Here is a 57,671-nt window from a genome sequence, read left to right on the forward strand (position 1 = left end):
CTTTATCCTTGTTATTACTGTTCTTAAAGAACGTTCGTCGATTTTTACTAAAATCGTCTGAAAAATTCAATTGAATTTTCAAGGTTGTCTTATTGTTCAGTTGTCAATGTTCTGTGATTCGCTTCCGTGTGTAAGAAGCTTTTCTATTATATCACTTTGTTCTCTGCTTGTCAAGAACTTTTTTATTTTTTTGTTGCTTTCGATAATTTCTCATCACCAGCAACTTTTATATCATACCATCTCAATTCTTATTTGTCAAGAACTTTTTCTTTGATATTTTAGAATGTTCTGATCATCTCTGTCAGCAACTTTTGTAAAATATCATAAATACTTCGTTCTGTCAAGAATTTTTTCCTTCTTTTTTCTATAAGAAACGATGTCTGATTTTGTTTTTTTGTGTCACTTTCTCAGCGACTTGACTATCTTACCATCTTCTTCCTTTCGTGTCAATATCTTTTTTCTCTTTTTGCATTTTACTTTTTCTTATGTATAATAGTAATGAAAGAATCATAATATAAGAAAGGACATAATAACTATGGAAAAAATCGCAAGCTTTACCATTAATCATTTAAAACTTCTTCCTGGAGTTTATGTCTCCAGAAAAGATGCTGTTGGATCCGAAATATTAACCACTTTCGATTTAAGAATGACAGCTCCTAACAGAGAACCTGTTATGAATACAGCAGAAATGCATGCCATTGAACATCTGGCTGCTACTTATTTAAGAAACGATCCCGAATGGAGTGATAAAATTATTTACTTTGGTCCTATGGGATGTCGTACAGGTTTCTATCTGATTCTCGCAGGAGATTTAACTTCTAAAGAAGTACTTCCTCTTGTAACTAAAACTTATGAATTTATTCGCGACTTTGAAGGTGATATCCCAGGTGCCGCTGCAAAAGACTGCGGTAACTATCTTGATATGAATCTTCCTATGGCTAAATATCTTGCAAAACGTTATCTAGACCAAGCATTATATTCGGCAGATGAAAAGAATCTGAATTATCCTGACTAATTTTGTTCATAATATAAAGGTAGTAAATTACGAAAGGAGACCTTTATATTATGAAAAATCAAAATGAAGTGTATCAGGAAGTTGCTGAAGAATGTAGTGAGTACTGCCCTTGTGGATGCGATCATTCTGTAAAAAATGTAAGCACTGGAAATGATTCAAAATCTCCAAGCTGTCTTAATTGCAAACATTTTTCATTAGATGAACAGCACTGCCGTCTGGATTTATATGACCAGATTGTAACTCATTTATAAAAACAGCAAATTTAAGTATACAAAACTTTTATCAAAAACATCCATTTCCGAAAATATTCGAAAATGGATGTTTTTTTAAATAATTCTAATATTTTATACAAAATTATCATAATATATTAGAATAATGTTCCTATCAATTATATATATTTTGTATGTTATTCATGTCATTTGTATATATTTCATAATATTCCTTCTTTATTTCTTCATTTCATTGTTAATTTTTCTCCAAATTTTCTTGCATTATTTTTAATTAAGGGTATGATATTATGTAGTAGGTTTTTAGGAGGATAAAATTATGTCACTACAACAAATCATAGCGATCATCATTTTCTTATGTACCATGACCGCTATCATCACAGGAAAGGTTCATAACACAGTAGCCGCATTAACAGGTGCCGTACTTTTAGTGTTAACTCATATCCTTTCTATTGAAGACTGCGTCAACGCGGTTGACGTTGAAACCATATGTATTCTTGTTGGAATGATGCTGTTAGTCGCAGTAGTAAAAAATTCTGGTATTTTTGAATACATAGCAATCAAAGCTGCGAAGCTTGCCAAAGGACGGCCATGGCCAATTATGGTAATTTTTATTATCATTACAGCGGTTCTCTCTGGAATGCTTGATAATGTAACGACCGTTTTACTTGTCGGTCCAATGACATTAGCAATTACAAACATTTTGAAGGTTGATCCTGTGCCATATATCATCACACAGATCATGGCTTCGAATATTGGTGGTACTGCTACACTGATTGGTGACCCACCAAACATTATGATCGGAAGTGCTGCAAAATTAAGTTTTGTTGATTTCATTATGAATACTGGTTTTGCTACTCTTTTTGTTGTCATTGTTGGTTTAATCTGTATGTATTTTATTTATGGAAGAAAATTATTTGTAACTGATGAATCCATTGCAAAAGTTATGCAGCTTGACGAACAAAAAGCAATTAAAGATCGCAAGTTAATGCATGAAAGCGTTGTTGTCATTATTATCGTTGCACTTTGCTTTATTTTTCATGACCAACTTGGCGTAGAATCTTGTACAATTGCAATTGCTGCAGCATGTTTGATGCTTTTAATTGGAGGACAAGAACCAGAAGAAATTGTTCTAAGTGTAGAATGGCCAACTATTCTTTTCTTTATTGGTTTGTTTATTGTTGTTGGTGGTCTAAAGAAAGTTGGTGTTATTACATTACTTGCTAATGGACTGCTTTCCCTAACTGGTGGAAATATGATTATTACGATGATGGTAATCTTATGGGTTTCAGCGATTGTATCTTCTTTCCTGGACAATATTCCATTTGTTGCCACTTTGATTCCTATGATCTTAACTATGCAGTCAGAAGGAATGGATGTTGCTCCAATTTGGTGGGCATTATCCCTCGGTGCATGTTTAGGTGGTAACGGAACTCTGATCGGTGCTTCCGCTAACGTTGTTTTATCTGGAATTAGTAAAAATAACGGACACCCTATTACATTCGCACAATATTTTAAAATTGGATTTCCAATGATGATTCTATCCATCGTTGTATGCTCCATCTTTTTACTTGTTCGATTCGCATAACAAAACATATTTTTTATAAAAGGAGAGCGATTTTATGAATCAAAACACAGTTACCGGCGATTATATCAATATTAATCTTCGCCAGCTTGGTGCAACTTCTATTAAAGAATTTAATAGCATCATGCATATTGCAGAATTTGACCTTGGAGACGGCTTAATCGTCTCCTACGTCTTTAATATTACAAGACACAACAAATATTTTCTTCAAAGAGTACAACCATATTCTATGATCCATGGTAAATTTGCCAGCGATCAGGAAATTATCGACTTTATCTCTTCTGATTTAAAACGATTTCAAAATGCAAAGAACAGCCATAATTTTGACACCTTCCTGCTGATCTCTCATCTTGGACATCATGTAACAGAAAATATTGAAGAATTATTTTTAAACTACAATGTCGATGCAGATAAATTGGAGGATATCGAAAAAGAATTAGAAGATTCCCTAACTCATATCCTTGGACTCTTCGATAACTCTAAAAAACTGGATCTCCCAGAAATTCAAGATATTCCTCCAAGGAAATAAGATCCATAGATCACATAAAATATGATTAAAATTAAAAAAGCTCACAACCAATTTCTGGTTTGTGAGCTTTTAATTTTATTGAATGTCTACGACAATCTTCTTGTCACCTTTGTCAACCGAAGCTTTTACAACCGTACGAATTGCCTTTGCAATACGTCCCTGCTTTCCAATTACTTTTCCCATGTCACCTTCTGCAACATGAAGTTCGAGAACAATAGTATCTTCTGTCTCTTTTTCTGTAACCGTTACTTTATCCGGCTGATCAACGAGGGCTTTTGCAATCACTTCCAACAGATGCTTCATGCGTGCCTCCTAACTTTGACTATTGACTATTTTTCGATTCCTGCAGCTTTTAATAATTTTGCTACTGTATCTGTAGGCTGAGCACCTGTAGATAACCATTTTTTAGCTGCTTCTTCATCAAATTTGATCACGCTAGGATCCTGATTTGGATCATAAGTTCCAATTTCTTCGATAAATTTTCCATCTCTAGGAGATCTAGAATCTGCAACAACTACTCTATAAAAAGGAGCCTTTTTCTGTCCCATTCTCTTTAATCTCATTTTTACTGCCATTTTTTCTACCTCCATAAATTTAAATAATTGACATAATAATTAAAATATATAACTAAGGTTTAAAAAGGTAATTTAAACCCACCTTTTTTACCACCTTTGCCACCTAACATACCTGACATTTGCTTCATCATCTGTTTCTGATTTTGAACCTGCTTGCATAGGCGATTCACTTCTGTAAGCGGAACTCCTGCTCCTGCTGCAATTCTTCTCTTTCTTGAAGCATTAATCAATTTTGGATTTGCTCTTTCTTCTTTCGTCATGGAATAAATGATTGCGGCTGTCTTATCCATCATACTATCATCAATATCAAGCCCCTGCATCTTATTTCCAACACCAGGAATCATTGATAACAAATTAGATAATCCACCCATCTTCTTCATCTGATCCATCTGATCCAGAAAATCATTAAAATCAAATTCTGCCTTCTTAAGCTTCTCTGTCATTTTTAATGCATCTTCTTCATTGATCGTCGCTTCCGCTTTCTCGATCAGAGAAAGAACATCTCCCATGCCAAGGATTCGGCTTGTCATACGGTCTGGATAAAATTGCTGAAGATCCTCAAGCTTTTCTCCCATACCTACATATAAAATTGGTTTTCCAGTTACAGAACGAATGGAAAGTGCTGCACCACCTCTTGTGTCACCATCCATTTTCGTGATGATGATTCCATCAATTTCAACCTTATCATTAAATTCCTTGGCTACATTAACCGCATCCTGACCAGTCATGGCATCTACAACAAGAATGCTTTGATAAACGTCTACATTCTTCTTAATTTCCACAAGCTCTGTCATCATGTTTTCATCTACATGAAGACGGCCAGCAGTATCCAGAATTACGATATTATTACCATTCTTATGAGCATGCTCTACCGCAGCCTTTGCAATATCGACTGGATTTTGCTTATCTCCCATAGTAAAAACAGGAACCCCAACTTTTTCTCCATTTACCTGCAGCTGTTTGATCGCCGCTGGACGATATACATCACATGCAACCAAAAGCGGGCGTTTTCCTTTTTTCTTATACTGTCCTGCAAGTTTTGCACAAGTTGTCGTTTTACCGGCTCCTTGAAGACCTGCCATTAAAATAACTGTAATTTCATTTCCAGGACGAAGCTGTATCTCTGTCATGGTAGAACCCATGAGTGCTTCCATCTCTTCTTTTACAATCTTAATAACCATTTGACCTGGATTTAATCCATTTAAAACATCCTGTCCAATGGCTCTCTCCTGCACAGATTTGACAAACGTCTTTACAACTTTGAAGTTAACGTCGGCTTCTAAAAGCGCTCGTTTTACTTCTCTCATTGCTGTCTTGACATCATCCTCTGTCAGGCGTCCTTTGCTTCTTAAATTCTTAAATACGTTTTGAAGTTTTTCTGATAAACTTTCAAATGCCATAGATTCACCTCGTTTATAAATCTTCCAAAATCTTATTGGAAACAAATTCTATCTGTTTTATATCATTCTCCATCTGATCTTTTTTCTCTTCCCGAAGAATTCTTTTTGATAAAGCGTGAATCTCCTTCACCTTTTCCTTTGTCTTTAAAAACTTCTGCACCAGATGAAGACGCTGCTCGTAATCTTCCAGGATCTTATTGCATCGTCGGATCATATCATAGGCAGCCTGTCTTGTAATCCCGTAATCTGCCGCAATCTCACTCGGCGTCATATCATTGAGTACATGCTCACCGTAAATATCTTTCTGATGTTTCGTTAAAAGTTCACCATAAAAATCATACAATAAATTCTGTTCTACGATTCTTTCCATCTGACACTCCTGTAAAGCATTTTTCCTTTACCATGTGTTAGTTTACAAAATCCAATCCCTCTTGTCAAGTATTTTTCCTTGCACAATATAACTTTTCTTTGATTTTCCCTTGAAAATCTCTGGTTTTTCTGTAAAATATAAAAGAATCACTTAATTTTTAACAAAACAGAAAGGTTATTCTATGATACAGGCAAATAATGTAACTCTGCGTTTAGGAAAACGCGCTTTGTTTGAAGATGTTAACATCAAATTTACCGAAGGCAACTGCTACGGTCTAATTGGAGCCAACGGTGCCGGAAAGTCTACCTTCCTTAAAATTCTTTCCGGAGAGATTGAACCTTCCAAGGGAGACGTGTCTATGACACAGGGACAGCGTCTGTCCGTATTAAAACAGGATCATTATCAGTATGATGACCATATCGTTCTTGATACTGTCATGATGGGAAATCAGCGTCTTTACGAAATTATGCAAGAAAAAAATGCAATTTATGCAAAAGAAGATTTTACAGACGAAGATGGAATCCGTGCCAGCGAACTTGAAGGTGAATTTGCAGATATGAATGGATGGGAAGCTGAGTCCGATGCCGCTACCTTATTAAATGGGCTTGGAATTTCAAATGAACTTCATTACATGAAAATGGCTGACTTAAATGGTTCTCAAAAAGTCAAAGTTTTACTTGCACAGGCTTTATTCGGAAATCCAGATATTTTACTTCTTGACGAGCCAACGAACCATTTAGATCTTGACGCTATTTATTGGCTGGAAGAATTCCTGATCAATTTTGACAATACCGTTATCGTTGTATCCCATGACCGATATTTCTTAAATAAGGTCTGTACTCATATCGCGGATATTGACTATGCAAAAATTCAGCTATTCTCCGGAAACTATGATTTCTGGTATGAATCCAGCCAGCTTCTCACCAAACAGATGAAAGAAGCTAACAAAAAGAAAGAAGAAAAAATGAAGGAGTTGCAGGACTTTATCGCAAGATTCAGTGCGAATGCTTCTAAATCAAAACAAGCAACTTCCAGAAAGAAAGCACTTGATAAAATTCAGTTAGATGAATTAAAACCATCTAGCCGTAAATACCCTTACATCAACTTCAAGCCAAACCGTGAAATTGGAAATGATGCTCTTCTCGTTGAAAATCTGTCAAAAACGATCGATGGTGTTAAAGTACTTGATAATATTTCTTTCTTAATGAAACCAACTGATAAAATTGCTTTTGTCGGACCAAACACTCTGGCTGCCACTACTTTATTTAAAATTCTTTCTGGAGAAATGGAACCGGATTCTGGTACCTATAAATGGGGAGTAACTACAACGCAGTCTTATTTTCCAAAAGATAATACCAAAGACTTTAGTCAAGATGAAACCATTGTTGAATGGCTGACACAATATTCTGAAGATAAAGATGCAACTTTTGTCCGCGGATTCTTAGGACGTATGCTCTTTTCTGGTGAAGATGCTTTGAAAAAAGTAGGTGTTTTATCCGGAGGTGAAAAAGTTCGCTGTATGTTATCTAAATTAATGATCAGCGGAGCTAATATCCTGATGTTAGATGAACCAACCAACCATCTGGATATGGAATCTATCACTGCATTAAATGAAGCATTAAAGGATTTCAGCGGAGCTTTATTATTTACTTCTCAAGATCACCAGTTTGTACAGACAACTGCAAACCGTATTATGGAAATCACACCAAACGGATTGATAGACAAAGAATGTACTTATGACGAATATCTTGAAAACGATGCGGACGCAAGAAAACGTCAGGTTGTAGAAATTTCTGAAGAAGATTAATATTTCTTATAATAAATAAGAAACACAGAGGAAGATTACTCAACCTCTGTGTTTCTTTATTTTGCATTATTTCTGATCATCATAGGTATCAAGGAAAGAATGTTTCACTCCATCTTTTTTATAGGCAACAATCGTTTTTAAATTTACATTTTCTACGCTCTTAAAAATATTTGATTCTACATATGGATTGATTTCTTTCATTTTGGCAATTAACTGTTTGACTTCCATTCGTTTGGATTTTGCCACACCATCTGGGTTACATGTCGTACAAGTATCCGTAAATTTACATGCACACTGAATAAAATGTAATCCATTGTAATCTCTCCAACGTTTGATATCATCTTCACGAATTAAATACATTGGGCGGATCAATTCCATTCCTTCAAAATTTGTACTATGAAGTTTTGGCATCATCGTCTGTACCTGCGCTCCATAAAGCATTCCCATCAAAATAGTCTCAATCACATCATCATAGTGATGACCAAGCGCAATCTTATTACATCCAAGTTCTTTCGCCTTGCTGTAAAGATAACCACGACGCATTCTTGCACAAAGATAGCACGGTGATTTTTCAATTTCATAGACAGCATCAAAGATATCAGATTCAAAAACCGTAATAGGAATATCTAACAATTTTGCATTATTCTCAATAATCTTACGATTCATCTCATTATATCCCGGATCCATCACAAGAAAAACAAGATCAAAATGAAATTTATTATGTCGTTTTAATTCCTGAAATAATTTTGCCATCAACATGGAATCTTTTCCACCAGAAATACAAATTGCAATCTTATCATTCTCCTGCACAAGATCATAGGTCTTAATTGCCTTTACAAAACGAGAAAATAACTGTTTATGAAACTTTTTACGAATGCTCTTCTCAATTTCCTGTGTTCTTGTCAGTTCCTTCTTCTTTCCCTTTTCTGGCTCCTGCTTTGTCTTCTTTTCTTCCTGTTCCTGCTCATCTTTCATCAAAGATAACAGCCAGCCAGTATAACCACCTTCCAAACTAAAAGCTTCCAGTCCTTCTTCTCTTAATTTTTCTGCTGCCTCTTTACTAAAAATACCTTTTGTACAATAAATAATCGGTTTCTTTTTCTCGTCAATGACTTCCTTTGCCTTAGAAAAAAGCTCATCCTCAGCCACTGCCATTGCCCCAGGGATCATCCCATAGGCTGTATTCGATTCATCCCTCATATCCAAAAGCTGATAACTTTCCTTCGGTAACTCTTTTAATTGTTTATATGAAACATTCATCTCTTGCATTATCTTCATAACCTTTCTTTCATCTGTATCCTACTATTTTTCAGGATTCAAATATTAATTATAAATACAAAATTTTATAAATACAAGAGGAACTTCGCTCAAATTTATCGAATTTTTGTTAGAACTCCACCATCACACAAAATATCAATATCTTCTCTATATAAACTTTCCTTTTTGTTTTTATCATATTTATAAATGATCTCTGCCTTGGCCATTTTTTCCTCATTTTTCTATCTTAAAAAATCCTGTAAACTGATCATCTCAGTTTACAGGACATTTCTCTCATGCAAAACTTTACTAATTGTATTTTATTTTTCCAGCAATTATAAGAACGCCTATCAAAAACAGGCCGACGCTGATGCTTTCATACAATACCCCCATATTGAACGAAAAGGCAAGCAGCATCTCTATGAAAAACAGTACCGTTATGATTCTTGCTCTTTTTCCATACTTTTCTTTTTCCTGATTTTCCAACGGATTTACATTATTCTCAACAGGTGAGAATAAAAAAAGAATCACACTGCTTACACTGCCTGTTGCCAAATAAAACCAGATGTTAATCTGGCAAAAACATCTCACAGCAAGAACTAAATTTAACGCAATCATAGAGCTTAAATAACAGTTTCTTTCTGTTTCTGCATGAAATCCTCCGACATAAGGACGAAGAATCATAAAGTGTATAAATAAGATCAGGAAAAAAAGTGGTTGTCTCCACAAAAGAGAAAACACAAATGCTGACACAAACTGAAAGCCCCCACTAATCAGCTGATGAACACCATAAGCAACAACCTCATATTCTGTTTCCTTTGGTGCCAGATAATTAAGAATTTTATCCGTGGCACAATCCAGAAATTTTTCCATATCCTATCCACCTATCTTTTATTAATTATGCTTTTTTAACTCTTTGACACTCTTTGGTAATTTTGCCTGATAGCTTATGTATGGACATGCACGGTTAGCCTCTTTTTCTGCTGTTTTCTTTGCCCATAAAATTCCTATTTCTCGACATTTGCTTACTACTCTCATAAATCAAATCTCCTTTCCAAAAATATCTTTTTTATTGACAAAATTATCATACCAAATTTTTCATATAATTTTTTATATTTTCCAAAAATAGCCTAGGTTATTGACAAAAATAGAACAATATATCTTAATTCCTATTTGCTAATCTTTTTATATATAAGATCACATGTACCTGAAATCGACCTTCCGTATAATTAATTTGCATTTCTCCATCCAACATTGCTACTATTTTCTTTACGTTTTCTATTCCAATGCCATGTGTTTGCTGATGTTTCTTTTTTGTATAAAAGTGCCCATCTTTTTCCTTAATATTTCCTAAGTAACTATTTTCTAATCCAATCAACAAAAATCCTTTTTTTTCTTTCATAGAAAATCTTAAATATTTTTCCGTCGAATGTACAGAAGCTTCAATTGCATTATCTAATAAATTTCCAAGAATCATACACAAATAAAAATTTTCTTCTCCATTACGTTCTGGTAATTTCACGTCAATCGTAACTTTATCTAAAACTTCTTCTGCTTTTCTCATATAATAATTCACAACCCCATCTAAGTCATGATTTCCCGTAGATACATATTCCTTTGGATTTAACATAAAATCTTGCATCTGTTTCAAATAATTTTCAATAACATCTTGATGTTCTCTTTTCGCTATTGCCGATAATTCTAATATATGATGTTTTAAATCATGTCGTAATGCTCGAAGACGATTTTGAGATTGCTGCATTACATCCAATTGATACTTATATGCAACTATCATTTGTTGCAAAACTTCTTTTTCTTTGGCTTGTATATAAAATTTGGCCAAATAATAATATAAATAAAAAATCAAAATATTAATGATTAATAAGTCAATTGCTAAAATAAAAGCACCTTTTGTATTAATATTATTTGATTTCATCATATAAGAAGTTAAAATTATACTTGCAAACGGTATACTCATTAATGCACAACAAAATCGTTGAGGCAATTCAACATCATTTTTAAAAAAGACAATTTTTTTCAAGACTTCTGTTAATAAAATTAAAGATATACTGTCCAGCCACTTATAAATATTAGGGATATCTTTTCCATAAAAATAAGGCTGCACAAAAAATATAACTACTGCAATATCTAACATAGAATAAATTACTAAAACAAGCAATGCTATAATGACCTTCTTTCCCAATGAAATCTTATATGGAGCTAAAACAATCATTAATCCAATCAAATTTATACAAAAGTTTAATATTGGAAATGAAAACTCATAAGAAATACAGGTCATTAACCAATAAAGTGTATATAATACCATTGGATATCGAAATCGATATTCTGCATTTTTCAGAAAAATTTCTATAAAACGTTTTATTCCATAAGTGCTTAATATATTAGCACTCATTCCTATTAATAATTCCATCATAGAAATTCCTCTTTTTCCAGAATCTGATGTCGAACCATTACTCGATATTTTTTACTAATACTTAAAACATCATGATTGGTCATAACAATCCGTTCATAATCATACCTTGCAACATACAAATCATTAATAATATAAGATTTATGAATTCTTATAAAAAAATCTCTTGGGATTTTTTTCTCTACATTATCTAATTTTCCATAAAAATGTTCTCTCCCATAAGTCGTTATAATTTCTATTTTCCTTCCGTTACTTTGAAAATATAAAATATTTTTATATGGAATTCTAAGGAGGCTCCCTTTATTTTTGTACTCAAAAAAGACTTGACTTTTTTCTGTCATGTTGAAAATATAGTCAAGCTTCTCCCATATTCTTTGTTTTTCTATTGGTTTAACCCAAAAGTCCAATGGACGATTTTGAAATAATTCCATTGCATATTGTTCATGAGAGGATATGTAAATCAAAAACATCTGTTCATTTTTTAATCTTTCTCGGATGCATTTTCCAATTTCAATCCCATTATTCCCTGGTAATTCAATATCCAAAAATAAGATATCAATCTTCTCATTTGAAAACAGATATTCTATCAAGGAATCTCCCCGATAAAATATCTGCAGATTTATTTTTACATTATGCTTTTCCTCGTACTGTTTGACACTAAAAGTCAACATATCACAAGTGCTTTTCTCATCATCACAAATTACAATGTTCATCCGTTATTCTCCACCAACTTTTAAATTGCATCATTTTTTACCAAACGTTAGTTTATTATAATTTCGTGGTGATTTCAAGATTTTTCCTTACAAATTTTTTATACACCTCATAAATTTTTATTTTTTATACTTCAAGATCACATATTTTTTATAATTTATATAATCTTTGTATATTTCTTTATCACAAATCAAAACTTCTTGGTCTTTTATATTTACATATTTCATCTTACGATCTTCGACTTTTGATTCCTCACCAATCTGTTTTGCTGAACATAATTTTGGAAATCCATAATCTGCTCTATATTTGGCATAAGTCAAACTAACCGGAAGATATATATATCGGCCATTTCCAAAATGTGAATCTTTTATTGATTTTAAAAATAGAAGATATTCTTCTCCTTGCTGCATAGGGGTATACCCTTCCCAACACAACATTGGATTTCCCATACCCGTACAGTTGACCGGTTCAAACACAGAAATTTCCTCTCCCTTTTTTCGATCTCCTTTATAATTCTTTATAATTTTAACTTTTGAAAGAATACATTCTTCATAAATTTTTCGTTTAAAATTTGATACCAATTTTACCCGAACAATAACATCTGATTTCTTATCCAAATCTTCTTGTTTTTTGATTGCTTCATCAGCTCCATACAGATCGTACTCTTTATCATAAGGATATGCTCCATTCATTACCCTCAAATTCTTTCCATATTTGTTTAAATAATGATCGAATTCTACATTATCTTTAAAACTTTTCTTTACCTGATTTCCATAAGAAAAAGCCCATACAAATGCAAGCAAAAGACAAAGAAAAAAAATACAAATAAATAGAATCTTTTTCTTTTTCATTCTAAATTCCTTCCATACTATAAATTTTACCCGCGTCCATTTCAATCAAACAGTCGCACATTTCCAGATCTTGCATATTATGACTCGCAATAATCACAATAGCACCTCTCTCGGCTTCTTCTCGAAAGATCTTTTCTGCCATAAAAACACCAGATTTATCTAATGCATTTGTTGGTTCATCTAAAAGCAACAGATCTGGATGTTCCATAATTGCTTGTGCAATTCCAAGTCTCTGTCTCATTCCAAGAGAATATTTACGAATACTTCTTCGATCTTTTGGATCCAAACCAACTCTTACAAGAACTTCTTCGATTTCTTTTATTCCTATGACTTTTTTAATCGATGCCAAGGTTAGTAAGACTTTTTTACCTGTATAATTTTTCCAGAAATCTGGTGTTTCAATCATAACACCAACACTTTGTGGAAAATCAATATCTTTATGTAATACTTTTCCATCTATCACAACTTCTCCTTCGCTTGGATGAATCAATCCTGCAATCATACGAAGTAACATAGTTTTTCCAGAACCATTTCTCCCATGAATTCCATAAATTACCCCAGATCGAAACTCCAAATTGATCTGGTCTAAAATCACCGTACTTTTTAATTTTTTTGAAATATGATTTAATTTAACTTCCATAATGTTTCCCCTTTATAAAATATCTTTTTTCCTTTTTATATCAAATACAATCACGGCTAAAATAAACAAAGCGAATAGAATCATTCCACGAAGTTCTTTCGGCATCTGCTCACTTCCATTCGAAAACCAAACAGAACGAACAGGAAGAACATAAGAAATTTCTTTCAAAATCAGCCCACTCTCTGCACATTTCTGCAAAAACCAGAAAAATAGTTCTGCCAAAAAAAGACCTGATATTCCATAAATCGTTGGAAAATATGCAGTCCACGCATTTACCAATACAACACATAAAACCTGATATATTCCCCATAAGATCATAATCATAAAATGATGATCATTTTTCCCTGAGGTCTGGATAGCTGTAATCATTTGAAAACATAGCAAATACCATATTACAAAACCACTCGTAATTAAAATTAATTTTCCATAAACTTTCATCCAAAATTTTTTTATTCGATTAGTTCTCGTCAAAATATAAGGAAGCACGGTATATAATTCTTCTTCTACTATGTTTCCAAGAAATTCACAGAAAATCACCTGCGGCAAAATCCAACGGATAAAAGAAGCTAGAAATTCAGCACTGGAATTTAAAATAATGACTCCATAGGTTTCCGCAAACTGTTCTGAAAAAGATAATTTAGATCCTGCCATTTCAATTGATAATAACCAACAACAAGCAGCAAGCCAAATAGCAAGCAAAAAAAACTTTCGTTTCATCTTATTCCCCTCTCATTAACATATCTCTGCTTTTTAATGATAACCATATGATAATACTCAAAAGGCAGCAAAAAATCACTGCAAATATAAAAACTTTCAAAGGAATCATTTGCGATTTCATAAGCGAATACTGATACATCATATGATACGGACTAACCACATATCGAACGATAGACGATTCGGCAAAAGTTTCTCCAAAACTTGTGAGCAACACCAAGAAAACAACAAGAGCTCCCCATACTACTGCAAAATGACGGATCCACAAAAACAATAGAAAAAATAGAAGTCCAAGAAGACACCATCCAATGACTTGCAAGAAAAAAAGAATCATACAATCCATTCCAATATTTTTCTTTATTTGAAAAATGGGAATTTTTAAAATTTCCTGCAAAAACAAATTTGCGGTTAAAAATAAACCAGCATAATACAAAGAAAAAAGAACGATTCGTTCCATATATTTTTCCAGCATTCTGATTTTTGTAACATATCGAACCATACATTCTGAAAAAAAAAATCAGAGAAAAGCCATATCATTCCACCAAAAAACAATGGAATATATAAAATTGTCGCATAAGAACGATTGTATAAGATCCAATAAAAATCATGACTTGTGCCTTCTAAGTTTATAAAAACAAGTCCAAATACAATCACAAAAAATAAAACCCCAAGAGCAATATGTTTTTTATAATAATTTCTGATCATCACGCAAGCCTTTCCATATAAACAAACAACTTATCCCTGTTAATACAAATAAAATACCACCATAGACAAATCCACTTCCAACACCATTTCTCGTCAAAAGATTAATGTCTAACGCCTCTAAAACAAAATTTCCCGAAAATTTTGATAATAGTTCTGAAATTAAAATATCATAAACTAAAAAAATAATTGCTGGTACCAATAAAAGAACGTACCGTTTTGCATGGTATAAAAATCCCAAGGCATACGAAAATAGCGCAAAAACTGCTGCTACCATTCCCCACAAGCATGCATAAACAATATTATTTAAATATGGAGAGACTGCTCTTAATCCTGACAACACATAGCCTGGTGTCTTAAGCAAAGAATTATAAGCAATAAGGTCACGCACCGTATATCCTTGAATCGGAAATGCCATGCATGCAAGAATTTGACTAACTACAATCGTAAGAAAAGTAATTCCAAACACAACCGTCATCACTGCTGCTGCCTGGGCTAAAATATAATGTTCCCGACATATTCTCGTAAAGATAAAATTTTGCAATCCTGCCTCTTTTTCTAAATAAAAAGTGTCAGACCCAATAAGACAAATAATCAAAATAAAAATAAAACTACGAAAAAAAAGATCTCCTATGGAACCATCATAACTATTCCATATAATAATGACATCACTTGCAGAAGGTATTTGTGATAATGGTTTTCCCTGATAATACTTACAAGTCAAATAAAAGTCAAAAAAAACAACACAAAGAAAAAAGAGGAAAATCATCCAAAGTTGTTTTCTTTGTATTTGTTTTTTTAATTCCGTCAGATAAATCATAAACTTCTCCTATACTATAAAATTCTTTTGTATCAAATTCTACGAAAGCTAAAAGCAGCAATCTACATCTATTTACTTTATGTGGAATTCTTAATAGCCAGTATATCGCATTGTAATAATAAAGTTAAATATAACTATTACAAACTCATAATCCACATGCTTTTTATTTGTGACTTTAGTCGATCCAGATTCCATAACTTTTTACTATTTTTTCTACTATAAGGATCTTCAACTTTAATTTTTCCATCTTGATATCCGCTCATAACAATAAAATGGCCAGTATCTGTAAAGTCTCCAGGACCAACAACACAGATAATCGGATATCCCTCTTTTAATTTTTTTATTATAGTTTTATTTGGTTGATTTTTAGAAATTCCCTTTGCCTGTAACCCCAGTTGTCGGGCTCCTTGTGAAATTAAGCTCCATTTGGATCCATGTCCATTCACAAAATATGCATTTTTCTTTGAAAACTCTGCCATCCAGCGTGGATTATATTTCGGATTTCCAGTTAAATAAATGGCAACCATAGAAAGACAAGTTGGTCCACATCCTGAAGTTGCAATGTATGCTCCAGCATAGGGTTCATATCCCCATCTTGAATCCCATTGCAATAATCGTGGCACTTTATGAGTTTTCGTATATTTTTCCAAATGAATTGCCTTATTTTTTCCAATATTTTTCTTTTCTCCTGGATAATTTAAAACAAATTGTCTGGCCTCTGGATTTTTTTTATAAAGATCTTTCAATTTTTGTGGATAATCTTTGAAAGAAATTTCTTCTTTCTTTGCTCTCATCTCTAAAGATGCTTTATGATCTTTTTGCATTTGATTTTTCTTTCCTATGCTATAATTCACTGCCTTTGTTGTACCCACTTGATTCATTTTCAGATACTGCCGATAAGCAGCTTCTTCCAATCCAAAAAGAAGCAAGGCAATAAAAAAGAATAAAAACAAAACTTTTCGTATTCCATGTTCCTTTTTTCTTCTCATCATAAAATAAAAAACCTCCTTCTTTAGTTATCCCCATTTTAAGGAAATTTTTCATCCTATAGGCAGAAAAAATAAGAACATATCTTTTAATACCCGCTCTTAATCCTTAAAAACATAAAAAAGGAACAGAAATTTCTTTCTGTTCCCTTGATTCTTCTCTTGTTGTTTCTTTATACATACTGAATTGCCGTAGTAATTGGCTGAAATGCCTGTTTTACCATCTTCAGTACACTTTTTACAACGGTCGTACACACGTATACGATATAACGAATATCTTCCTGGACATTGTGTTTAAATTCCATATAACTATTATGAATGCTTCTTATATAAGAAGATAGTTCTTCTACGGAATCATATGCGGCAACATTTTCTTTAATTTCTGCTGCCTCCTGTGTCTTAAGGAAGGCTCTCATTGCATGTTTTAAATCTCTTTCATAATAACAATGATCTTTGACATTTCCATCATAATGACTATTATGCGGAAACGTAAAGTAGTCTGCCATATAATGAATGATCACTCCGAGTTTTGCACAGTTTCTCATATTCATTCCCTGCTCTGGGTTATATGTGGCAATAAACTTCTTCAGCTGTTTTTCGATATCTTCATAAGTTACATCAAACTTATGGGGCGTTGTTACAAAAGAAGGCCTACAATCCGGCCAGATACTTCCTACATAAAACGGAAGCCTGTAATCAAAAACATCTCCTAATTCCAGTGAATCCATAATCTGTCCAGCCAGTGAAATATGTGATTTCTTTCTCATATAAACAAATACTCCTTCTTGGTAATTGTCTGTTCATTATTTACTTACACCCTTCATTTCGGATTATATATCGTTTTCAGACAATTATCAATGAATTTTTCTATTGTTTATATTTTTTTTAGATTTTCTTAATATTATCGTATGATTTTACTGTTGATATTCCTTTAATAACTGAACAATATGTCCTCCAGGAAATCCTTTCCTGGCGAAATAAGCATAATATTTTTGAAAATTTTCCCTTGTGATCGGACCTTTTTGTCGAATTCTTTTCTCTATTTGGGTTCTTAAAATATAATCTTCATCATATTCCAATGTATCAAAAGCATATTCCAACAAACAATCTGCAATTCCTTTTTGCTTTAATTCTTGGCAAATTTGTCGTCGACTCTTGTTACTCCCTCTGTACTCTAAATATTTTCTCACATATTCTTCATCATTGATGTATCCATAAGACTCCACATATAAAATTGCTTCTTCTATAATAAATTCTGGAAATTCCAACCTAAGAAGACGCTCCTGCAATTCTTTCTTTGTTCGATCACAATATTTTAAAAGTGACATTGCTTTTAACTTTGCACGATGCAAAAGCATCTCATGAAGTTCCTCAAATACTTCCTGTGTAATTTCCATTTCTTCTTTTAAATGAAGTTTACGACATTCGTTTTGATAAAGCAGGCAAAAACTCTCCTCATCAAGGAATACCCTTACCTGCTTTTTTCCTGCTTCTTCCAGCCTCGTCAAAATCATTTCTGCTGAGCCTTATCTGTTTCTTTTGTTTCAGAAGAAGCCTCATCTTTTACTTCCTCTTCATCAATCAATCCATAGTGTACACGGATGGCATGTTCAACTGTCTTTGCAATCTCTGGATGTTCTTCCAAATATTTTTTACTATTTTCTCTTCCTTGTCCGATTTTTTCATCCTGATATGCATACCATGCACCGCTTTTATGAATAATATCTGCATCTGCTGCAAGATCTAGGATATCTCCAAATTTTGAGATTCCTTTTCCAAACATAATATCAAATTCTGCTTGTTTAAATGGCGGTGCTACTTTATTTTTCACTACCTTAATACGAACTCTGTTTCCGATCATTTCTCCACCCTGCTTTAATGTTTCAATTCTTCGCACATCCAAACGAATAGAAGAATAAAACTTCAATGCACGTCCACCGGTTGTTGTCTCAGGATTTCCAAACATGACACCAACTTTTTCACGCAGCTGATTGATAAAGACAACCGTACAATTAAATTTGCTTACAACACCAGTCAGTTTTCTCAATGCCTGTGACATCAATCTAGCTTGTAAACCAACATGGGAATCTCCCATATCTCCATCAATCTCTGCCTTTGGAACAAGTGCTGCGACAGAGTCAACAATAATAATATCCACAGCTCCAGATCTTACCATAGTTTCTGTAATCTCAAGTCCCTGCTCTCCCGTATCTGGCTGTGAAATATAAAGATTATCAATATCAACACCAATATTTTTTGCATAAACTGGATCAAGCGCATGCTCTGCATCAATGAATCCAGCAATTCCACCACGTTTTTGCACCTCTGCTACCATATGAAGAGCAACTGTTGTCTTACCACTAGACTCTGGCCCATAAATCTCGATAATACGTCCCTTTGGGACTCCTCCGACACCAAGAGCAATATCAAGACTAATAGAACCTGTCGGAGTCACATCAATGGTACGATCCGCCTGATAATCACCGAGTTTCATGACAGACCCTTTTCCATAATCCTTTTCAATTTTTACAAGAGCCGCATCAAGGGCTTTTAATTTTTCTTCCTGCTTCATAAAAAAAACGAGCCTCCTTTTATATTCAAAATAAAATATTCTCTATCAATTCGTATTCTCAGTATATCATAACACGCAGGCAAAAACAAGTGTTCGTGTGAATGTTTGTTCGATTATTTTTCATTTTCCTCTTTCAGAGCAAGACGGACCATCGTCATAGCACGACTAACTGCTGCTTCTCGTACTTTCTGGCGATTTCCCTTCAATTGATATTTATTTACTTTTGTTACTCCGTGAATAGAAACACCAATATAAACAAGCCCCGCTTTTTTTTCTTCTGTTTCTCCCCCCGGACCTGCAAGACCAGTAATTCCAACACCGACATCCGAACCAGCTGTTTTTGTCACACCTTCCGCCATTTGTCTTGCGGTCTGCTCTGAAACAGCTCCGACAGTTTTTAAAGTTTCTTCTTTGACTCCAAGATATTTCATTTTTGCCTCATTTGCATAGGTAATAAAACTTTCATTTAAAACATCAGAAGCTCCTGCCACATTCACAAGACGTCCAGTAAATAAACCAGCCGTACAGGACTCCGCTGCCGCAATCGTATAATTTCTTTTTGCCAAAGTTTCTACCACAACCTCTTCTAATGTTACATCACTTTCTGTCGTATAAATCTTATAACCAAATCGTCTTTTTAACTCTTCCACGGTTGGTTTTACAAGCTCTTTTGCTTCTTCTTCTGTTTCTGCTTTTGCAGTAACCCTTAAATGAACTTCTCCTGTTTTTGCATATGGAGCAACGGTTGGATTGGTCTGTTTTTCAATAAGATCAAGAATTTCTGTCTCTACAGCACTTTCTCCCATACAGTCTATTTTTACTACTTTAGAATAAAGAATTCCAGGCTGTAATTTTTTTAAGATTGGTTCTACCTGATTATGAAACATTGGGATTAATTCTGCTGGAGGTCCTGGAAGAAGAACAACTTTTTTCCCTTCCGATGCATGAAGGATCATACCTGGTGCTGTTCCGTTGTCATTGTAAAGCACGGTACAATCTTCCGGAACCATTGCCTGTTTTAAGTTATTTTCTGTCATTGGACGTTTTGTTTCTGCAAAATAATCTTTCAGTTTCTTTAATGCCTTTTCATCTTGTATTAATTTCTGCCCGCAGGCTTTTGCTGCGATTTCTTTTGTCAAATCATCTTTTGTCGGTCCAAGTCCACCTGAAAGAATTAAAATATCTGACCGTTTCAATCCTGTATGAATAACTTCCTCTAATCTTTGTGGATTATCGCCTACTGTTGTTTCAAAAAAAACGCTTATGCCTAAAGAGGCTAAGCGTTCTGATAAGTAAGCAGCATTTGTATTTACGATATTTCCTAGTAAGATTTCTGTTCCAACGCAAATAATTTCTGCTGTCATAAATGTTTATTTCCCTTCTGATAATACCTGTTTATTCTTCACTAAATAATCAATCAAGGATATAATTGTCAGCGCAACAGCAATTACAATTAAAATATTTTCAATAATAACCGCTGTCTTTGTTCCTAAATCAATAATCAACATAATGATCATGAACATCTGGAAGTTTGTCTTAAATTTTCCCCAGTAGCTTGCTGCAATAACAACACCATTGTCAGAAGCTACCAGACGAAATCCGCTGATAATAAATTCTCTTGCAATGATAATGATCGCTACAACCGAAGATAAACGATGCATTCCAACCAAAGCGATCATTGCAGAGCAGACAAGTAATTTGTCCGCCAGAGGATCCATAAATTTTCCAAAGTTTGTTACCATATTATACTTTCTGGCAATATGGCCATCTAAAAAGTCTGTAAGACTTGCAACAATAAAGACAATGACTGCGATCCATTTACTATAAGGTCCAACGACATTCGTCATCAGGAAAAATAAAAAAACCGGTATCATTAATGTCCTTAAAATGGTTAACTTATTTGGTAAATTCATAATCCACTTCTCCTATCATATCATATTCTCTTCCTTGTGTAATTTTAACATATACAAAGTCTCCTGTCATCAGTTCTTCTTGAGAATTTATAAAAACACAGCCATCTACTTTTGGCGCATCCATATAAGATCTTCCAATATAGATATCATCTTCATATAAATATCCCTCTACCATAACTTTGACTACTTTTCCAACCATTTCTTGTGTATGCTCAAAGGAAATTTCTTGCTGCAACGTCATAATCTCATCTCTGCGTTCTTCTTTCACTTCTTCTGGAATTTGATCTTCAAATTCTGCTGCAAGTGTTCCTTCTTCCGGTGAATACGTAAAAACACCAAGACGTTCAAAGCGACATTCTTTAACAAATTCTAAAAGCCCCTCATGATCTTTTTGTGTTTCTCCAGGGAATCCTGTAATCAACGTCGTACGAATTGCAATATCTGGAATTTCCTTTCGAAGCTTCTGGATCACTGCTACAAGATCTTCTCTTGATGTACGTCTTCCCATTCTTTGAAGAATCCTGTTTTCACTATGTTGAATTGGCATATCAATGTAATGACAAACTTTTTCTTCTGTCTTAATCACTTCAATCAATTCATCGTTGATTTCTTCTGGATAACAGTAAAGTAAACGAATCCACTCAATTCCATCAATTTTACATAAATTGTGGATCAAAGTTGGCAGTTCTTTCTTTCCAGTTAGATCTTTTCCATAAAGTGTTGTTTCCTGAGCTACAAGGACAAGTTCTCTTACTCCCTGTTGTGCTAAACTTTCTGCTTCTCTTAGCAATTCTTCCATTGGAACACTTCTAAAATGCCCACGAATCTTTGGTATAATACAGTAACTGCATCGTTTGTCACATCCCTCTGCAATCTTTAAATATGCCATATGACTTCCTGTTGTTACCACACGATCCACCTTAGAATTATCAGGCAAATAATCAATGCTTTCATAATGTTCATAGGATTGTCCTTTTAATGCTTCATTGACCGCATCAACGATTGCATCATAACTAGTCGTTCCAAGAACTGCATCGATTTCTGGAATTTCCTCTAAAATCTCATCCTTATAACGTTCTGCAAGACAGCCAGCAACGACCAGAGCCTTTAGGTTCTGGTCTTTGTACTGTGCCATTTCAAGTATCGTATTGATACTTTCTTCTTTTGCATCATGAATAAAACAACAAGTATTAATTACAATAATATCTGCCTGTGTTTCATCATCTGTTAAAGTATATCCGTTTTTTGTCAGCAGACCAAGCATCATCTCACTGTCTACCAGGTTTTTATCACAACCTAATGATATAAAAAGTATTTTCATTTCTATTTAACCCCTAAAATAATCCTGTAATTACACCTTCTTTATTCACATCAATACCTTCTGCTGCCGGTTTCTTTGGAAGTCCTGGCATTGTCATAACATCACCAGTTAATGCTACAAGGAATCCTGCCCCTGCATTGACATAAATTTCACGGATCGTAATATCAAATCCACTAGGACGTCCCAGTTTCTTTGGATCATCAGATAAAGAATACTGGTTCTTTGCCATACAAATTGGAAGATTACCAAATCCAAGCTCTGTCAGGCGTTTTTTCTGACGTGTTGCTGCAGGTGTATAAACAACACCATCTGCTCCATAAATTTTTGTTGCAATTGTTTCAATCTTTTCTTCGATGCTTGCATCATAAGAATAAAGCTGTTTATAATTGCTTTCTTTATTTTCCAGTGTCTTTAGGACTGCTTTCGCAAGATCTAATCCACCTTCTCCACCTTTTTCCCAAACTTGTGATAATGCAAAATCACAATCTCTTTCTTCACAGAATGTCTGGATGAATTTCAATTCTGCTTCACTGTCTGTTACAAACTGATTTAATGTAACAACAACCGGTACACCAAATTGTTTCAGGTTTTCAATATGCTTTTCGAGGTTTACAATTCCCTTGCTTAAAGCATCGATATTTTCTACACCTAACTGATCTTTTGGAACTCCACCATTATATTTTAATGCACGTACTGTTGCTACAAGAACAACAGCATCTGGTTTTAATCCTGCCATTGGACATTTGATGTCCATAAATTTTTCTGCACCAAGATCTGCACCGAACCCTGCCTCTGTAATTGCAATGTCAGAAAGTTTTAATGCAAGTTTTGTTGCCTGAACACTGTTACATCCATGAGCAATATTAGCAAATGGTCCACCATGAACAAATGCTGGTGTATGCTCCAAAGTCTGGATCATGTTTGGTTTTAATGCATCTTTTAATAATGCTGCCATAGCACCTACCGCATTAATATCTTTTGCTGTTACTGGCTCCTTATCCATATTATAGGCAACAATAATTCTTCCTAAACGTTCTTTTAAGTCTTCCATATCATTTGCAAGACATAAGATTGCCATAATTTCAGATGCTACAGTAATCACAAAATGATCTTCTCTTACAACACCATCAACTTTACGTCCAAGACCTACCACAATATTTCTTAATGCACGATCATTCATATCAATGCATCGTTTCCAAACGATATCTCTTGTATCAATATTTAATGCATTTCCCTGTTGGATATGATTATCAATCATTGCTGCCAATAAGTTGTTTGCTGATGTAATTGCATGAAAATCACCAGTAAAATGTAAATTTAAATCTTCCATTGGGACAACCTGTGCATATCCTCCTCCTGCTGCCCCTCCTTTAATTCCAAAGCAAGGTCCAAGAGATGGTTCTCTTAAAGCACAAATGGATTTCTTTCCAAGTTTATTTAATGCCTGGGCAAGACCAACACTTGTTGTTGTCTTTCCTTCTCCAGCTGGCGTTGGGTTAATTGCTGTTACAAGTACCAATTTCCCATCTTCATTGTTTTTCACTTCATCCATAAAACCAGATTCAAACTTTGCTTTATACTTTCCGTATAATTCAAGATCATCTTCTTTGATTCCAATGCTTGCTGCAACTTCTTTGATTGGTTTTAATTCTGCTTCCTGTGCGATTTCAATATCTGTCTTCATAATGTACCCTTTCTTTATAAATATTCTTCTTTATATTGTTCAAATTCTTCCTGGCTCATAAGGACCTTTCTTGGTTTCGTTCCCTCTTCCTCGCCGACGATTCCTGCTTCACAAAGCTGATCCATCAATCGAGCTGCCCGGTTAAATCCGATTTTAAAAACTCTCTGAAGGCTTGCAATCGATGCTTTGTCTTTATCAATAATAAATTTTGCTGCATCTTCAAAATATTCATCTCTTTCTGCAGACGATGCAGCTTTCACAGCCGCTGTCTGAATTTTTTCCTGAATATCTGATCCATACACACCTTTTTCTTCCTGTACGCTATTATGTTCTTTCAAAAATGAAACAACATCACTGACCTCTTCATCACTGATAAAAGCACCTTGTACACGAATCGGTTTTTGATATCCCGAAGGATAAAATAACATATCTCCTTTTCCAAGCAGCTTCTCCGCACCATTCATGTCAATAATTGTACGAGAATCTACACCAGAAGATACCGAAAATGCAATTCTTGATGGCACATTTGCCTTGATCAATCCAGTAATGACATTTACCGATGGTCTCTGTGTTGCAATGACCAAATGAATCCCAGCTGCCCTTGCAAGCTGAGACAATCGAACAATAGCATCTTCTACTTCACTTGGAGCAACCATCATAAGATCTGCAAGCTCATCAATAATAATAATAATTTGTGGAAGTTTTTGGAAATCTTCACCTTCCATTCCATTCTTTATGGATTCTTCCACTTTGTCATTATAACCCTTTAAATTACGAACATTCACTTCTGCAAATTTCTTATAGCGCTCTCCCATTTCCATTACCGCCCAGTTTAAAGCACTGGATGCCTGTTTTGGATCTGTAACAACAGGAATCAACAGATGTGGAATACCTTGATAAGCGCTTAATTCTACAACCTTTGGATCAATCATAATCAATTTGACATCTTCCGGTTTCGACTTATATAAAATACTCATAATCAGTGTATTGATACAAACCGATTTCCCAGATCCAGTTGCTCCTGCAATTAAAAGATGAGGCATTTTTGCAATATCTGAGACAATTACCTGTCCTGCCAGATTCTTTCCTACCGCAAATGCAATATTCGAAGGATAATTTTTAAATTCATCATTCTCAATCAGTTCACGAAACATTACCATTTCATTTGTTTTATTCGGAACCTCAATTCCAATGGCTGATTTTCCAGGAATTGGAGCTTCCATTCGAATATCCGACGCTGCAAGACTTAATTTAATATCATCCGCAAGACCAACAATTTTACTAACTTTCACTCCCTGTTCCGGATGCAATTCGAATCTTGTCACCGAAGGGCCACAGCTAATATCTGTAATGGTCACATTCACGCCAAAATCCTTAAGCGTCTGCTGAAGTTTCAAAGCCGTTTGTTTTAATTCCTTCTGATTTGTTCCTCCAGTATTCTTTCCTTTATGTAAAAGCGAAGTTGGTGGAAATACATAAGTTCCATCTTTTTTTGCAGATCCTGTGTTTTGCACTTTTGTGACAGATGTTTTTTCTGCTCTCGTTTTTCTTTTCCGTTCTGGCTCCATACCAGAAGGAATGATTGCATCTGACACTTTTGGCTCAAATAACTTTTCTTCCTCCTCCGGAAGTGAAAAATCAAATTCTGTTTCCGGTTTCGTATGCTGCCTTTTCATCGGCTGTGCATCCGCAGGTCTTGGTCTTCCAAGATCAAAATCCGGAAACTCAAGCTTCCCAACATTTTGAGGTTCTTGCTTTGTCTTTCTTTGCTTCTTTCTTCCTTGAAGTTTCGTCCTTCCTTTAGCCATTGACTTTTTAGGTTTTTCTTCTTTTTGTTTCCTTTGTTCTGCTGCTATCTCCCGCCTTTTTACAAAATCTTCTCTTAATTTCTGAGTTTGTCTATCACAAACAACTTTGAGAAAAAGTGCTAATTTTCTTGCTTTTCGTAAAAATGAAAATAACGATCGCTCCGTAATCAAAATTATGGAAATAATCGATATTAAAAGAACAACAACCGTTGTCCCAGCAATTCCTGTTTCTTTATAAAAGATAGAACAAATTCCTGTCCCAATAACACCTCCACCTTCTCTGTATTTACTTCCATTGATAAATGCTTTACCAAAGTCTGTTAATGTAATACAGTGAAACATTTGAAAAACAGTTGCTATCATACATAAAAGTAATATAGAAAAAACACATTTTTTCATGGAAAGACTACTAAAGTCATTGGAAATTAACAACAAAGAAAGCAATAAGCCAACCAAAGGAATCACATACTGAACTGTGCCAAACACACCAAACAAAACAGAACTGATTGTATCTCCGATATCTCCACACCATCCAAAATTACTTAAAAATAAAAAAAGAAACAGGGCAAACATAATCAAAACCGCAATTTCTTTATAAAATGCCTCAAAGTCTTTTTGTTTTGCCTGACTTTTTTTGTCCGATGTTTTTCTCTTTCTTGTTCTTTTTGCCGCCATAGAATTTTTCCCTCTCTGTCTTGCGTATGTTTCACCCCTATAATTTTTCATACTATTTACCTATTTTACAATTAAATTTCCAAATACGCAAGCCCTGACATAATGAAAATAGGACAGCCATTTCTGACTGCCCTATTTCATTTCTTTATTTTTTTAATATTTTGCTGTTTTTGGTGGAATAAAATCATCTGCTTCTTTCACAAATTTCTTAACCTGTGCTCCTGCTTTTACAATTGGAATATTCGTTCCTGCTCCTGCAACACATCCGCCCGGACATCCCATTCCCTCAATCAGATATCCATTCTTTCTTCCAGCTTTCGCTTGAAGTAACATCTTCTTACATTCTGCAAGACCTTCCACATGATCGATTTTAATTTCAGTACCTGGATAATATTCCTTAATACATGCCTCAATTGCTCCAGCAACGCCACCAGCTACGGCATATCCTCTTCCTGCTCCAAAGGCATCGTTTAATTCCTCTTCTTTATCATAGGTATTAAAATCAATCTCTTTTGCCTCAAACATTGCAGAAAGTTCTTCAAATGTAATAACAAAATCAACTTCACTTCGTACAGACTTTCTGGATGCTTCCAATTTCTTTGCTACACATGGGCCTACAAAGACAATCTTTGCATCTGGCTCTGCATCTTTGACGGCTCTTGCTGTTGCTACCATTGGTGTTAATGCGTTAGAAATCTGATCAATCACTTCAGGAAAATATTTCTTTCCAAGCATAGACCAAGATGGACAACAGGAAGTTAACAAAAATGGAACTTCTCCTGTTGCAACTCCCTTTGCATAATGTTCTGCTTCTTCCAGAGCCCCTGCATCTGCACCAACTGCAACTTCCCATACATCTGCAAATCCAAGATCAAGAAGCGCCGCTTTAATTTTATTTGGTGTTGCCTTCGGTCCAAATTGCCCAACAAAAGCTGGTGCTAGAATCGCAATTACTTTATTTCCTTCTCTCATTGACTTGATCAACTGATAAATCTGAGATTTATCAGCAATGGCTCCAAATGGACAGCTAACCATACACATACCACAAGTAACACATTTATCCGGATTAATATAGGCACGTCCTGCATAATCATTCTCAATCGCACCGACGCCGCATGCAACCTCACAAGGTCTTCTTCTTTCATGAATAGCGCCGTATGGACAGACTTTTCTACACTGACCACATTTAATACATTTATCCTGGTCAATATAAGAATATCCATCAACAAAGCTGATTGCTTTCTTTGGACATACTTCCATACAAGGATGGGCCATACATCCCTGACACTCTCCGCCGACCATAAAGGCTTTCTGCTTACATGCATTGCAGGCTGATGGAATCACCTGGAGAAGTGGCGGCTCATAATATTTTTCTGAAATATTACTTTCATCAATGCCTTTTGTAATTCTCGCAGGTTTATCTGCCGGTCTTAATGACATTCCCATTGCAAGACGAATTCGTTCTCCGACAATTGCACGTTCTCTGTAAACGCTGTCACGATATTTTGCAATTTCTCCAGGAACAATCTTGTACGGCAGATCCTCAATCTTATTAAGGTCTTTATTCTCATAAGCAAATTTTGCAATTTCTTTAAATACCTGTTTCCGTACTGTGCGTACAGGCGTTTCTATTCCTCGCATGACATCCTCCTTTAATGTTTGTTAAATAAAAAACAATTCTTTATATTATTTTACACTAAAAGAGTAGAAATTTAAATGCTTTTTTTGTATTTTTTGCATAAATTGCATGTACATAATTTTATACAAATTTTTTGTTAAAATAACGTTAAAATCCGCATAATTCCGTTATTTTTTGGAATGCATCTTTTATACCTCCAAGCTGGTTAATTAGTCCGCATTCTACCGCTTGTTCACCCGTTAAAATAGTACCTGCATCCTTGATCTGTTCGCCTATGGCGAGCATTTTATCTTCTACTTCTTGTTGTGACATACAAGAATGATCGCTAATAAATGCAGTGATTCGATCCTGAATCTTTTCAAGATTTCGATAACTTTGAATCACACCAATAAAAGTTCCACCTGTTCTTACCGGATGAAGCATCATGGTAGCACTTTTTACAATAAATGAATAATCTGCTGCCACTGCGAGCGGAACACCGATCGAATGACTGCCGCCAAGGACAAGAGACACTGTTGGTTTGCTTAATGATGCAATCATTTCTGCCAATGCAAGCCCACATTCTACATCTCCGCCAATCGTATTAATTAAAATCAGCACTCCTTTGATTTTTTCATCCTGTTCTACTTTTGCAAGTATTGGTATCATATGTTCATATTTCGTCGTCTTAGCATTCTGAGATGCAACCTGATGTCCTTCGATTTCCCCAATGATCGTCATCACATGAATTCCATGTTCATCCATCGTTCCATATTCCTGAATCTCTTTTCTTTGTTCTTCTTCCATGATTTTAAAACCTCCGTGATCTAAAAAAAGGAAGCAAAATTGCTTCCTTTTTTAGTCTCTTCCACCGAAAAATTTTTATTCATCAATTTCAAAAGAAATTAGCAGATCTTCTTGATTGACCTGTTCGCCTTCTTTTACATAAATCTTATCAACTTTACCATTTACTTTTGATACAACCGTTGTTTCCATCTTCATAGCTTCTACTGTCATCAACGGCATATTTACAGTAACTTCGTCACCTTCACGTACCATAACTTTTCCAACAGTTCCAGGAATTGTAGAGCCAAGATGAGCAGGATTTGTTTTATCTGCTTTTACTCTGCGGTCTGTCTTAACTTCCAGATTCTTATCAAGAATACGAATTTCACGAATAGATCCATTTACTTCAAAATCAAGCAGACGATATCCTTCCTGATCTGGTTCTGACATATCAATAAATTTAATGATCAGATATTTACCTTCATCCAATCTTAAAGTTGTTTCTTCTCCTTTTCTTAATCCATAGAAGTATACATGACTTTCAAGGCCTGTAACATCATTATATGCTTCAAAATGTCTACAGTAATCTTCATATACTTTTGGATATAAAGCATAACTTAATGCTTTCTGGCGAAGAACATCTGGATCTTCCATATTTTCCATATAGAAGTTTTCCTTTAATCCCTTCTTAATATATTCAAAGTCTTCATCTGGAAGAAGACTTCCAGGACGAACACTGATTGGCTTCTTATCTTTTAAGACAATTTTTTGTAATTCTTCTGGGAATCCACCTTCTGGCTGTCCAATCATACCCTCAAAGTATTCTACAACTGAATCTGGATAAGATAAGTCTTTTCCCTCTGTCAAAATATTTTCTTTTGTCAGACCATTCTTAAACATAAAGATCGCAAAATCACCAACAACTTTGGAAGATGGAGTAACTTTTACGATATTTCCAAGTAATTGGTTTGCATCTTTGTAAAGTCCCTTAATTTCCTCAAAGTTTTCTGCAGCACCCATTTCTTTTACCTGTGCTAACAGATTTGAATACTGTCCACCAGGAATCTCATATTTATAGATTTCTGTATTTGGTGCATCCATTCCACTTTCAAATTGTTTATAAATTGGACGAATTCTTGCATAGTACTGACTTAATTCTGTTAATTCATCTGTATCAAGTCCGGTATCACGTTCTGTTCCTTTTAATGCTTCCACAAGGGAATTCATACAAGGGTTACTTGTCATGGAACTCATAGAGCCGATGGCACAATCCGCAATATCAAGTCCTGCTTCTGAAGCCATTAAGAGTGTGCTAACTCCATTTCCAGTAGAATCATGTGTATGTAAATTTACTGGAATCTTTAATTCTTCTTTTAATGCACTAATTAATTTCTTCGCTGCATAAGGTTTTACAAGACCTGCCATATCTTTAATTGTAAAGATATGAACACCAAGGCTTTCTAATTCTTTTGCTTTTCTTACATAATAATCCAATGTATATTTTGTTTCATTTGGATCTGTAATATCTCCAGTATAGCAAATTGTACCTTCTACGATCTTTCCTGTCTTTAATGCTTCTTCGATTGGCATCTTCATATTTTCTACCCAGTTTAAGCTGTCAAAAATACGGAAAACATCAACACCTTTTTCAGATGCTTCATTAATAAATGCTTTTACAACATTGTCTGGATAGTTGCTATATCCAACGGCATTGGATGCACGAAGTAACATCTGAATCAATGTATTTGGCATGTGCTGTCTTAACAGTTTCAGTCTCTTCCATGGAGATTCTTTTAAGAAACGGTAAGCCGTATCATAGGTAGCACCACCCCATGCTTCTACAGAAAATGCATTTTGCATAAATGCATTTGTTGCATCGGAAGCACCTATCAAATCTTTAGTTCTCATACGGGTTGCCATTAAAGACTGCTGCGCGTCACGCATCGTTGTATCCGTAATATATAATTTCTTCTCTCCTAAAATACTCTGTGTAAAGTCTTTTGCACCCATCGCAAGGAATTTATCTCTTGCACCATAGATTTCTTTTGTTTCATCATATTTTGGAAGAGTTCTTGCCTCGAAATCCGGTTTATCAAGGACTGCTTTCTGCACATTTACCATCTTATTTCCAAGGAATTCCAAAATCTTTGTTGCCCTATCCTGGCTTTCTGGAAGAAGGAAAAGTTCTGGTGTATCTTCAATAAATGTTGTATAACATTTTCCCTCGCGGAATGTTTCATGATTTAAAACGTTAATCAAAAATGGAATATTTGTCTTAACACCACGAATTCTTGTTTCCTTTAAAACACGAATGGATTTATCTACGGCTCTTTCAAAAGTTCTATCATGAGAAATTGCTTTTACAAGCAAACTATCATAATATGGTGTAATTTCTGCTCCTGCATAGGCATTTCCACCATCTAGACGAATTCCATTACCTGCCCCAGAACGATATACAGAAATTCTTCCTGTATCCGGGAGGAAATTGTTCATTGGATCTTCTGTTGTAATACGTGTCTGAATCGAATATCCATTGCAATGAATATCATCCTGAGATTTGATTCCGATTTCAACAGAATCCAGTGGATAGCCTTCTGCAACAAGAATCTGTGTTTGTACGATATCAATTCCTGTCACCATTTCTGTAATAGTATGCTCTACCTGAACACGAGGATTCATTTCGATAAAGTATGCATTGTTATCTGCATCTACAAGGAATTCCAATGTTCCTGCATTTTTATATCCAACATGTTTTGCAAGACGAATTGATGCATCAAAAATCTGCTGTCTAACATTTTCTGGTACGCTAAATGCCGGCGCATATTCTACAACTTTTTGATGCCTTCTCTGTACAGAGCAGTCACGATCATATAAATGTACAACATGTCCATACTCATCCCCAATAATCTGAACTTCAATATGTTTTGGGCTCTTTAAATATTTTTCCACGAAGATCTGGTCATCACCAAATGCTTTCTTGGATTCATCTCTGGCTTCTGCATATTCTTTTGGCATTTCTTCTGCAGAGTGAACGATACGCATACCACGTCCTCCACCACCATTAGAAGCCTTTAACATTACAGGATATCCTACCTGATCTGCAATCTTTGTTACTTCCTCTAATCCGTGAACTGCATGATCAACACCGGGAATAATCGGTACATCTGCTTCAATTGCCATTTGTTTAGAAGAAATCTTGTCTCCCATTTTTCGCATCAAGCTTGAAGATGGTCCGATAAATGTAATCCCATTTTTCTCGCAAGCATCTACAAAATCAGGATTCTCTGATAAAAAACCATATCCTGGATGAATCGCATCAACATTTTTCTCTTTTGCAATTCGAATAATTGTCTTAATATCCAAGTAAGCATCAATTGGTCCTTTATCTGGATTTAACTGATAAGACTCATCTGCTTTCGAACGGAACAAAGCATATCGGTCTTCCTTTGAGTAAATACCGACTGTTGTAATTCCAAGTTCGCTCAAGGCACGAAAGACCCTGATCGCGATTTCACCACGATTGGCAACCAGTACTTTTTTGAACTTTTTTATCTCCATGGTCTAAACTCCTTTTCATTTTGTATATACAAAATTGTATTTTGTACATGATTATATCTTAAAAATCTTAATTTTTCAATAAGTATATGAAAAAAGGACCCCCTTTCCTTAAAAGAAAAGGAGTCCCCTTACTATTTTTTCTTATTCTTCTGCCTTATCTTCGTCTGTCAATAATGCTTTCATGCTTAAGCTGATTTTCTTTTCATCTTTCTTGAAATCAACAACTTTTGCTGTGATTTCCTGTCCAACGCTTAATACATCAGATGGCTTATCAATATGTTCTTTTGCAATCTGAGAAACATGAAGTAATGCATCAATTCCAGATTCCAGCTCAACAAAAGCACCAAAATCTGTCATACGTGCAACTTTACCAGTTACAACATTTCCTACTTTGTATTTTTCTTCTGCTGTTAACCATGGATTCTCTTCTGGGAATTTTAAGCTTAACGCAATCTTTTCACCCTGAATATCTTTAATCAGGACTGTTACTTTATCTCCAATATTGAATACTTTCTTAGGATTCTCAACACGTCCCCAAGACATTTCAGAAATATGAAGCAGACCATCTGCTCCTCCTAAGTCAATGAATGCACCGAAGTCTGTTACATTTTTAACAACTCCGTCAATCTTCATTCCAACTTCGATCTTTTCAAATAATTCTTTCTGTTTTTCTTTCTTAGCAGCAACTAATAACTGTTTACGGTCACCAATCACTCTTCTCTTACGAGGATTAAACTCACTAATAACGAATTCAATTTCCTGACCTTCATATTTTTTGAGATCTCTTTCATAAGAATCAGATACAAGGCTTGCAGGGATAAATACACGTGCTTCATCGATCAGAACGCTTAATCCACCATCTAATACCTGTGCAACTGGTGCTTTTAACACTTCTTTGTTTTCATAAGCTTCTTCCAGGCGTTTATTACCTTTCTCTGCTGCCAGCCTCTTATAAGTAAGAAGAACCTGTCCTTCTCCATCATTTACCTTCAGGACTTTTGTCTCCATTTTATCACCAACTTTGGCAACTGTTGTTAAATCCACGTTGGCAGAATCATTAGAGTATTCATTTCTTGTCAAAATACCATCTGCTTTGTATCCGATATTCAGGATAATTTCATCTGGTTTTACATCAATGACTGTACCTTCTACTACCTCTCCATTATGAATCGTAACTAAACTTTCCTCTAATAATTGTTCAAAACTCTTTTCTGTCATGCTAGCATGAACCTCCTTGATAATTTTCTGTGGGGTTGAGGCCCCCGCTGTAATACCTACCTTACCAATCGATTCAAAAGGCTTTAAATCCAGGTCTTTAAGTGTCTGTACAAAAAACGTATTTTTGCATTCCTTATTGCTGATTTCAAATAACTTCTGGCTGTTAGAGCTATGCTTGTCTCCTATCACAATCATCGCATCTACATTCGCAGCTATAGACTTCGCTTCCATTTGACGCTCTTCTGTGGCATTACATATCGTATTACATACTTCTATATCATAACCCTTTTGGCTGATAATTTCAACTAAATCTTTAAATTTCTTGTAATTAAATGTCGTTTGTGAAACTAGACAGGCTGGTCCGGAAAGTGTCATTTCTTTTACATCTTCCATATTTGCTATGATTTCCACTTTGCCGTTGCACCATCCACGAATCCCTTCTACCTCTGGATGTTCTGCACTTCCAACAATAATAATCTTTTTTCCTTCCTCACTTGCCTTTTGTACTACTTTGTGTATTTTTTTTACAAATGGGCAAGTCGCATCTACCAACGTCAAACCTTTTTTCTCGATTAAATCATAAATTTCTTTTGCAACTCCATGAGAACGAATGATCACCGTTCCTTTTTCAAGATGTTCCAATTCCTCTTTTGTCCGAAGCACAGAAACTCCTTTTTTTTCAAGATCTGAAACAACCTGTTCATTATGTATGATAGGTCCATAGGTATAAACATTTTCTTTTCCAGCTTCTTTATATACGGTATCAACCGCACGTTTCACTCCAAAGCAAAATCCTGCTGTTTTTGCTAAAATAACTTCCATATTTCCTCCGCTATTTCACTTTTTCAAATGCATCAATGACAGTATTGACAACCTCTTCAATGGTCATATCAGATGAATCTACAAGTACAGCATCTTCTGCTTTCTTTAATGGTGCAATCTCACGTTCCATATCCTGATGATCGCGGACAATAATATCTTGTTCAATCTGATCAAAATCAGCTTTAACTCCTTTTTCTACAAGTTCATCATAGCGGCGTTTCGCTCTTACTTTTGATGATGCTGTCAAATAAATTTTCAAATCGGCATTTGGAAGTACATTTGTTCCGATATCTCTTCCATCCATCAGAATATTCGAAGTTTTGGCAAGATTTCTCTGAAGATCAAGAAGTGTTGCACGAACCATTTTATAAGCGGATGTCTTGGATGCCATATTTCCAACTTCTTCGGTTCGAATCTGTCCATTTACATTCTCTCCATTTAATAATACCTGTTGTATTCCATTTTCATAAGCAATGCTTACATGAATATCTGGGCATGCCTGATTGATCGCATTTTCATCTGAAGGATCGATCTGATGCCTAATAAAATAAAGAGCCATCGCACGATACATTGCCCCTGTATCCACATAAATAAATTCAAGTTTCTTTGCAATTGTTTTTGCAATCGTACTTTTTCCTGCTCCTGCAGGACCATCAATTGCGATACTATACATAAGTTTTCCTCCTAATTCATACCTGCAAGATATCCGGTTGACCATGCGATTTGAAGATTAAATCCACCAGTAACCGCATCCAGATCAAGCACTTCCCCTGCAAAATATAATCCTCTGATTTTCTTTGATTCCATCGTTCCTGGATTAATTTCTTTTACATCCACACCTCCCTGTGTGATGATTGCTTCTTTAAATCCACGAACACCCGTAATAGTAAGTTCCATTCGTTTTAAAACAGAAACCAACTGTTGGCGTTCCTCTTTGGTAATCTCATTTACTTTTTTGTGTTCTGGAATTCCTGATAATTGTATTACAACAGGAATTAATTTTTTTGGTAAAAGATGATCCAGAGAATTTCCAAAATCCTTATTCATTACTTGTTGAAAATCTTTTAAAACACGATGATCTAACTGTTCTTTTGTAAGCGCCGGTTTTAAATCGATTAAAAATTTTAATTCTTTTCCTTGATATTGGCGAATATAACTACTTGCACTTAAAACAACCGGACCACTGATTCCAAAATGAGTAAATAGCATTTCTCCAAAATCTTCATACACTTTTTTTCCATCGGCACATAAGGTCACCCCAACATTTCGAAGCGATAATCCCATCAGCTTCTGGCAAAAGTCTTCTCGGATTTGAAATGGAACAAGTGCTGGTGTAAGTTTTGTCACCTTATGACCTACTTTCTTTGCAAAATCATATCCATCCCCGGTCGATCCTGTCGCTTGATAGGACATCCCACCGGTTGTAACAATGATTTTATCTCCCATCACCGTATCTCCAGATTCCAGACGAACTCCACATGCCTGTTCTTCTTTTATGATTAATCCTTTTACTTTTGTATTCAAAAAAACTTTTACATGCTGCGCTTTTAATCCACGCTCTAACGCTGAAATAACATCGGAAGAATGATCCGATACCGGAAATACACGATTTCCACGCTCCACTTTTAATGGACATCCAAGTTCCTCAAACAATTCCATCACCATCTCATTAGAAAAAGAATAAAAACCGCTGTATAAAAATTCTTTATTCGTTACAACATGATCAAACAATTCTTCAATTTCACATGCATTGGTTACGTTACAACGTCCTTTTCCTGTAATAAACAATTTTTTCCCAAGTTTTTCATTTTTTTCATATAACAAGACCTGATTGCCTTCTTTTGCCGCCTGATAAGCCGCCATCATGCCGGCAGCTCCGCCACCGATAATGATTACTTTCATTATAGTAAAACCTCAATATCTTTCTTCATTTGTTTTATATCTTTTTCTTCCAGATGGACATGGAGCGCTTTTACATTATCCTCAATCTGTTCTGGTTTTCTCGCGCCTCCAAGTACATGCAATCCTTCGATCATCTGAGCAGTCAATGCAATGACCAGATTGCTATAACTGCATTCATATTTTTCAAGATATTTCTCCCAATCTTTTAAGATATCAAGAATAATCTTTCTTCGTTCCGGCTGGAACGATGGATTGTTATTTCTTACATCACCTTCTGGAAACGTTGTATCCATAGTAAATTTTCCAGTCAAAAGTCCCTGTTCTAGTGGAGAATACGCCTGAATAGATACACCTAATTCCTGACATACTGGCAACAATTCTTTTTCAATTCTTCTTGTCGCAATACTGTATTTTTCCTGAATGACATCCAGTTGTCCATATTTACAGTATTCCCGAATATCTTGTTCCGTAACATTCGAAGCTCCAATGGCACGTATTTTTCCTTCTTTCTTTAAAGTCATCAAAGCATCCATCGTCTCTTCGATTGGGTAAAGCATTTTATCAGTTGTCTGCCAATGTGTGTATAATACATCAATATAGTCTGTTCCAAGAGTTAAAAGACTATGTTCCAAATCTTCAATAATTCCTTTTTTGGATAAATCACGATACACCTTCGTTCCATCAACTTCTTTATGATAAACAGGTGTTTCATGGCGCCACTCAAGCGCACACTTTGTAGAAAGAATGATGTTATTACGATTTCCTTTGATTGCCTTTCCAACGACTTCTTCACTATGATAAAGGCCGTAAATCGGAGCTGTATCAATCCATACAATTCCAAGATCAATTGCTTCCTGAATGGTCTGAATAGATAAGAAATCATCATTATCTCCCCACCAGCTTCCGCCACCGATTGCCCAAGTTCCCATTCCTAAGAAAGGAACTTTTATTCCGCTTTTTCCAATCTCTCTTAACTGTGCCATTTTATACTCCTTTCGCTTTTTTATGGATGAATAAACATCGCATCTCCAAAGGAGAAGAAACGATATTTCTCCTTCACTGCAATATGATATGCATTTAAAATATGTTCTCTTCCAGCAAGTGCAGACACAAGCATCAACAAAGTAGACTCTGGAAGATGGAAATTTGTAATCAGTCCATCGATCACTTTGAATTTATATCCAGGATAGATAAAAATATCTGTCCATCCACTCTTTGCATGAAGTGTTCCATCTTCTTCTGCTACTGACTCCAATGTTCTTGTGCTTGTCGTACCAACAGAAATTACTCTTCCACCCGCTGCCTTCGTATCATTAATCAATTTCGCATCCTCTTCTTCGATCCGGTAAAATTCCGAATGCATATGATGATCAAGAACATCATCTACTTTAACCGGGCGGAAAGTTCCAAGTCCTACATGAAGAGTCACATAGGCAATCTTAACACCCATTTCTTTAATTTCTTCTAACAATTCTTTTGTGAAATGAAGCCCTGCAGTTGGTGCTGCAGCAGAACCATCATACTTTGCATAAACCGTTTGATAACGATTCTTATCTTTTAACTGATGTGTAATATAAGGTGGAAGAGGCATCTGTCCAAGTTCATCTAACACTTCCTCAAAAATTCCCTCATATTCAAACTTCACCAAACGATTTCCTTCATCAACAACATCAATAACCTCTCCGACAAGTTTTCCATCTCCAAAAGAAATCCTTGCTCCTGGTCGTGCCTTTTTCCCTGGTTTTACAAGGGTTTCCCATACATTATCCTGCTTTCTCTTAAGCAGTAGTACTTCCACTTTCCCACCAGTTTCTTCTTTTGCTCCAATCAGTCTTGCCGGAATTACCTTTGTATTATTTAAAACAAGACAGTCTCCTGGTTTCAAATAATTTGTAATATTACGAAATACGTCGTGACCAATTTCTCCTGTGTTTTTATCTAATGTCAAGAGTCTGGAGCTTGAACGATCCTCCAATGGATCCTGTGCGATTAACTCTTGCGGCAAATCAAATGTAAAATCTGAGACTTTCATTTTTTTGTATCCCTTCTTACTTATTTATTTATAATGATAATTTTTTAAAATTCGGCTTATAGTATAGCACGAACCATAAAAATCCGCAATAAACATCAAATCACCTGATGCTTCAACCATTTTCGGTTTTTAAAACGAATCATATAAATTACAGCTCGAATCGTCCAATCGGTAAACATACCAATCCAGACTGCTATCGGTCCCATTCCAAAAACTCTTGCAAGAATCATCGCAAGCACAACCCTACAAAGCCACATAGAAAGAACCGATAGTGTCATAGAAAACTTCACATCTCCGGCAGCGCGAAGGCCATAAGCCGGAATAAAAGCCATGACCCATACGATTGGTTTTACAACAGTAATACAAGTCACCATAAAAATGCACATCTTTGCACTTGCCTGTTCCATGCCTCCAAAATAAGTAATTGGATAAGTGAGCGCCATCATAAGCAGACAAGAAATAACAACAACAACTTCCGCTGCAATAGAGATTTTCTTTATGTAATAGATCGCCTCTTCTTTCTCCCCTGCCCCAAGGCATTCACCAACAACCGTCATCAAACCAATTCCCATTCCGATTGCCATAATTCCATTTAAATTTTCAATAATATTCGTCATTCCCTGTGCTGCAATCGCTGCAGTACCCATTAAAGATACCGTTGACTGAATTGCCAGCTTTCCAAACTGAAACATACTGTTTTCAACACCTGATGGAATCCCAATATGAAGAATTCTTTTAATTTCTGCCCAATCCGGACGAATAGATAAATAATGTGTCAACTGTACTTCAATTTTGGGACTGCGAAGTTTATAAAGAACAACGATCATAGCAAATGCTCTCGCAAGCATGGTTGCACAAGAAGACCCTGCAACACCAAGATGAAAAATCCATACAAAAACCAAATTTAGTATAATATTTACTACATTCGCTACTATCGAAATCTGCATTGGAAGACGACTATTTTCCTGTGCCCTTAAAATGCAGGCACCGTCATCATATAATGCAATAAATGGATAAGACATTGCCGAGAAAAAGAAATATTTCTTTGCATTGCTCATAACCAATGGCTCTACTTTTCCAAAAATTACACCAAGGATCTGATTACTAAACAAATGACATAATACAGCAATCATCAGTGAAAGCAAAAAAGTAATAAACAGTAACTGTCTTGCAGAATTTCTTGCAGAGTCTTTTTTATTACATCCAAGATAATGAGAACATACCACTGTTCCTCCAGATGCTAATGCAAAAAAGGCCTGCACGATCAAAATATTAATGGAATCTACTAAGCTAACTGCTGAAATTGCTGCCGACCCAAGATTACTGACAACCAACGTATCTACTGTCCCCATAAATGAATTAAGAAGCTGATCAATGGCCAAGGGAATATTAAGGCCGCCAGCTTCCGATTACTAAAACGTCTTTCTTTCATTTTTTCATCATCTCTTTCCTGTCTATTTTTTGTTATATTCCCATAAAAAATACCCTTCGTTTATTATAAAAAAAAGACATTGAATTCTCAATATCTTTTTAATAAGTGTTTGCACTCCTCGAATCCAAGAAACCGAAGATTTCTGCCTTAAGTCTTAAATTTATCCAATCCCACCAAGTGCAATTCCTAATACAAGAACAAATATACAGATTGGAACATAAAGATATTTACAAACCAGAAAATATCGTTTTGTAAATTTCTTTTTTCTTCCTTTATTCACCTGTACTTCCACATACCTTTTCCCAGCTATCCAGAAGAACATAATTCCTGCAAGTCCTGCTCCTAGCGGACAAATATAAATCGAGAGGACATCCATCCAATCAGAAACAATTCCTTGAATGAAGAGAGAAACAAGCAGACCAATCACGGCAACGATGATACAAGATGTTTTTCTTCCCACATGTAGTTTTTCTTGCACAGTTGCAATTGGCGCTTCATAAAGATTTATCAAAGAAGTCATTCCTGCAAATAATACTGCAACAAAAAAAATCATTGCAATCCATCTGCTTCCTGGCATCGATCTAATCAAATTAGGTAAATAAATAAACAAAAGTCCTGGACCTCCCTGATTAAGTTTAGCTCCGGTTGTTGCCATCGCAGGAATGATCACAAGTGCTGCAAGCATTGCTGCAACCGTATCAAAAAATGCAACTCTTGCAGCTGAAGCTGGAATATCTTCTTCATCCGAAAGATAGGAACCATAGATCAAAGTTCCATTTCCTGCAACAGAAAGTGAAAAAAACGCCTGTCCTAATGCAAAAATCCATGTTTTGGGATCTAAGAGAGCTGTCTTGTCTATACGAAATATATAATGATACCCATGGATTGCTCCTGACTGAAAGGATACATAAACACCAAGAATAACAAATAAAATAAAAAATATTGGCATCAAAATCTTATTCGCTTTCTCAATTCCTTGTCCTACACCAAACATTAAAATAATCATACATATTACAAGAGCCATTACTTGCCATATATTGTTTCCAAACGCAGATGCCATATTTCCAAATTTTTTCCCAAATTCCTCTACGGTCTTCGGTGCAAGAGTGGTTCCAGTAAAAGTTCCAACGGCATATTTTAAAATCCATCCCATAACTACTGTATAGCCAATTGCCATTGCAAGAGAACCAAGTACTGGAATCATCCCAAAGGTTTCCCCAAGCTTTCTTTTTCCTTTTTTCTCACAAATCATGCCAAATGCATCGATTGGTCCTGATCTTGCCGCACGTCCAAGACTCATCTCTCCAATTACCCCTGTCGACGCGATCACAATAATAAAGAGAAAATAGGGGATTAAAAAAGAACCTCCTCCATACAAAGAAACTCTCGTAGAAAACATCCATATATTTCCCATACCAACAGCTGAACCAATGCATGCAAGAATAAATCCCCATCGGCTGTTAAATGATTCTCTATTATTTTTCATTCTTCTTTATACTCCTGATCTTTCTTTTTTTAACTTTAATTTCACCGGAGTCAACACTCCATCTTTTCCTAATTTTTGCCACTCATATTCTAGTGATTTCTTTGCAGAATATATTTTTCGTCTCATAATGGTTTTGGATCCTGTTCCTGCAAGTTTTTCATTGATAATTACATATGATGTCTTTTTCTGCATTTGATAGCTTTTCTGATCTGGTGAAAAATAGGCTGTTTTTTTAATCTTTCGATCCTTTGCATCCATTTCTATGATTTGAATTTTCTTCACCGCTCGAGAGGATTGAACGGTCATCGAATAAGTTATTTTATGTTTTCCTTTCGTACCTGAACGAGAAAGCGCAACACTTGCACCTTTTGGCAATCCCTCTACTCTAGATATTTGCATTTCGTTCAGATCTGCATAAAAGGTCCCATCCTGACGTTTATAAACTGGATATAATCTTTCTTCTACTATATTTTCCGTCTCCTGTACGTTGATCGTTCCAGAAACTTTCCATTCCTTAGTTTTAGCTTTCTGATTATCACCCGACTGTATGTTTTCTTTCAAATGAAGATGCCGAATTTGAGGATCACTATCCATCTGTGTCATATTTTTTTTTGAGGAATATTTCATATATAAGAAATATCCATTTAACTTTTTGAAATGAATAAGGCCATTTTTATCTTTTTTCCCTTCTATCTTTCCATTACAATTTTTATTTTTTCCAATTCCTACATATATACCATAGAATGTTTTTTTCGGTCTGATACTTTCTTCTCTCTTAGCAAGACGACATCCTGGTAACAGGATGGTACCCGCCAAAACACTGATCAATATCACGATCCTTTTTCTATTTTTCTCCATCTTTCTCCTCCAGTTTTCCATCAAATTTCAAGATATCTCCTACATCACATTCCAGATAATAACAAATTTTATTAATTGTGGAAAACCTAACTCCTTTGGCCTTCCCACTTCTTAAAATAGACAAATTTGCTTCTGTGATATGGATTTTTTTACATAGTTCTTTGGATGTTATATTTTTTTCTTTTAAAATATCGTCCAAATGTACTCTAATTCCCATACAAACTTTACTTCCTTCTATATAAATTGATCATTTTCTTCTTTTAATTTTTTTGTTTTTTTAAAGTATTCATAAAAAATCAATGAACCAAATGCAATCAATAATGGTTGTATCGATAAATCCAAGTTAAAATTTACATGTTGTAAATTCGCAGAAGCTACAAATTGATAAATATTAAAAACAACATTTACAAGAACTGTTAATCCCATGATAAGCTTAGCACTCTCTGAAAGTTTTCTAGCTACTTTCATCTGTTTTTCTTCGTTTTCACTTTCCATGGCCTTTACCATGTTCAACATCGTCAATAAAAGCCATATCATCAAACAGATCGGCAGAATTTGTACTGCCATCTTCATCCAATCATCCATTGTGAATTGAGACGCTTTTTGCAAAATTTCAAATATTTTTATATAAAAGATCATTAATGTATAAAAACTTGCTACAAGTATAAGTAAAAAATTCATTCCGCGATACAGACGTTTTTTCCAACCTTTCTGTTCTTCTTTTCCAAGTAAAACAACTGCTTTTAAAACACCCCACGCAATTAGCAGACTGTAAAACAAATTTGCATATCCTATTTTTATCGCTGGAAAGGCACTGCTATCTGTCGTAAAAATATCTGGCATATGATGATACATTCGTCCAGGATTAATAAATTCATAAATAATATAAAATAAAAACAATGATATAAGAAATAGCAGAATATCTTCTTTTCCTTTGTTATGTTTTCTCCAATAATATAATACAGGCCAAATACAAATTCCTATATAGATGATAATCGCTATTACATTTCCTACATCAGAACCTAGAGACATCCACCGTAATATTTTTCCTACCACTTCAAACGGAAGATATTCTATTTCAAGCGCATTTGAAAATCGAAATACTTTCTGACACAAAACAGCCAAAAAAACGCCTATCATTGCTTCTCCAATTAAGATTTTTTCCATTTTCCATTTCATCATCCCACCTCCGCTAATTATTGTTTTTCGATAATTTTAATTTTATTATATCATTAATATTATTGTTTTTCAATAATTTAATTTGCATACCGCTTACCTTTTTATACAAAATTCCCCTATATAAGATTTTTCTATGAATGCTAAACAGAGTACCACGTCCATAGGAGTAACAACACCGCATAGGAATGGTAATTCACTTCATTGTCTTATATAGGGGAGCCATTTTAAAATTTATACTTTAAAACCTGATAAGAATATTTATCAGCTTTACAGGTAACTATCAGTTTTCCATTTTTATCATATTCTCCAAATTTCTTACTCATTCCGCTGCTAAAACAAATATTTCCATTGATATCCTGCACACTGCTAACAGTAGGATGCGGAAAGATCGCTTGGATAAATCTTCCCGTTCTGAAACTGGCTAACGCTGTGATATGAGAATCCAGCCTGTTTTCCTCGCAGAATACGTCCATTTCTATCGTAAAACAAGACTCTCCACTCTCTACCTACGGTGGATCGCTTCAGCGATCAATTTTCCTATAAAATAAAAAACAACCAGATCAGCAACAATATCAAAACAAAAAAACTGTTACTGTCTGGCTATTTTAAAATACTTTTAAGCTCTTAATTCAATGCCTAATTTCTTCAATTCTACAAGAATGTCTTCTACGATTTTAGAAACTTCTGCATCTTCCAATGTGCGATCCTTTGCACGGAAAGTTAAGGAGTAGGCAACGGATTTATATCCTTTTTCGATCTGATCTCCTTCATAAACATCAAATAATTCATAAGATTCCAGTAATTTTCCACCTTTATCTTTAAAGATCTTTTCAAGCTGTCCAACAAAGATGTTTTTCTTCATAACCATACTTAAGTCACGTTTCATAGCAGGGAATTTTGCTACACCTTCATATTTACGATCAAAGGTTGCCTTTGGTACTAACGTTGGCATATCGATGACTGCTACATAAACTTCACCTTTCATATTATAGTTATCCATAACTTCTGGATGAACCTGTCCAATATAGGCAACTCTTTCTCCATCCAAAAGTACATTTGCCTGACGTCCTGGGTGTAAGAAAGGATGCTCTGATGTTGGAATATATTCAGATTTTCCACCTAAACCGAGAGAATCTAACATATCTTCCAAAACTCCCTTTAAGTTAAAGAAATCACAGTCTCCATACATTCCAAGTGTCATTTGCATTCTTTCATCTGGAAGCTCTGTAAGAGGTAATGCTTTTGGAATATAGATATTTCCAAATTCATATAATCTTACATTTTTATTTCTATGAGCCAGGTTTGTCGCTAGTGAAGTAAGCATTCCGTTTAAAGAAATGGTTCTCATGATACTGAAATCTTCTCCTAATGGATTAGAAATCTCAATTGCCTGACGTTCTTTTGCATCCGCTGGCAACAATAATTTATCAAATACTTTCGGGCTTTCAAATGAATATGTCATTCCACCACAGAACCCATTTTGTTCTGCTACATTACGGCATATATCTTCCACACGCATTTTAAATGGCTTTTTACCTGCTGTGGATTCTCCATTTGGAAGAGTTACTGGGATATTATCATATCCATAAAATCTTGCAACTTCCTCTGCTAAATCAGCCATACGATGAAGATCCTGACGGAAAGATGGTACAATAACCTCATTTGTTGCTTCATCATAATCAAGTTCAATTCGTTTAAAGTATTTAAGAACTTGTTCCTTCGATACATCTGTTCCAAGGAGTGCATTCATCTTATCAACTTCCAAAGGAAGACGAATTTGTTTTACAGGATTTGGATAAACATCAACTGCTCCTCCAACAACTTCTCCTGCTCCTAATTCTTCAATCAGCTGGCATGCACGATCCATGGCTGCCATTGCATTTTCAGGATCCAATCCTTTTTCAAACTTACCAGATGCATCGGTTCTTAATCCAATTCTCTTAGAAGAAAGACGGATATTGGTTCCATCAAAACATGCTGCTTCGAATAATAATGTTTTGATATCATCTGTCACCATGGAATTTTCTCCTCCCATGATACCTGCGATTCCGATTTCTTTTTCTCCATCACAGATCATCAAAACATTTTCATCCATGATTCTTTCTTCACCATCTAAAGTTGTAAATTTATCTCCATTTTTTGCACGACGCACAATGATTTCTTTGTTTGCAATTGTATCAAGATCATAAGCATGCATTGGCTGTCCATATTCTTCCATGACATAGTTTGTAATATCAACTAAGTTATTAATTGGACGGATTCCCATGGCAGATAATCTTCTCTGCATCCATTCCGGTGATGGTGCAAGTTTGATATTTTTTACAACTCTTGCTGTATACCTTGGACAAAGTTCATCATCTTCTACTCTTACTTTGATATAATTATTAACATCTTCATCATTTCCCGTTTTTGTAACAACTGGTGGATGAAATTCCTTTCTAAAAGTTGCTGCTGCTTCCCTTGCCATACCAATCATGCTAAAGCAATCTACACGATTTGATGTAATTTCAAATTCTACAACCGCATCGTGAAGTCCTAAAGCTTCAATTGCATCATCTCCAGGTTTTACATCTTTTTTAAAAATATAAATTCCATATTCTGGTGCTTCCGGATACATATCTCTTGAACTTCCAAGTTCTTCGATGGAACACATCATACCAAAAGATTCTACTCCGCGAAGTTTCCCTTTTTTAATTTTAATTCCATTTTCTGGATTTTTTCCACCGTCATGACCACCAGCAACACGTCCCCCGTCTAATACAACAGGAACTAAGTCTCCTTCTGAAACATTTGGTGCTCCAGTTACGATCTGAATTGTCTCATCTCCAATATTCACCTGACAAATAATCAGTTTATCTGCATCTGGATGTTTTTCAATTTTTTCAATTTTTCCTACTACGATTTTTTCTAGGTTTTTATCTAAATATGTGACACTTTCCATATTGGAACCAGATAATGTCATTTTATCTGCATATTCCTGAGGAGTGCATTCTAAATCAGGCACATACGCCTTAATCCATGAAATTGGTGTATCCATTTCTTTTTTCTCCTTTTATTTCTATCTTTTTTTCTTAAATTCTCAAATCTCTAGAACTGTGATAAAAATCTCTTATCATTTTCATATAACAGACGCATATCATCGATTTCATATTTTAATAATGCGACACGTTCCAGTCCGATTCCAAAAGCAAATCCTGAATAAATTTCTGGATCAATTCCACACATTTCCAGTACATGCGGATGAACCATACCACATCCAAGAATCTCAATCCAACCGCTTCCTTTACACATACGGCATCCTTTTCCACCACACTTAAAGCATGTAACATCAACCTCTGCACTTGGTTCCGTAAATGGAAAATGATGCGGACGGAATTTTACTTTTGTATCTGGTCCAAAAAATTCTTTTGCGAACTGCTCCAAAGTCCCTTTTAAATCAGCAAAAGTAATTCCTTTATCTACAACCAATCCTTCCACCTGATGGAAGGATGGAGAATGCGTTGCATCTACTTCATCCGAACGGAATACTCTTCCAGGTGCAATCATACGAATTGGCATTTTCCCAGTTTCCATAATACGCGCCTGTACTGGAGATGTCTGTGTTCTAAGCACAATATCTTTATTAATATAGAACGTATCCTGTTCATCTTTTGCAGGATGATTTGCAGGAATATTTAACATTTCAAAATTATATTTATCATATTCGACTTCTGGTCCTTCTACCACTTCATATCCCATACCAATAAAAACGCGTTCTAAGTCTTCTAATGCGATCTGATTTGGATGACGATGTCCTTTTTCATGAGTTTTTCCAGGAAGTGTAACATCGATCACTTCACGTTTCATTTTTTCTTCACGGATTTTTTTCTTTAACAGTGTCATCTCTTTTTCCAACGCATCCTCGATGACAGCTCTTGTATCATTAACCATCTGACCAACAATTGGACGCTCCTCCTTGGCCACATCTTTCATTCCTTTTAATACCTGAGTCAATTCACCTTTTTTACCCAGAACAGATACACGAATATCATTTAGACTTTCCATTGCATCTGCTTTTTCGATTTTTTCCAAGGCAGCTTTTTTAATTGCCTCTAATCTTTCCTTCATCTGCTTTTCTCCTTTTACATCAATATATTCTCGGACCAGGTTCTTTTTTTATTTCATCGAAATTTTCTATGAAATAAAAAAAGAACCCGTCCGCAAAGGGACGAGTTCATGTTATATACTCGCGGTACCACCCTAATTCCTATGGTATCGTAAAAATCTTAATTACCATAAGCACTTAAGTCTCTGCATAACGGGCAGACTCCGTTATCTCCTACTGATTTTCATCACATTCAGAGATACAGCTACGGTGTGAAATTCGGAAGAATCATCTTCTTACTGTGCACCATCAATGCCTTTAACATTCCTTATTTTATAACAAACGATTCTATATTGTCAACAAAAATTATGCAATATTCTCCCATTCCATTTCTTCTTCGTCTTTTTTCTTATTTTCCGGAAGCTGCGCTAAGATAATCGCTATAAACATCAACACACAACCGATCAATTCTCTTTGACTTAAACTTTGATGTAGAATGAAAAAGCCCGCAATAACGGACGTTACGGATTCTAAACTTAATATTAAGGAAGCAACGGTTGGATTCATTCCCTTTTGTCCAACGATTTGCAAAGTATACCCAACACCACAAGATAATACACCCGAATAAAGCAATGGTTTCCATGCGGCTAATAAAAGAGATATTTGTGGATGTTCCAAAAAGATAGCTGGAATCAAACAAATGATGCCGCAAATAAAGAATTGAAAACATGACATTTTAACTCCATCCACAAATTTTGTAAAATGATCAATGATCAAAATATGAATCGAAAACATAATCGCACATAGAAAAACCAAAAAATCTCCTCTTCCAACAGAAAATGATCCCGTCATACATAAAAAATATAAGCCAATCAATGCAATAATAACACCAATCCATACAAACTTCGTACACTTTTTTCCAAGAAACAATCCAAGAAGTGGTACTATTATAATATAAAATGCTGTAATAAATCCTGCTTTTCCAACACTCGTATACATAATTCCTATCTGCTGGAGAGAACTACCCGCCATAAGCGCAATCCCACAGCAAATTCCTCCAAACACAAGGTTTTTTCTCTTACTTTTTTGTATTTTTTCCTTTTCTTTTCCTCGATTCAAGAAATAAATACAAGGAATTAAAACAATACCACCAATCAAAGAACGAACTGCATTAAAAGTAAACGGTCCAACATAGTCCATCCCAACACTTTGTGCTACAAAAGCGCTTCCCCAAATGACTGCTGTTAAAAGCAAAAGGAAAGAACTTCTTATTTGTTGTTTTTTCATAACCTTATATCCTGCCTTTTCTTTTGTATTTTCCCATTCTACTACAGGCAGTTTCCAGACGCAACTTTATTTAAGGGTTTACTACAAGTAAACTTTCCAGTACCGAACATACCATCTTTGATAAAATTTCATATGATTTAACAATTCTTCTCCTGCTTTTTGATAGATCATAAACACTTCCTCTTGTTCTTCTTTTTTTAAATGTTTTCCCCCAAAAGATTCTTTCCTTACAAGCTCCATCATCCGTCTTGCTTCCTCGGTTGTGATAGCACAAAGATTTTTTGAAAAAACTTCTGCAAAATCATTTTCATTTCCATCAAATTTTTCCATGAATCCGGCTTTTTTCAGAAGTTTCATTAACTGCGCAAACAAACAATCCGCAGAAGCTTCTCTTAATTGTCCCAATTTTTTTCTTCGGTAACACCAAAAAACACAAAACAGCATTGGCAAAAACAGGAGCCAAAGCACAATCCATAAGATCATCCTTACCATAACAAAAAAATCGAATGTTTTCTTTTCTTCTTTCTTTTTTATTATCTTGTTTTTTGAAAAATCAGATGTCTGTTTTCTTGTTTGTTTTTGTATTTTTGATCTTTGCTGCGTTGTTCGTCCTGCACCAGGAGTTACCTCAATAACTTTCCATCCCCAAAATTGATCATAAATTTCCACCCATGCGTGTGCATCATCTTCCGTAAGAATCGCTTTCCATGTTCCATCAGATTGCTGTTTAAAATCGGTTACATCTGCTCGATACCCAGATGCATAACGAGATGGAATATAATACATACGATACATAAGTGCTGCAGTTGTCGCAAAATGCTGACAATATCCTTTTTTCCCTTCAAACAAAAAATATTCTGGAATTTCTTTATTAAGAGGTATGGTTCCAGGAGTTAATGTATAAGAAGCACGCTGTCTTAATTCTTTTTTTATAAACTTAGTCACTGCCCCTTCCGTATCTTCTTGTGCATCCATTGGATGTTCCCGGCACAACATTGTTAATTTGGGAAATCTCTGCTGCGGAGCATAAAGATAATGAAGTCTTTGATAAGTTTTATAAGCTTCTTCTTGATCCATCATTCGATCCATGACTTGTTGTGATTCAAAAGCCACATCATTTACTACCCTTAAAACATCTTTCTTTTCATAAAGTTTTGCCTTATCTCCACGATTCGTTGATCCAATATATCCTTCCATATAAGGAATATAATGTTCTGATCTTTTATTCTTTATTTTTATACTGCAAGATTTGATGTTTGAAAAAACTTGTTGATCATACTGCGCCAGATAAAGTGATTGATTTTCAAAAATGCTTTTTCCTATAACATTATTATTTTCTTCTTTATAAGTCTTATAAAAATCACTCTCATCGACTTTTTCCCATCGCCCATCTTCATTATACTTTCCACCAGTGTAATTTTTTAAATATAAAGCATGCTTTGGTTTCTTTTCAAGTACAACTTCCAGCTGTTTTTCATGGTCTGTATACTGATTTCCTCGATTAATTTTTCCATGATCTTCTTCTATGCCCAAAAAATTCATTCCCTGCTTTTTCATTCGATTCTGCACCGATTGTGATGTAGTTATTAATTTTCCAATATAAATATCTGGTATTTTATGAGAAAGGAATAAAGCCGCAAGAAACAAAAGACTCAAGAAACAAAGTGTACTTCCTGCTGTTTTCCATTGATATACGCAAAAAAATCTAGCATCTATTCGTTTCCGATCAAACATCATTTTCCCAGAAATACTGCTTCCCATATGAAAAAGAAGTAACAGTATGATTCCTTTCTCATCGAAATGAACCCCTATCCATGGTCCTACAAAAATCAAAGGAAGACTATAAAAATAAAAAATCCAACCTACTCCAAATTTCCATACAAGCAAAAAAATAAATATTGACAAAAATATAGCAAAGAATTGAAGACTTTGCGTAAAATCTTGATTTTTTGACAAAGCTCCATGATCAGATAATGCCTTCATTATCTGTTCTCCCTGAAAGAAAAGTACTGTCTTCTGCGTATAAAACCAGAAAGAAAAAATACCAAAAAAACAAAGTGCAACCTTCCATTGATTTCTTCTCTGAAAAGTCCAGAAGAAAAGACTTACAACTATTCCTGTGAGATAAACCAATCTCTGATTACATGTTACATTTTGAAAAAATGGAAAGGTATATAAAATCCCACATACCCCGCTAAGGTAGGCAGGAAAAAGAAAAACATTCCAAATGTTTTCTTTTTGTCTTCGGCCAGAAATAAATTTTCCAGCTTGAAATTGTATTTGTTTTTCTTTTCTTTTCATCCATAATACCTTTCTGTTTTTCCTTCTTTCTTCCATTGCTCTTTTGTACAAGAATAAAAAAGCTTGTCTTGAAGATAACATTCTAGATTCATTGTAACCCGAATGAGGGTCGTCTCTTCCATCTGTTCTTGTACAATTCTCTGTTCTCTTTCATCTTTTTTCCAAGGATCTGCTGACAGATCAAATAGCAACCTAAAAAATCCTTGCGCAATATCCTCTACCGTACGAATTGGCACAATTGTTGCCGATACCTCATTTTTATCGTACCACCATAAATACAATCGAATTCCTTTTTTTAATAAATCTCTTTGGACTGCATCAAGCATTTCAAGAAAAATATCAATATCGGTTGCTTCCAATTCCTTATCATGGGATATATCTGCATAAAGAGAAACCGCCTGTACTGTATCTTTCTGATATATTTTACTATAAAGTTTATCTTCTCTGGCACTTAGTTTCCAGTGAATATCTCTCATGGAATCTCCATACTCATAATTTCGGATTCCTTCGATCATTGGCGGTTCTTTTGAAGGAATCATATCATCTGTCTCTTCCTGCTGTACTTGAAATCCCAAAAATTTTTCCGGAAAAGAAAACGTATGATTTTCTTCTGGTATCACCACTGTTACCGCCTTTTTCTTTTCTTTCTTTTTCTTAGAAAATAAAGAAAGATAATCCAATACTTGTAATTGCGTTACTGTTACACAAAAAATTCCACAATGTAATGGCAACATTTGAAAATCCATAACAGCTTCCTCTTTTGCAGCAACAAATCCTTTTCTCTTTTTTACCTCCGGTTTTTCTTTCAAAAGCTCATTCTGATAAGAAAGAAATACGTGAAAAAATGGAACTGGCAATTTCCCTTCATTTTTTACAATTACCTTTCCTTGAATAACTTCTCCACATCGCCTTTGTGAATCCATTTTTATGGATAACTTCATATGGCGTATCAAATAATTTGGTACCAACCATCCACAAAGGAATAAAAAACATTCAACAAGAAAAAGAAGCATAAAAAGATATTTTTCATAAAACCCTGCACAAAAAAACGTAACAGCCATTAGAAAAATATATAAAACTTTACGCATCTTCCCACTTCCTTCCAAGAGTCGGTTCTTTTACCAACTTCAAAATGGATGCAAGAATTTCTTCTTTTGTCTTTCCTTCCATTCGTGCCTTTGCATTTTCTATAATACGATGTCTTACAACAAAGAAAAACTGCTGTTTAATATCTTGTGGTAAAACAAAATCGCTCCCACGAATCCATGCTGATGCTTTTGCCATTTTTACAAGGGCAATTGTTGCTCTTGGACTCACACCATGTTCAATATATGGATGTTTTCTTGTCGCTCGAATTAGTAAAACAATATATTCATACAAATCATCATCCATATAAATTTTTTCCACTTGTTTTTGGATTTCCTGAAAATCTGTGATCTTCATCATCTGTTCTAATTTTTTCACTGCCTGCTTACTATCAAGCCCTTTTGCCATTTGAACTTCATTGGAAAAATCCGGATATCCAATCGAAAGACTTACCATAAATCGATCCATCTGTGCAATTGGCAATTTCTGCGTTCCAATCGTTCCATAAGGATTTTGTGTCGCAATCACAAAAAATGGATCTGGAACATTCCTTGTTACTCCTTCTACCGTAACTTGTCTTTCTTCCATAACTTCTAAAAGCGCAGACTGCGTTTTTGGCGATGTACGATTAATTTCATCTGCCAACAAAAGATTGCAGAAAACGGCCCCTTTTTGATATTCAAATTTCTGTGTATCTCTTTTATAAACAGAAAATCCAACCAAATCCGATGGAAGAACATCCGGAGTAAACTGCACTCTCTTGCATACAAAATCAAGGAGTTTAGAAAATGCTAATGCAAGCGTTGTCTTCCCAGTTCCAGGAATATCCTCCAATAGTATGTGTCCCCCTCCAATCATTGTAAGAAAAATTTCCTGTACTACTTCTTCTTTTCCAAAAATAATATGATTGATTTCATTTAACAAATTTTGTGTTTTCTCCCGCAGCCTCATAAAATCCTACCTCCAATCTGTATCTTTCTTTAAAATAAGATAAAATAAAAGATCTGTCAACGAGAAAAAAACTTATTTTTTCTTAAGTTTTTATGATTTTAAAAATAAAAAAATAAGAGCTTTCGCTCCTATTTTTTTAATGTAAGTATTTCTTCTCCCACCGGCTGTTTTCCTTCTTTGTCTAGGGTAATGCTCGTATAGGATATACTATTGCTTACCACCACTGGAGTTGTCAGTCGATATCCAGCCTTCTTGATTTTTTCTAAATCAAACTCCAACAAGAGATCTCCCTTTTTCACATGCATTCCAGATTCTACCTTAGCATTAAAATATTTTCCTCCAAGTCTTACCGTATCAAGGCCAACATGAATTAAAATTTCTGCCCCGCGGACAGAATTTATCGCAATTGCATGCTTTGTGTCAAACAATGCAGAAATAACTCCATCTGCTGGCGCAAATACTTTTCCTTCCAGTGGTTGGATCGCAAATCCTTCTCCAAGCATTCCAGCTGAAAATACCTGATCATCTACTTCACTTAATTCTATGACGGTTCCATGAATCGGCATAAAAAGATATTCTGTTGAAACTTCCTTTGATTCTTCCATCATTTTTTTTCTTTGCTCCATGGTTTCTTCCTCTGTCTCTTTCATATCATTACCATTTAAATAATCTTCCAGATTTGATTTGATCACAGTGACAAGTGGTCCATAGATAATCTGGACACCATCACCTTTTTTCATAACTCCTCTGGCACCACTTTTTCTTAAAATCTCATCTTTGACTAATGCTGGATCTCTTACCGTACATCGAAGTCTTGTGACACAACAATCAATATCTTTAATATTTTGTGCACCTCCAAGCCCTTGTACGATCATTTCTGAAACTACGGCTGTTTTTGACAATACTTCTTTTTCTTTTGGTACATTTTCTGACTGATTTACTGGATAAACCGATATTTCTTCTTTTTCTTCTCTCCCTGGAGTTTTTATATGAAATTTCAAAATTAAAAAATGAAAGAGAAAATAATAAAGAATAAAATATAAAATTCCAACGGGCACAAACATCATCCAATTTGTTTTTTCTTGTCCTTGAAGAATTCCAAACAAAAACATGTCAATCATTCCTCCGGAAAATGTCATTCCTACACAAACTTTCAATATATGCATCAGCATAAATGACATTCCTGCAAGTAAACAATGAATTGCATAAAGTCCCGGTGCCACAAACAAAAACATAAACTCCAAAGGTTCTGTAATTCCTGTCAAGATCGTTGTTAACGCAGCAGATGCGAATAATCCTCCAACTAGCTTTTTCTTTTCTGGTTTTGCACACTGATACATTGCCAATGCTGCTCCTGGTAGTCCAAAAATCATCAATGGAAACTTTCCTGCCATAAAACGTGTCGCTTCCACACTAAAATGTCTAGTTGAGGAATCCGCTAGCTGTGCAAAAAAGATATTTTGTGCACCTTCAACAGTCTTTCCCGCAACTTTCATCGCACCACCAAGAGATGTCTGCCAAAAAGGAAGATAAAACACATGATGCAACCCAAATGGAATCAATGCACGTTCCATTACTCCGTAAATAAAAGTACCAAAATATCCAGAAGCTCTTACAATATTGCCAAGTTCATACATGATATTTTGAATCGGAGGCCAGATAAAAAACATGATAATTCCGACAAAAATATAAACAACTGTACATATGATAGGTACAAATCTAGTTCCTCCAAAAAAAGAGATCACATCTGGAAGTTTGATCTTATAAAACTTATTATGAAGTACTGCTACCCCAAGACCAACAATGATTCCACCAAACACACCCATTTGAAGGGATTTAATACCAAGAATATCATCTATTGCTCCACGATGCAATACCTGACTTCCCCCATTAAGCGTAATCATTGCTGAAATTGCTGTATGCATGATAAAAAAAGCAACAATACCAGATAATGCAGCTACTTCTTTTTCAGATCTTGCCATTCCGATCGATACCCCAACTGCAAAAAGCAGTGGCATATTTTCAAAAATAATATTTCCACAATCTCCTAAAATTTTTAAGATTGCATATAAAACCGTTCCTGGTCCCATAAGATTCATTAAATGATAAGTCCTGAGCATTGTCTCATTTGTAAAAGACTGCCCAATTCCAAGAAGCAGACCAGCAACTGGAAGAATCGCAATCGGAAGCATAAACGATCTTCCAACTCTTTGAAGAATTCCAAATATTTTACCTGCCATATGTTCATTCCTGTTCTTATAATGTTGTGATCATAAGTTCCATAGTTCCATCAAAAACGGTTTCTTTCTGATCAGAACAGATAACAAAATGATCTCCCTTTTTTACTGATGTTCCTTCCATGATACCATTTCCTTCTGTCACACTGACCATTTGAAATGGCGCATCATTCATAATCGTATTTTTTCCATTTAAAACATAACGGTCTACTTTAAAAAATTCACTATCTACATATCTTGTTTTTGTTCCATTCTCAAGATCTGTTTTTGCAAACTTTTTATTCTGATCAATATTGGCTGGAACATTCGTTACATCAATTGACTGTTTTACATGAAGCTGTCTTTCTTTTCCATCCACACCTTTTCGATGATAATCATAAACACGATAGGTAATATCTGAAGACTGCTGTGCTTCATAGATTAAAGAACCGCTACAGATTGCATGAAGTGTTCCAGACGGAATATAAAAGAAATCTCCCTGTTTAATTTCAAATGCATTCAACAGATTATCGTAATCATCATTTTGAATTGCTTTTACAAATTCTTCCTTTGTTTTTGCATGATGTCCCATCACCATTTTTGTTCCTTCATCTGCCTGCAGAACATACCAACATTCTGTTTTTCCAAGAGAGTTTTCATGTTCTTTTGCATACGCATCATCTGGATGCACCTGAACAGAAAGGTCATTTTTAGCATCAATAATCTTTACAAGCAATGGAAATTGATCCCCTTTAACGTTTCCGAACAATTCTCTATGATCTTTAAAAAGATTTGATAATGTTTCCCCTTTAAATTCCCCATTCGCAATTGTACAATCTCCATTTTTATGAGCAGAAATTGCCCAGCATTCTCCTGTATGATTACTTGGAATTTCATATCCATACACATCGTGTAGTTTATGTCCTCCCCAAATCATTTCTTTAAATACTGGCTCCATTTTTAAAATGTGTCCCATAGCGCTTCCTTTCTCACTCTACACCTTTATTTTTTTAACTTGGATTTAAACGCACGTTTTAATACATCAAAGAAACTTAAGGATCTTACCATATGATCAGATGCGACATATTGATTGATCGCACGAAGAACTTTCTTTGGCTCTTTTGATGCAAACGTATAAGTTCCATTTTTCTTTGTTTGAATTGCATAACGAGGAATTTTTTTACCTTTAAACATCACCGATGCAATTACATAATCAACTTCCTCCCACGGAATCTGTATATAATCATTAACATTACGATCATTATAATACTCAAACCCTTTATCTCCAATCATAATTTTTCCGTAACTATTAAGTCCCTGATAAGAAGTTGCTTTGATCACAAGATCAACTTTTGTATTGATAGACTGTACCATATTATAAATCCTCCGATTCTGTATTGTATACCATATTTTTTGCTTATACAAGAAAAAATTCTTGTATAAGCAAAAAGCCCGGAAATCCGGGCTCTTTTTTCTGCTTGATTATAATAATCCAACAACATGTCCTGCAATACCAACGATGAACAGAGCAATGATAATGATAATTGGAGAAACATTTTTCTTCAATAACCACATGCAAAGCAGTGTTAACAGTAATGGCACAAATCCAGGAATCAAGGAATTTAAGTTATCCTGAAGCGTCGTTACCTTTTCAGGTGTTAAAGATAATCCCGCTGCCTGCTGTGCTAATGCTGTTTTAATTCCTGCCGCTCCATTAGGAAGGCTATTCCAATCAATATAAGCACCTTTGCTTAATTTAACGCTAGATACAACAGGTGTAAAATTGATACTTACCCAACGCTCAATCAAGGCACCAAGAACAAACATACCAAGAATAGATGCTCCCTTTGTAACTTTCTGAAGCAAACCACCAGAAAGGTCTTCTGTGATTTTTGTTCCTACTTTGTAACCAAATTCCTGTGTATACCACATAAATGCCCAACGCATAATGTTCCATACAACGAAGAAAATGATTGGTCCAAGGATGCTTCCACCCATTGCAAGAGAAGCTCCCAAAGCTCCAAGGATTGGTCTTGCTGTATACCAGAATACTGGATCACCAACACCCGCTAAAGGTCCCATCATACCTACTTTTACACCCTGGATGGCGCTGTCTTCTACAGGCGCACCATTTGCTTTTTCTTCTTCAAGAGCCAGTGTAACACCAATAACAGGAGATGCTACATATGGATGTGTATTAAAGAATTCCAGATGACGTTTTAATGCTGCAACCTGATCTTCTTTATTTTTATATAATTTCTT

General features: G+C 35.0%; 50 protein-coding genes, 1 pseudogene and 1 other annotated feature (1 of these 52 running past the window's edge). Of the genes and pseudogenes, 5 read left to right on the forward strand and 46 right to left on the reverse strand.

What is annotated here, in order from left to right; all coding sequences use genetic code 11:
• Nucleotides 1–535: 535 nt before the first annotated feature.
• The 4 genes from KQI71_RS09140 to KQI71_RS09155 all read left to right on the forward strand — a co-directional run bounded on the left by KQI71_RS09140 (nucleotide 536) and on the right by KQI71_RS09155 (nucleotide 3,356).
• A complete protein-coding gene (locus tag KQI71_RS09140) occupies nucleotides 536–1,015 on the forward strand; it encodes an S-ribosylhomocysteine lyase (RefSeq protein ID WP_216435606.1) in 480 nt (159 codons plus the stop codon).
• A 50-nt stretch (nucleotides 1,016–1,065) separates the two neighbouring features.
• Nucleotides 1,066–1,266 carry a hypothetical protein gene (locus tag KQI71_RS09145; RefSeq protein WP_216435607.1) on the forward strand — a complete coding sequence of 67 codons (201 nt, stop codon included), beginning with the start codon at nucleotides 1,066–1,068 and terminating at the stop codon, nucleotides 1,264–1,266.
• A 295-nt stretch (nucleotides 1,267–1,561) separates the two neighbouring features.
• Nucleotides 1,562–2,830, forward strand: coding sequence for an SLC13 family permease (locus KQI71_RS09150; protein ID WP_216435608.1), 1,269 nt, complete (start codon nucleotides 1,562–1,564; stop codon nucleotides 2,828–2,830).
• A gap of 34 nt (nucleotides 2,831–2,864) precedes the next feature.
• Entirely contained in the window at nucleotides 2,865–3,356 is a 492-nt protein-coding gene (locus KQI71_RS09155) for a hypothetical protein (protein WP_216435609.1), read from the forward strand.
• 75 nt (nucleotides 3,357–3,431) lie between these two features.
• Here KQI71_RS09155 and KQI71_RS09160 read toward each other — a convergent pair whose 3' ends face one another.
• Genes KQI71_RS09160 through ylxM form a run of 4 tightly spaced genes read right to left on the reverse strand, consistent with a single transcriptional unit; the run spans nucleotide 3,432 to nucleotide 5,701 of the window.
• Nucleotides 3,432–3,659, reverse strand: a complete 228-nt coding sequence (locus KQI71_RS09160) for a KH domain-containing protein (RefSeq protein ID WP_216435610.1) — start codon at nucleotides 3,657–3,659, stop codon at nucleotides 3,432–3,434.
• 26 nt (nucleotides 3,660–3,685) lie between these two features.
• Nucleotides 3,686–3,931: a 30S ribosomal protein S16 gene (rpsP, locus tag KQI71_RS09165; RefSeq protein WP_201312392.1), complete on the reverse strand. Its 246-nt coding sequence runs from the start codon at nucleotides 3,929–3,931 to the stop codon at nucleotides 3,686–3,688.
• 59 nt (nucleotides 3,932–3,990) lie between these two features.
• Entirely contained in the window at nucleotides 3,991–5,331 is a 1,341-nt protein-coding gene (gene ffh / locus KQI71_RS09170; RefSeq protein ID WP_216435612.1) for a signal recognition particle protein, read from the reverse strand.
• A 13-nt stretch (nucleotides 5,332–5,344) separates the two neighbouring features.
• Nucleotides 5,345–5,701 carry a YlxM family DNA-binding protein gene (gene ylxM / locus KQI71_RS09175; protein WP_216435614.1) on the reverse strand — a complete coding sequence of 119 codons (357 nt, stop codon included), beginning with the start codon at nucleotides 5,699–5,701 and terminating at the stop codon, nucleotides 5,345–5,347.
• Nucleotides 5,702–5,882: 181 nt separating this feature from the next.
• On the opposite strand from ylxM, the gene KQI71_RS09180 reads away from it, so the two are divergent.
• The gene (locus KQI71_RS09180; RefSeq protein WP_216435616.1) at nucleotides 5,883–7,508 is read left to right on the forward strand and encodes an ABC-F family ATP-binding cassette domain-containing protein; all 1,626 of its coding nucleotides are present in this window, start codon (nucleotides 5,883–5,885) and stop codon (nucleotides 7,506–7,508) included.
• Nucleotides 7,509–7,574: 66 nt separating this feature from the next.
• On the opposite strand, the gene KQI71_RS09185 is transcribed toward KQI71_RS09180, so the two are convergent.
• From KQI71_RS09185 to KQI71_RS09390, 42 genes and pseudogenes are all read right to left on the reverse strand, one after another.
• Complete coding sequence (locus KQI71_RS09185; RefSeq protein WP_216435694.1) at nucleotides 7,575–8,777, reverse strand: ATP-binding protein; 1,203 nt, start codon at nucleotides 8,775–8,777, stop codon at nucleotides 7,575–7,577.
• Between the two features lie 297 nt (nucleotides 8,778–9,074).
• Nucleotides 9,075–9,638: an accessory gene regulator ArgB-like protein gene (locus KQI71_RS09190; RefSeq protein WP_216435617.1), complete on the reverse strand. Its 564-nt coding sequence runs from the start codon at nucleotides 9,636–9,638 to the stop codon at nucleotides 9,075–9,077.
• A gap of 21 nt (nucleotides 9,639–9,659) precedes the next feature.
• Entirely contained in the window at nucleotides 9,660–9,803 is a 144-nt protein-coding gene (locus KQI71_RS09195; protein ID WP_216435619.1) for a cyclic lactone autoinducer peptide, read from the reverse strand.
• A 124-nt stretch (nucleotides 9,804–9,927) separates the two neighbouring features.
• Nucleotides 9,928–11,199 (reverse strand): sensor histidine kinase, encoded by a 1,272-nt coding sequence (locus tag KQI71_RS09200; RefSeq protein WP_216435621.1) that lies wholly within the window; start codon nucleotides 11,197–11,199, stop codon nucleotides 9,928–9,930.
• The gene (locus KQI71_RS09205) at nucleotides 11,196–11,909 is read right to left on the reverse strand and encodes a LytR/AlgR family response regulator transcription factor (RefSeq protein WP_216435622.1); all 714 of its coding nucleotides are present in this window, start codon (nucleotides 11,907–11,909) and stop codon (nucleotides 11,196–11,198) included. Before KQI71_RS09205 ends, KQI71_RS09200 begins: the two co-directional genes overlap by 4 nt.
• Before the next feature lie 117 nt (nucleotides 11,910–12,026).
• A complete protein-coding gene (locus KQI71_RS09210) occupies nucleotides 12,027–12,758 on the reverse strand; it encodes a hypothetical protein (RefSeq protein WP_216435624.1) in 732 nt (243 codons plus the stop codon).
• Between the two features lies 1 nt (nucleotide 12,759).
• The gene (locus tag KQI71_RS09215) at nucleotides 12,760–13,398 is read right to left on the reverse strand and encodes an ABC transporter ATP-binding protein (protein ID WP_253288012.1); all 639 of its coding nucleotides are present in this window, start codon (nucleotides 13,396–13,398) and stop codon (nucleotides 12,760–12,762) included.
• Nucleotides 13,399–13,410: 12 nt separating this feature from the next.
• Nucleotides 13,411–14,115, reverse strand: coding sequence for a hypothetical protein (locus KQI71_RS09220; RefSeq protein ID WP_216435625.1), 705 nt, complete (start codon nucleotides 14,113–14,115; stop codon nucleotides 13,411–13,413).
• Nucleotide 14,116: 1 nt separating this feature from the next.
• Nucleotides 14,117–14,569 (reverse strand): hypothetical protein, encoded by a 453-nt coding sequence (locus tag KQI71_RS09225; protein WP_216435627.1) that lies wholly within the window; start codon nucleotides 14,567–14,569, stop codon nucleotides 14,117–14,119.
• A 228-nt stretch (nucleotides 14,570–14,797) separates the two neighbouring features.
• The gene (locus KQI71_RS09230; protein WP_216435629.1) at nucleotides 14,798–15,634 is read right to left on the reverse strand and encodes a hypothetical protein; all 837 of its coding nucleotides are present in this window, start codon (nucleotides 15,632–15,634) and stop codon (nucleotides 14,798–14,800) included.
• 137 nt (nucleotides 15,635–15,771) lie between these two features.
• Nucleotides 15,772–16,626 carry a C39 family peptidase gene (locus KQI71_RS09235; RefSeq protein WP_216435631.1) on the reverse strand — a complete coding sequence of 285 codons (855 nt, stop codon included), beginning with the start codon at nucleotides 16,624–16,626 and terminating at the stop codon, nucleotides 15,772–15,774.
• A 167-nt stretch (nucleotides 16,627–16,793) separates the two neighbouring features.
• A complete protein-coding gene (locus tag KQI71_RS09240; protein WP_216435633.1) occupies nucleotides 16,794–17,387 on the reverse strand; it encodes a zinc dependent phospholipase C family protein in 594 nt (197 codons plus the stop codon).
• Between the two features lie 147 nt (nucleotides 17,388–17,534).
• Entirely contained in the window at nucleotides 17,535–18,134 is a 600-nt protein-coding gene (locus tag KQI71_RS09245) for a regulatory protein RecX (protein ID WP_216435635.1), read from the reverse strand.
• Nucleotides 18,131–19,192, reverse strand: a complete 1,062-nt coding sequence (gene recA / locus KQI71_RS09250; RefSeq protein ID WP_216435636.1) for a recombinase RecA — start codon at nucleotides 19,190–19,192, stop codon at nucleotides 18,131–18,133. The genes KQI71_RS09245 and recA overlap by 4 nt, the downstream gene beginning before the upstream one ends.
• A gap of 113 nt (nucleotides 19,193–19,305) precedes the next feature.
• Complete coding sequence (locus KQI71_RS09255; protein ID WP_216435638.1) at nucleotides 19,306–20,556, reverse strand: competence/damage-inducible protein A; 1,251 nt, start codon at nucleotides 20,554–20,556, stop codon at nucleotides 19,306–19,308.
• Between the two features lie 6 nt (nucleotides 20,557–20,562).
• Nucleotides 20,563–21,105 carry a CDP-diacylglycerol--glycerol-3-phosphate 3-phosphatidyltransferase gene (gene pgsA / locus KQI71_RS09260; protein ID WP_216435639.1) on the reverse strand — a complete coding sequence of 181 codons (543 nt, stop codon included), beginning with the start codon at nucleotides 21,103–21,105 and terminating at the stop codon, nucleotides 20,563–20,565.
• On the reverse strand, nucleotides 21,089–22,426 hold the full coding sequence (rimO, locus tag KQI71_RS09265; protein WP_216435640.1) for a 30S ribosomal protein S12 methylthiotransferase RimO: 1,338 nt from the start codon (nucleotides 22,424–22,426) through the stop codon (nucleotides 21,089–21,091). Before rimO ends, pgsA begins: the two co-directional genes overlap by 17 nt.
• Nucleotides 22,427–22,439: 13 nt before the next feature.
• Entirely contained in the window at nucleotides 22,440–24,110 is a 1,671-nt protein-coding gene (locus tag KQI71_RS09270; protein ID WP_216435641.1) for a formate--tetrahydrofolate ligase, read from the reverse strand.
• A gap of 14 nt (nucleotides 24,111–24,124) precedes the next feature.
• On the reverse strand, nucleotides 24,125–26,593 hold the full coding sequence (locus tag KQI71_RS09275) for a DNA translocase FtsK (RefSeq protein WP_216435643.1): 2,469 nt from the start codon (nucleotides 26,591–26,593) through the stop codon (nucleotides 24,125–24,127).
• Nucleotides 26,594–26,746: 153 nt separating this feature from the next.
• Nucleotides 26,747–28,234 (reverse strand): 4Fe-4S dicluster domain-containing protein, encoded by a 1,488-nt coding sequence (locus KQI71_RS09280; RefSeq protein WP_216435645.1) that lies wholly within the window; start codon nucleotides 28,232–28,234, stop codon nucleotides 26,747–26,749.
• A 145-nt stretch (nucleotides 28,235–28,379) separates the two neighbouring features.
• Nucleotides 28,380–29,018: a ClpP family protease gene (locus KQI71_RS09285; RefSeq protein ID WP_216435647.1), complete on the reverse strand. Its 639-nt coding sequence runs from the start codon at nucleotides 29,016–29,018 to the stop codon at nucleotides 28,380–28,382.
• Nucleotides 29,019–29,093: 75 nt separating this feature from the next.
• A complete protein-coding gene (locus tag KQI71_RS09290) occupies nucleotides 29,094–32,555 on the reverse strand; it encodes a pyruvate carboxylase (RefSeq protein WP_216435648.1) in 3,462 nt (1,153 codons plus the stop codon).
• A gap of 141 nt (nucleotides 32,556–32,696) precedes the next feature.
• Complete coding sequence (locus KQI71_RS09295) at nucleotides 32,697–34,595, reverse strand: bifunctional 4-hydroxy-3-methylbut-2-enyl diphosphate reductase/30S ribosomal protein S1 (RefSeq protein ID WP_216435650.1); 1,899 nt, start codon at nucleotides 34,593–34,595, stop codon at nucleotides 32,697–32,699.
• 10 nt (nucleotides 34,596–34,605) lie between these two features.
• A complete protein-coding gene (cmk, locus tag KQI71_RS09300) occupies nucleotides 34,606–35,268 on the reverse strand; it encodes a (d)CMP kinase (protein ID WP_216435652.1) in 663 nt (220 codons plus the stop codon).
• A gap of 11 nt (nucleotides 35,269–35,279) precedes the next feature.
• Nucleotides 35,280–36,497 carry an NAD(P)/FAD-dependent oxidoreductase gene (locus KQI71_RS09305; RefSeq protein ID WP_216435654.1) on the reverse strand — a complete coding sequence of 406 codons (1,218 nt, stop codon included), beginning with the start codon at nucleotides 36,495–36,497 and terminating at the stop codon, nucleotides 35,280–35,282.
• Nucleotides 36,497–37,480 carry an aldo/keto reductase gene (locus KQI71_RS09310; RefSeq protein ID WP_216435655.1) on the reverse strand — a complete coding sequence of 328 codons (984 nt, stop codon included), beginning with the start codon at nucleotides 37,478–37,480 and terminating at the stop codon, nucleotides 36,497–36,499. Before KQI71_RS09310 ends, KQI71_RS09305 begins: the two co-directional genes overlap by 1 nt.
• 20 nt (nucleotides 37,481–37,500) lie before the next feature.
• The gene (gene queA, locus KQI71_RS09315; RefSeq protein WP_216435657.1) at nucleotides 37,501–38,529 is read right to left on the reverse strand and encodes a tRNA preQ1(34) S-adenosylmethionine ribosyltransferase-isomerase QueA; all 1,029 of its coding nucleotides are present in this window, start codon (nucleotides 38,527–38,529) and stop codon (nucleotides 37,501–37,503) included.
• A 95-nt stretch (nucleotides 38,530–38,624) separates the two neighbouring features.
• Nucleotides 38,625–39,961 (reverse strand): annotated as a pseudogene (locus tag KQI71_RS09320) (MATE family efflux transporter).
• A gap of 160 nt (nucleotides 39,962–40,121) precedes the next feature.
• Nucleotides 40,122–41,447 (reverse strand): sodium-dependent transporter, encoded by a 1,326-nt coding sequence (locus KQI71_RS09325; protein ID WP_216435659.1) that lies wholly within the window; start codon nucleotides 41,445–41,447, stop codon nucleotides 40,122–40,124.
• A gap of 6 nt (nucleotides 41,448–41,453) precedes the next feature.
• Nucleotides 41,454–42,305: a hypothetical protein gene (locus tag KQI71_RS09330; RefSeq protein ID WP_216435661.1), complete on the reverse strand. Its 852-nt coding sequence runs from the start codon at nucleotides 42,303–42,305 to the stop codon at nucleotides 41,454–41,456.
• Nucleotides 42,292–42,522 carry a helix-turn-helix domain-containing protein gene (locus KQI71_RS09335; RefSeq protein ID WP_216435663.1) on the reverse strand — a complete coding sequence of 77 codons (231 nt, stop codon included), beginning with the start codon at nucleotides 42,520–42,522 and terminating at the stop codon, nucleotides 42,292–42,294. The genes KQI71_RS09330 and KQI71_RS09335 overlap by 14 nt, the downstream gene beginning before the upstream one ends.
• Nucleotides 42,523–42,539: 17 nt before the next feature.
• Entirely contained in the window at nucleotides 42,540–43,484 is a 945-nt protein-coding gene (locus KQI71_RS09340; protein ID WP_216435665.1) for a hypothetical protein, read from the reverse strand.
• Nucleotides 43,485–44,100: 616 nt separating this feature from the next.
• Complete coding sequence (pheT, locus tag KQI71_RS09345; protein WP_216435666.1) at nucleotides 44,101–46,521, reverse strand: phenylalanine--tRNA ligase subunit beta; 2,421 nt, start codon at nucleotides 46,519–46,521, stop codon at nucleotides 44,101–44,103.
• 50 nt (nucleotides 46,522–46,571) lie between these two features.
• The gene (gene pheS, locus KQI71_RS09350; protein WP_216435668.1) at nucleotides 46,572–47,591 is read right to left on the reverse strand and encodes a phenylalanine--tRNA ligase subunit alpha; all 1,020 of its coding nucleotides are present in this window, start codon (nucleotides 47,589–47,591) and stop codon (nucleotides 46,572–46,574) included.
• 93 nt (nucleotides 47,592–47,684) lie between these two features.
• Nucleotides 47,685–47,890, reverse strand: a binding site (T-box leader).
• 44 nt (nucleotides 47,891–47,934) lie between these two features.
• The gene (locus KQI71_RS09355; protein ID WP_216435670.1) at nucleotides 47,935–48,855 is read right to left on the reverse strand and encodes a DMT family transporter; all 921 of its coding nucleotides are present in this window, start codon (nucleotides 48,853–48,855) and stop codon (nucleotides 47,935–47,937) included.
• An 81-nt stretch (nucleotides 48,856–48,936) separates the two neighbouring features.
• Complete coding sequence (locus KQI71_RS09360; RefSeq protein WP_216435671.1) at nucleotides 48,937–50,838, reverse strand: transglutaminase-like domain-containing protein; 1,902 nt, start codon at nucleotides 50,836–50,838, stop codon at nucleotides 48,937–48,939.
• Between the two features lie 314 nt (nucleotides 50,839–51,152).
• Nucleotides 51,153–52,244 (reverse strand): DUF58 domain-containing protein, encoded by a 1,092-nt coding sequence (locus tag KQI71_RS09365; protein WP_216435672.1) that lies wholly within the window; start codon nucleotides 52,242–52,244, stop codon nucleotides 51,153–51,155.
• Entirely contained in the window at nucleotides 52,237–53,193 is a 957-nt protein-coding gene (locus KQI71_RS09370) for an AAA family ATPase (protein ID WP_216435673.1), read from the reverse strand. The genes KQI71_RS09365 and KQI71_RS09370 overlap by 8 nt, the downstream gene beginning before the upstream one ends.
• Before the next feature lie 128 nt (nucleotides 53,194–53,321).
• Entirely contained in the window at nucleotides 53,322–55,433 is a 2,112-nt protein-coding gene (locus tag KQI71_RS09375) for a PTS transporter subunit IIABC (RefSeq protein ID WP_216435674.1), read from the reverse strand.
• Between the two features lie 16 nt (nucleotides 55,434–55,449).
• On the reverse strand, nucleotides 55,450–56,385 hold the full coding sequence (manA, locus tag KQI71_RS09380; protein WP_216435675.1) for a mannose-6-phosphate isomerase, class I: 936 nt from the start codon (nucleotides 56,383–56,385) through the stop codon (nucleotides 55,450–55,452).
• A gap of 26 nt (nucleotides 56,386–56,411) precedes the next feature.
• Nucleotides 56,412–56,783, reverse strand: coding sequence for a DUF956 family protein (locus KQI71_RS09385; RefSeq protein ID WP_216435676.1), 372 nt, complete (start codon nucleotides 56,781–56,783; stop codon nucleotides 56,412–56,414).
• 108 nt (nucleotides 56,784–56,891) lie between these two features.
• Nucleotides 56,892–57,671, reverse strand: partial view of a PTS system mannose/fructose/sorbose family transporter subunit IID gene (locus KQI71_RS09390; RefSeq protein ID WP_216435678.1) — the 3' portion only. Its footprint extends 132 nt past the window's final position; 780 of the gene's 912 nt are visible here — the last part of the coding sequence; its start codon lies off the right edge, out of view; its stop codon occupies nucleotides 56,892–56,894.

It is taken from the genome of Anaerostipes sp. MSJ-23 (assembly GCF_018918155.1).
In the GTDB taxonomy this organism is placed as follows: Bacteria; Bacillota; Clostridia; order Lachnospirales; family Lachnospiraceae; genus Anaerostipes.

Coding starts and splice junctions, on each gene's coding strand:
- KQI71_RS09140 (WP_216435606.1), top strand. CDS start 536: ATGGAAAAAATCGCAAGCTTTACCATTAATCATTTAAAACTTCTTCCT.
- KQI71_RS09145 (WP_216435607.1), top strand. CDS start 1,066: ATGAAAAATCAAAATGAAGTGTATCAGGAAGTTGCTGAAGAATGTAGT.
- KQI71_RS09150 (WP_216435608.1), top strand. CDS start 1,562: ATGTCACTACAACAAATCATAGCGATCATCATTTTCTTATGTACCATG.
- KQI71_RS09155 (WP_216435609.1), top strand. CDS start 2,865: ATGAATCAAAACACAGTTACCGGCGATTATATCAATATTAATCTTCGC.
- KQI71_RS09160 (WP_216435610.1), bottom strand. CDS start 3,659: ATGAAGCATCTGTTGGAAGTGATTGCAAAAGCCCTCGTTGATCAGCCG.
- rpsP (WP_201312392.1), bottom strand. CDS start 3,931: ATGGCAGTAAAAATGAGATTAAAGAGAATGGGACAGAAAAAGGCTCCT.
- ffh (WP_216435612.1), bottom strand. CDS start 5,331: ATGGCATTTGAAAGTTTATCAGAAAAACTTCAAAACGTATTTAAGAAT.
- ylxM (WP_216435614.1), bottom strand. CDS start 5,701: ATGGAAAGAATCGTAGAACAGAATTTATTGTATGATTTTTATGGTGAA.
- KQI71_RS09180 (WP_216435616.1), top strand. CDS start 5,883: ATGATACAGGCAAATAATGTAACTCTGCGTTTAGGAAAACGCGCTTTG.
- KQI71_RS09185 (WP_216435694.1), bottom strand. CDS start 8,777: ATGCAAGAGATGAATGTTTCATATAAACAATTAAAAGAGTTACCGAAG.
- KQI71_RS09190 (WP_216435617.1), bottom strand. CDS start 9,638: ATGGAAAAATTTCTGGATTGTGCCACGGATAAAATTCTTAATTATCTG.
- KQI71_RS09195 (WP_216435619.1), bottom strand. CDS start 9,803: ATGAGAGTAGTAAGCAAATGTCGAGAAATAGGAATTTTATGGGCAAAG.
- KQI71_RS09200 (WP_216435621.1), bottom strand. CDS start 11,199: ATGATGGAATTATTAATAGGAATGAGTGCTAATATATTAAGCACTTAT.
- KQI71_RS09205 (WP_216435622.1), bottom strand. CDS start 11,909: ATGAACATTGTAATTTGTGATGATGAGAAAAGCACTTGTGATATGTTG.
- KQI71_RS09210 (WP_216435624.1), bottom strand. CDS start 12,758: ATGAAAAAGAAAAAGATTCTATTTATTTGTATTTTTTTTCTTTGTCTT.
- KQI71_RS09215 (WP_253288012.1), bottom strand. CDS start 13,398: ATGGAAGTTAAATTAAATCATATTTCAAAAAAATTAAAAAGTACGGTG.
- KQI71_RS09220 (WP_216435625.1), bottom strand. CDS start 14,115: ATGAAACGAAAGTTTTTTTTGCTTGCTATTTGGCTTGCTGCTTGTTGT.
- KQI71_RS09225 (WP_216435627.1), bottom strand. CDS start 14,569: ATGGAACGAATCGTTCTTTTTTCTTTGTATTATGCTGGTTTATTTTTA.
- KQI71_RS09230 (WP_216435629.1), bottom strand. CDS start 15,634: ATGATTTATCTGACGGAATTAAAAAAACAAATACAAAGAAAACAACTT.
- KQI71_RS09235 (WP_216435631.1), bottom strand. CDS start 16,626: ATGATGAGAAGAAAAAAGGAACATGGAATACGAAAAGTTTTGTTTTTA.
- KQI71_RS09240 (WP_216435633.1), bottom strand. CDS start 17,387: ATGAGAAAGAAATCACATATTTCACTGGCTGGACAGATTATGGATTCA.
- KQI71_RS09245 (WP_216435635.1), bottom strand. CDS start 18,134: ATGATTTTGACGAGGCTGGAAGAAGCAGGAAAAAAGCAGGTAAGGGTA.
- recA (WP_216435636.1), bottom strand. CDS start 19,192: ATGAAGCAGGAAGAAAAATTAAAAGCCCTTGATGCGGCTCTTGTAAAA.
- KQI71_RS09255 (WP_216435638.1), bottom strand. CDS start 20,556: ATGACAGCAGAAATTATTTGCGTTGGAACAGAAATCTTACTAGGAAAT.
- pgsA (WP_216435639.1), bottom strand. CDS start 21,105: ATGAATTTACCAAATAAGTTAACCATTTTAAGGACATTAATGATACCG.
- rimO (WP_216435640.1), bottom strand. CDS start 22,426: ATGAAAATACTTTTTATATCATTAGGTTGTGATAAAAACCTGGTAGAC.
- KQI71_RS09270 (WP_216435641.1), bottom strand. CDS start 24,110: ATGAAGACAGATATTGAAATCGCACAGGAAGCAGAATTAAAACCAATC.
- KQI71_RS09275 (WP_216435643.1), bottom strand. CDS start 26,593: ATGGCGGCAAAAAGAACAAGAAAGAGAAAAACATCGGACAAAAAAAGT.
- KQI71_RS09280 (WP_216435645.1), bottom strand. CDS start 28,234: ATGCGAGGAATAGAAACGCCTGTACGCACAGTACGGAAACAGGTATTT.
- KQI71_RS09285 (WP_216435647.1), bottom strand. CDS start 29,018: ATGGAAGAAGAACAAAGAAAAGAGATTCAGGAATATGGAACGATGGAT.
- KQI71_RS09290 (WP_216435648.1), bottom strand. CDS start 32,555: ATGGAGATAAAAAAGTTCAAAAAAGTACTGGTTGCCAATCGTGGTGAA.
- KQI71_RS09295 (WP_216435650.1), bottom strand. CDS start 34,595: ATGGAAGTTATTTTAGCAAAAACAGCAGGATTTTGCTTTGGAGTGAAA.
- cmk (WP_216435652.1), bottom strand. CDS start 35,268: ATGTATAGTATCGCAATTGATGGTCCTGCAGGAGCAGGAAAAAGTACG.
- KQI71_RS09305 (WP_216435654.1), bottom strand. CDS start 36,497: ATGAAAGTAATCATTATCGGTGGCGGAGCTGCCGGCATGATGGCGGCT.
- KQI71_RS09310 (WP_216435655.1), bottom strand. CDS start 37,480: ATGGCACAGTTAAGAGAGATTGGAAAAAGCGGAATAAAAGTTCCTTTC.
- queA (WP_216435657.1), bottom strand. CDS start 38,529: ATGAAAGTCTCAGATTTTACATTTGATTTGCCGCAAGAGTTAATCGCA.
- KQI71_RS09325 (WP_216435659.1), bottom strand. CDS start 41,447: ATGAAAAATAATAGAGAATCATTTAACAGCCGATGGGGATTTATTCTT.
- KQI71_RS09330 (WP_216435661.1), bottom strand. CDS start 42,305: ATGGAGAAAAATAGAAAAAGGATCGTGATATTGATCAGTGTTTTGGCG.
- KQI71_RS09335 (WP_216435663.1), bottom strand. CDS start 42,522: ATGGGAATTAGAGTACATTTGGACGATATTTTAAAAGAAAAAAATATA.
- KQI71_RS09340 (WP_216435665.1), bottom strand. CDS start 43,484: ATGAAATGGAAAATGGAAAAAATCTTAATTGGAGAAGCAATGATAGGC.
- pheT (WP_216435666.1), bottom strand. CDS start 46,521: ATGGATACACCAATTTCATGGATTAAGGCGTATGTGCCTGATTTAGAA.
- pheS (WP_216435668.1), bottom strand. CDS start 47,591: ATGAAGGAAAGATTAGAGGCAATTAAAAAAGCTGCCTTGGAAAAAATC.
- KQI71_RS09355 (WP_216435670.1), bottom strand. CDS start 48,855: ATGAAAAAACAACAAATAAGAAGTTCTTTCCTTTTGCTTTTAACAGCA.
- KQI71_RS09360 (WP_216435671.1), bottom strand. CDS start 50,838: ATGAAGGCATTATCTGATCATGGAGCTTTGTCAAAAAATCAAGATTTT.
- KQI71_RS09365 (WP_216435672.1), bottom strand. CDS start 52,244: ATGCGTAAAGTTTTATATATTTTTCTAATGGCTGTTACGTTTTTTTGT.
- KQI71_RS09370 (WP_216435673.1), bottom strand. CDS start 53,193: ATGAGGCTGCGGGAGAAAACACAAAATTTGTTAAATGAAATCAATCAT.
- KQI71_RS09375 (WP_216435674.1), bottom strand. CDS start 55,433: ATGGCAGGTAAAATATTTGGAATTCTTCAAAGAGTTGGAAGATCGTTT.
- manA (WP_216435675.1), bottom strand. CDS start 56,385: ATGGGACACATTTTAAAAATGGAGCCAGTATTTAAAGAAATGATTTGG.
- KQI71_RS09385 (WP_216435676.1), bottom strand. CDS start 56,783: ATGGTACAGTCTATCAATACAAAAGTTGATCTTGTGATCAAAGCAACT.